The 57,671-nt window shown below is 46.6% G+C and carries 60 protein-coding genes, 1 tRNA gene and 1 other RNA gene (1 of these 62 running past the window's edge); 46 read left to right on the top strand and 16 right to left on the bottom strand.

Annotated elements, in window-relative coordinates:
- Positions 1–149 (top strand): tyrosine-type recombinase/integrase (locus tag HZB61_08865; protein ID MBI5056711.1); only part of this gene is annotated, 149 nt, incomplete at its 5' end.
- 46 nt (positions 150–195) lie between these two features.
- Here the strand turns inward: HZB61_08865 and HZB61_08870 are convergent.
- The 6 genes from HZB61_08870 to HZB61_08895 form a co-directional block, all read right to left on the bottom strand.
- On the bottom strand, positions 196–903 hold the full coding sequence (locus HZB61_08870) for a glycosyltransferase family 2 protein (protein ID MBI5056712.1): 708 nt from the start codon (positions 901–903) through the stop codon (positions 196–198).
- 168 nt (positions 904–1,071) lie between these two features.
- The gene (locus HZB61_08875) at positions 1,072–1,227 is read right to left on the bottom strand and encodes a hypothetical protein (GenBank protein MBI5056713.1); all 156 of its coding nucleotides are present in this window, start codon (positions 1,225–1,227) and stop codon (positions 1,072–1,074) included.
- Positions 1,217–3,208 carry a hypothetical protein gene (locus HZB61_08880; GenBank protein ID MBI5056714.1) on the bottom strand — a complete coding sequence of 664 codons (1,992 nt, stop codon included), beginning with the start codon at positions 3,206–3,208 and terminating at the stop codon, positions 1,217–1,219. The genes HZB61_08875 and HZB61_08880 overlap by 11 nt, the downstream gene beginning before the upstream one ends.
- Before the next feature lie 199 nt (positions 3,209–3,407).
- The gene (locus tag HZB61_08885; GenBank protein ID MBI5056715.1) at positions 3,408–3,908 is read right to left on the bottom strand and encodes a tetratricopeptide repeat protein; all 501 of its coding nucleotides are present in this window, start codon (positions 3,906–3,908) and stop codon (positions 3,408–3,410) included.
- Positions 3,909–4,105: 197 nt separating this feature from the next.
- Complete coding sequence (locus HZB61_08890) at positions 4,106–5,131, bottom strand: hypothetical protein (protein ID MBI5056716.1); 1,026 nt, start codon at positions 5,129–5,131, stop codon at positions 4,106–4,108.
- A 54-nt stretch (positions 5,132–5,185) separates the two neighbouring features.
- The gene (locus HZB61_08895) at positions 5,186–6,706 is read right to left on the bottom strand and encodes a glycosyltransferase (GenBank protein MBI5056717.1); all 1,521 of its coding nucleotides are present in this window, start codon (positions 6,704–6,706) and stop codon (positions 5,186–5,188) included.
- Between the two features lie 272 nt (positions 6,707–6,978).
- Here HZB61_08895 and HZB61_08900 point away from each other — a divergent pair, with 272 nt between their 5' ends.
- From HZB61_08900 to rnr, 15 genes are all read left to right on the top strand, one after another.
- Positions 6,979–7,314 (top strand): winged helix-turn-helix transcriptional regulator, encoded by a 336-nt coding sequence (locus tag HZB61_08900; protein ID MBI5056718.1) that lies wholly within the window; start codon positions 6,979–6,981, stop codon positions 7,312–7,314.
- 77 nt (positions 7,315–7,391) lie between these two features.
- Positions 7,392–10,616: a molybdopterin-dependent oxidoreductase gene (locus HZB61_08905; GenBank protein ID MBI5056719.1), complete on the top strand. Its 3,225-nt coding sequence runs from the start codon at positions 7,392–7,394 to the stop codon at positions 10,614–10,616.
- A 36-nt stretch (positions 10,617–10,652) separates the two neighbouring features.
- Positions 10,653–11,720, top strand: coding sequence for a prephenate dehydratase (gene pheA, locus HZB61_08910; protein ID MBI5056720.1), 1,068 nt, complete (start codon positions 10,653–10,655; stop codon positions 11,718–11,720).
- Between the two features lie 41 nt (positions 11,721–11,761).
- The gene (locus HZB61_08915; GenBank protein MBI5056721.1) at positions 11,762–12,847 is read left to right on the top strand and encodes a histidinol-phosphate transaminase; all 1,086 of its coding nucleotides are present in this window, start codon (positions 11,762–11,764) and stop codon (positions 12,845–12,847) included.
- Positions 12,844–13,716 carry a prephenate dehydrogenase gene (locus HZB61_08920; GenBank protein MBI5056722.1) on the top strand — a complete coding sequence of 291 codons (873 nt, stop codon included), beginning with the start codon at positions 12,844–12,846 and terminating at the stop codon, positions 13,714–13,716. Before HZB61_08915 ends, HZB61_08920 begins: the two co-directional genes overlap by 4 nt.
- Positions 13,703–15,037, top strand: coding sequence for a 3-phosphoshikimate 1-carboxyvinyltransferase (gene aroA / locus HZB61_08925; GenBank protein ID MBI5056723.1), 1,335 nt, complete (start codon positions 13,703–13,705; stop codon positions 15,035–15,037). Before HZB61_08920 ends, aroA begins: the two co-directional genes overlap by 14 nt.
- Before the next feature lie 74 nt (positions 15,038–15,111).
- Positions 15,112–15,696 (top strand): hypothetical protein, encoded by a 585-nt coding sequence (locus HZB61_08930; protein MBI5056724.1) that lies wholly within the window; start codon positions 15,112–15,114, stop codon positions 15,694–15,696.
- A 230-nt stretch (positions 15,697–15,926) separates the two neighbouring features.
- Positions 15,927–16,574: a (d)CMP kinase gene (locus tag HZB61_08935; GenBank protein MBI5056725.1), complete on the top strand. Its 648-nt coding sequence runs from the start codon at positions 15,927–15,929 to the stop codon at positions 16,572–16,574.
- Positions 16,575–16,587: 13 nt separating this feature from the next.
- Complete coding sequence (locus HZB61_08940) at positions 16,588–17,211, top strand: 1-acyl-sn-glycerol-3-phosphate acyltransferase (GenBank protein ID MBI5056726.1); 624 nt, start codon at positions 16,588–16,590, stop codon at positions 17,209–17,211.
- Positions 17,212–17,216: 5 nt separating this feature from the next.
- Positions 17,217–18,047: a 4-hydroxy-3-methylbut-2-enyl diphosphate reductase gene (gene ispH, locus HZB61_08945; protein ID MBI5056727.1), complete on the top strand. Its 831-nt coding sequence runs from the start codon at positions 17,217–17,219 to the stop codon at positions 18,045–18,047.
- Between the two features lie 14 nt (positions 18,048–18,061).
- Positions 18,062–19,639 carry a 30S ribosomal protein S1 gene (gene rpsA / locus HZB61_08950; protein MBI5056728.1) on the top strand — a complete coding sequence of 526 codons (1,578 nt, stop codon included), beginning with the start codon at positions 18,062–18,064 and terminating at the stop codon, positions 19,637–19,639.
- An 84-nt stretch (positions 19,640–19,723) separates the two neighbouring features.
- On the top strand, positions 19,724–20,509 hold the full coding sequence (sppA, locus tag HZB61_08955; GenBank protein MBI5056729.1) for a signal peptide peptidase SppA: 786 nt from the start codon (positions 19,724–19,726) through the stop codon (positions 20,507–20,509).
- A 95-nt stretch (positions 20,510–20,604) separates the two neighbouring features.
- Positions 20,605–20,886, top strand: coding sequence for an integration host factor subunit beta (locus HZB61_08960; GenBank protein MBI5056730.1), 282 nt, complete (start codon positions 20,605–20,607; stop codon positions 20,884–20,886).
- Positions 20,887–21,155: 269 nt separating this feature from the next.
- On the top strand, positions 21,156–22,739 hold the full coding sequence (cobA, locus tag HZB61_08965; GenBank protein MBI5056731.1) for a uroporphyrinogen-III C-methyltransferase: 1,584 nt from the start codon (positions 21,156–21,158) through the stop codon (positions 22,737–22,739).
- A 91-nt stretch (positions 22,740–22,830) separates the two neighbouring features.
- Positions 22,831–24,927: a ribonuclease R gene (gene rnr, locus HZB61_08970; GenBank protein MBI5056732.1), complete on the top strand. Its 2,097-nt coding sequence runs from the start codon at positions 22,831–22,833 to the stop codon at positions 24,925–24,927.
- Between the two features lies 1 nt (position 24,928).
- Here the strand turns inward: rnr and HZB61_08975 are convergent, their stop codons facing one another.
- The 5 genes from HZB61_08975 to HZB61_08995 all read right to left on the bottom strand — a co-directional run bounded on the left by HZB61_08975 (position 24,929) and on the right by HZB61_08995 (position 30,279).
- Positions 24,929–26,401, bottom strand: coding sequence for a prepilin-type N-terminal cleavage/methylation domain-containing protein (locus HZB61_08975; GenBank protein MBI5056733.1), 1,473 nt, complete (start codon positions 26,399–26,401; stop codon positions 24,929–24,931).
- Positions 26,398–26,589: a hypothetical protein gene (locus HZB61_08980; protein MBI5056734.1), complete on the bottom strand. Its 192-nt coding sequence runs from the start codon at positions 26,587–26,589 to the stop codon at positions 26,398–26,400. Before HZB61_08980 ends, HZB61_08975 begins: the two co-directional genes overlap by 4 nt.
- 80 nt (positions 26,590–26,669) lie before the next feature.
- On the bottom strand, positions 26,670–27,251 hold the full coding sequence (locus tag HZB61_08985) for a prepilin-type N-terminal cleavage/methylation domain-containing protein (GenBank protein ID MBI5056735.1): 582 nt from the start codon (positions 27,249–27,251) through the stop codon (positions 26,670–26,672).
- Positions 27,252–27,494: 243 nt separating this feature from the next.
- Positions 27,495–28,286 (bottom strand): dihydropteroate synthase, encoded by a 792-nt coding sequence (gene folP / locus HZB61_08990; protein ID MBI5056736.1) that lies wholly within the window; start codon positions 28,284–28,286, stop codon positions 27,495–27,497.
- A 136-nt stretch (positions 28,287–28,422) separates the two neighbouring features.
- On the bottom strand, positions 28,423–30,279 hold the full coding sequence (locus tag HZB61_08995) for an ATP-dependent metallopeptidase FtsH/Yme1/Tma family protein (GenBank protein ID MBI5056737.1): 1,857 nt from the start codon (positions 30,277–30,279) through the stop codon (positions 28,423–28,425).
- Positions 30,280–30,390: 111 nt separating this feature from the next.
- Between HZB61_08995 and HZB61_09000 the strand changes: the two genes are divergently transcribed.
- The 3 genes from HZB61_09000 to HZB61_09010 all read left to right on the top strand — a co-directional run bounded on the left by HZB61_09000 (position 30,391) and on the right by HZB61_09010 (position 34,076).
- Positions 30,391–31,629, top strand: coding sequence for a homocitrate synthase (locus HZB61_09000; protein MBI5056738.1), 1,239 nt, complete (start codon positions 30,391–30,393; stop codon positions 31,627–31,629).
- Between the two features lie 101 nt (positions 31,630–31,730).
- Positions 31,731–32,810 (top strand): isocitrate/isopropylmalate dehydrogenase family protein, encoded by a 1,080-nt coding sequence (locus HZB61_09005; protein ID MBI5056739.1) that lies wholly within the window; start codon positions 31,731–31,733, stop codon positions 32,808–32,810.
- A 3-nt stretch (positions 32,811–32,813) separates the two neighbouring features.
- Positions 32,814–34,076: an HlyC/CorC family transporter gene (locus HZB61_09010; GenBank protein ID MBI5056740.1), complete on the top strand. Its 1,263-nt coding sequence runs from the start codon at positions 32,814–32,816 to the stop codon at positions 34,074–34,076.
- A 6-nt stretch (positions 34,077–34,082) separates the two neighbouring features.
- Here HZB61_09010 and HZB61_09015 read toward each other — a convergent pair whose 3' ends face one another.
- Positions 34,083–34,655, bottom strand: a complete 573-nt coding sequence (locus HZB61_09015; GenBank protein MBI5056741.1) for a cytochrome c3 family protein — start codon at positions 34,653–34,655, stop codon at positions 34,083–34,085.
- Between the two features lie 181 nt (positions 34,656–34,836).
- Between HZB61_09015 and HZB61_09020 the strand changes: the two genes are divergently transcribed.
- Positions 34,837–35,076: a phosphohydrolase gene (locus HZB61_09020; protein ID MBI5056742.1), complete on the top strand. Its 240-nt coding sequence runs from the start codon at positions 34,837–34,839 to the stop codon at positions 35,074–35,076.
- Positions 35,077–35,087: 11 nt separating this feature from the next.
- Here the strand turns inward: HZB61_09020 and tatC are convergent, their stop codons facing one another.
- Positions 35,088–35,870: a twin-arginine translocase subunit TatC gene (gene tatC / locus HZB61_09025; protein ID MBI5056743.1), complete on the bottom strand. Its 783-nt coding sequence runs from the start codon at positions 35,868–35,870 to the stop codon at positions 35,088–35,090.
- Complete coding sequence (locus tag HZB61_09030) at positions 35,863–36,219, bottom strand: twin-arginine translocase TatA/TatE family subunit (GenBank protein MBI5056744.1); 357 nt, start codon at positions 36,217–36,219, stop codon at positions 35,863–35,865. The genes tatC and HZB61_09030 overlap by 8 nt, the downstream gene beginning before the upstream one ends.
- A gap of 205 nt (positions 36,220–36,424) precedes the next feature.
- On the opposite strand from HZB61_09030, the gene HZB61_09035 reads away from it, so the two are divergent.
- From HZB61_09035 to HZB61_09055, 5 genes are all read left to right on the top strand, one after another.
- Positions 36,425–37,303 (top strand): 4-hydroxy-tetrahydrodipicolinate synthase, encoded by an 879-nt coding sequence (locus tag HZB61_09035; protein MBI5056745.1) that lies wholly within the window; start codon positions 36,425–36,427, stop codon positions 37,301–37,303.
- Positions 37,304–37,368: 65 nt separating this feature from the next.
- Positions 37,369–37,550: non-coding RNA, 6S RNA (gene ssrS, locus HZB61_09040), on the top strand.
- 281 nt (positions 37,551–37,831) lie between these two features.
- Complete coding sequence (locus HZB61_09045; protein ID MBI5056746.1) at positions 37,832–39,097, top strand: replication-associated recombination protein A; 1,266 nt, start codon at positions 37,832–37,834, stop codon at positions 39,095–39,097.
- Complete coding sequence (gene rny / locus HZB61_09050; protein MBI5056747.1) at positions 39,097–40,650, top strand: ribonuclease Y; 1,554 nt, start codon at positions 39,097–39,099, stop codon at positions 40,648–40,650. Before HZB61_09045 ends, rny begins: the two co-directional genes overlap by 1 nt.
- Positions 40,651–40,739: 89 nt before the next feature.
- Positions 40,740–41,522, top strand: a complete 783-nt coding sequence (locus tag HZB61_09055) for a TIGR00282 family metallophosphoesterase (protein ID MBI5056748.1) — start codon at positions 40,740–40,742, stop codon at positions 41,520–41,522.
- Positions 41,523–41,677: 155 nt separating this feature from the next.
- Here the strand turns inward: HZB61_09055 and HZB61_09060 are convergent, their stop codons facing one another.
- Together HZB61_09060 and HZB61_09065 are read right to left on the bottom strand one after the other, a co-directional pair.
- On the bottom strand, positions 41,678–41,950 hold the full coding sequence (locus tag HZB61_09060; protein MBI5056749.1) for an HU family DNA-binding protein: 273 nt from the start codon (positions 41,948–41,950) through the stop codon (positions 41,678–41,680).
- Positions 41,951–42,169: 219 nt separating this feature from the next.
- Positions 42,170–42,937, bottom strand: coding sequence for a tetratricopeptide repeat protein (locus HZB61_09065; GenBank protein MBI5056750.1), 768 nt, complete (start codon positions 42,935–42,937; stop codon positions 42,170–42,172).
- Between the two features lie 167 nt (positions 42,938–43,104).
- Here HZB61_09065 and HZB61_09070 point away from each other — a divergent pair, with 167 nt between their 5' ends.
- The 21 genes from HZB61_09070 to nusA all read left to right on the top strand — a co-directional run.
- Positions 43,105–43,335: a hypothetical protein gene (locus HZB61_09070; GenBank protein ID MBI5056751.1), complete on the top strand. Its 231-nt coding sequence runs from the start codon at positions 43,105–43,107 to the stop codon at positions 43,333–43,335.
- 36 nt (positions 43,336–43,371) lie between these two features.
- Complete coding sequence (locus HZB61_09075) at positions 43,372–43,731, top strand: hypothetical protein (protein MBI5056752.1); 360 nt, start codon at positions 43,372–43,374, stop codon at positions 43,729–43,731.
- A gap of 22 nt (positions 43,732–43,753) precedes the next feature.
- The gene (locus HZB61_09080; protein MBI5056753.1) at positions 43,754–44,056 is read left to right on the top strand and encodes a hypothetical protein; all 303 of its coding nucleotides are present in this window, start codon (positions 43,754–43,756) and stop codon (positions 44,054–44,056) included.
- Between the two features lie 71 nt (positions 44,057–44,127).
- A complete protein-coding gene (locus tag HZB61_09085) occupies positions 44,128–44,688 on the top strand; it encodes an STAS-like domain-containing protein (GenBank protein ID MBI5056754.1) in 561 nt (186 codons plus the stop codon).
- A gap of 19 nt (positions 44,689–44,707) precedes the next feature.
- A complete protein-coding gene (locus HZB61_09090; protein ID MBI5056755.1) occupies positions 44,708–45,382 on the top strand; it encodes a restriction endonuclease in 675 nt (224 codons plus the stop codon).
- Between the two features lie 5 nt (positions 45,383–45,387).
- Positions 45,388–47,217, top strand: coding sequence for an N-6 DNA methylase (locus tag HZB61_09095; GenBank protein MBI5056756.1), 1,830 nt, complete (start codon positions 45,388–45,390; stop codon positions 47,215–47,217).
- Positions 47,218–47,252: 35 nt separating this feature from the next.
- Entirely contained in the window at positions 47,253–47,426 is a 174-nt protein-coding gene (locus tag HZB61_09100; GenBank protein MBI5056757.1) for a hypothetical protein, read from the top strand.
- Positions 47,427–47,437: 11 nt separating this feature from the next.
- Positions 47,438–48,640, top strand: a complete 1,203-nt coding sequence (locus HZB61_09105) for a hypothetical protein (GenBank protein MBI5056758.1) — start codon at positions 47,438–47,440, stop codon at positions 48,638–48,640.
- Positions 48,641–48,663: 23 nt separating this feature from the next.
- Positions 48,664–50,685: a hypothetical protein gene (locus HZB61_09110; protein MBI5056759.1), complete on the top strand. Its 2,022-nt coding sequence runs from the start codon at positions 48,664–48,666 to the stop codon at positions 50,683–50,685.
- On the top strand, positions 50,679–51,074 hold the full coding sequence (locus HZB61_09115; protein MBI5056760.1) for a DUF1284 domain-containing protein: 396 nt from the start codon (positions 50,679–50,681) through the stop codon (positions 51,072–51,074). Before HZB61_09110 ends, HZB61_09115 begins: the two co-directional genes overlap by 7 nt.
- A 51-nt stretch (positions 51,075–51,125) precedes the next feature.
- Positions 51,126–51,590, top strand: coding sequence for a phosphohistidine phosphatase SixA (gene sixA, locus HZB61_09120; GenBank protein ID MBI5056761.1), 465 nt, complete (start codon positions 51,126–51,128; stop codon positions 51,588–51,590).
- Between the two features lie 8 nt (positions 51,591–51,598).
- Complete coding sequence (rmuC, locus tag HZB61_09125; protein MBI5056762.1) at positions 51,599–53,119, top strand: DNA recombination protein RmuC; 1,521 nt, start codon at positions 51,599–51,601, stop codon at positions 53,117–53,119.
- An 18-nt stretch (positions 53,120–53,137) separates the two neighbouring features.
- Entirely contained in the window at positions 53,138–53,416 is a 279-nt protein-coding gene (locus HZB61_09130) for a hypothetical protein (GenBank protein ID MBI5056763.1), read from the top strand.
- Positions 53,417–53,537: 121 nt separating this feature from the next.
- Positions 53,538–54,497 carry a methyltransferase domain-containing protein gene (locus HZB61_09135; GenBank protein MBI5056764.1) on the top strand — a complete coding sequence of 320 codons (960 nt, stop codon included), beginning with the start codon at positions 53,538–53,540 and terminating at the stop codon, positions 54,495–54,497.
- Between the two features lie 61 nt (positions 54,498–54,558).
- Positions 54,559–55,587 carry a deoxyguanosinetriphosphate triphosphohydrolase gene (locus HZB61_09140; protein MBI5056765.1) on the top strand — a complete coding sequence of 343 codons (1,029 nt, stop codon included), beginning with the start codon at positions 54,559–54,561 and terminating at the stop codon, positions 55,585–55,587.
- 154 nt (positions 55,588–55,741) lie between these two features.
- The gene (locus HZB61_09145; protein MBI5056766.1) at positions 55,742–56,020 is read left to right on the top strand and encodes an integration host factor subunit alpha; all 279 of its coding nucleotides are present in this window, start codon (positions 55,742–55,744) and stop codon (positions 56,018–56,020) included.
- A 6-nt stretch (positions 56,021–56,026) separates the two neighbouring features.
- On the top strand, positions 56,027–56,368 hold the full coding sequence (locus tag HZB61_09150) for a MerR family transcriptional regulator (protein MBI5056767.1): 342 nt from the start codon (positions 56,027–56,029) through the stop codon (positions 56,366–56,368).
- Positions 56,369–56,373: 5 nt separating this feature from the next.
- Positions 56,374–56,450, top strand: a tRNA-Pro gene (locus tag HZB61_09155).
- An 84-nt stretch (positions 56,451–56,534) separates the two neighbouring features.
- Positions 56,535–56,696, top strand: coding sequence for a hypothetical protein (locus HZB61_09160; protein ID MBI5056768.1), 162 nt, complete (start codon positions 56,535–56,537; stop codon positions 56,694–56,696).
- A 256-nt stretch (positions 56,697–56,952) separates the two neighbouring features.
- On the top strand, positions 56,953–57,420 hold the full coding sequence (locus tag HZB61_09165; GenBank protein MBI5056769.1) for a ribosome maturation factor RimP: 468 nt from the start codon (positions 56,953–56,955) through the stop codon (positions 57,418–57,420).
- Positions 57,421–57,671, top strand: partial view of a transcription termination/antitermination protein NusA gene (gene nusA / locus HZB61_09170; GenBank protein MBI5056770.1) — the beginning only. Its footprint extends 862 nt past the window's final position; the window shows 251 of its 1,113 coding nt (coding positions 1–251); it begins with the start codon at positions 57,421–57,423; its stop codon lies beyond the right edge, outside the window. It begins immediately after the preceding gene.

The following is a 57,671-nucleotide window of genomic DNA, read 5'->3' on the forward strand; positions in this document are numbered from 1 at the left end:
CGCACCTTTTGATGACAGGGACCAATATCAGGGAATTGCAGGAACTGCTGGGTCATAAGCATGTCGAGACCACAATGATTTACACGCATGTGCTGAGGGAGATGTCGAACATTCCGAAAAGCCCGCTGGATAATCTTTACAATAACTGAGACAATGGAAGTAAAGAAGAAGTTGTTAAAAGCTTAAAGCTGACTGCTAACAGTTCTTAGGCGAATAAAACAGGTTTTTAAAGACGGCGCGTAGTATCCTGTAACCGATGATGGCGATCCCCTTGACGTTGCCGGTGAATTTTGATCTGCCGGTGCCTTTGCGGTAGCTTACCGGGACTTCCAGTATCCTGAACCCGCATTTCACTGCCTTGGCCTGCATCTCAATGGTCCAGCCGAGGTTGTCATTCATGTCGAGCTGGAGCAGTTTATCGAATTTGATCGCCCTGAAAGGGCCGACGTCGGTGTATTTAAATCCGTAGAAAATTCTGATCAACGCGGTTGCCAGAAAGTTCCCAAAGCGCACGGGAAAACGGAGCGCTCCTTTTTCAACATTGCCCATGACCCTTGAGCCGACGACAAGATCGTAATCCTCACTGATTATCGGCCTGACGAGCCTGCCTATCTCATCAGGATGGTCGCTGTGATTTCCATCGACAAAGACGACTATGCCGGGATCTTTTTCCTTGAGGTATTCCATGCCCCTGAGGCAGGGGTATCCGTAACCTTTCTTTGATTCAAACAGGACTGTTGCTCCCAGGCTCTTTGCTATCGAAGGCGTGTTGTCGCTGCTGCCGTTGTCCACGACGACAACCTCGTCTACAATATCCTTCGGGATATCACGCAGAACGAAGGGCAGGGTCTTTTCTTCATTCAGCACCGGGATGATCACGGCTGTTTTTTTATTTGCGGACATATTCTATTGTAAATTATTTAATCTAAAAACGGCAGTTTATATCCACAGATTTCACAGATAAAAACAGTGAGATAACTAAAAGCAGGCAATAATATTTATTGTAGAGACGACCCGCCGGGTCGTCTCTACTTTGTGATAATCTGCGTTAATCTGTGGACAAATGCTTTTTTAGGGTTTCAACAACTCTCTGAATTCCCGCCACCATTTCAGTTGGTTCTCAAGGAACGGCACCCTCTCCGGCACTGAAAAATATACCACTACAAGGACCAGGGCGATCAGTATAAACAATATGGAAAAGATGTTGTCTTTGGTTTCAGCCTTCATTTTTCATGACCTTTACAATCTTGTAATTTTCATCAGAGTAAACAACCTTGAACTTCTCCTTCACCGCGCCCAGCCAGCCAAGCGAGGATGATAAGGCGCGCTCCTTCTCGATCCATTTATCTTCTTCTGAGTTTGTTCTGACCAGTACATGCGATGTATTATTTTCGCCAAGCTTTCCGGCCCATTCTTTATAGGTGCCGGATTTAATATAAACAATCCTGCTGGAAAAGGCATTGTTCCACAGGGGCGAAAGGAACAGGGGCTCAAATGTGTAGGCAAGGGTGTCGCCCTTTGAGATGTTTTTGCTTATCCATATCCAATGTCCGTATTCCTGGCGCGCGTGCAGGTCTATGCTGAAAGGCGCGTGATTGGCAACTGTGCGCTCGGCAGCGGGCAAATGGAGAAATTTCCTGACCTGAGACGGCGTAACGCACGGCGAGTCAGCCGTAAAGGTCACGTATATGACAAGCAATAAGGCGATTGTCTTTATCGCGACTTCTCTTTTAACGAAATAATCAAGTATAAACCCGAAAGAGACGGCCCCGAGCCCGAAGAGAAAAATAACGTACCTTGTGTTCCAGTTCCTCGGAGAGAAGAGGAACGCGGCAATGAGGACCGCGCTCACAGCAATGAAATTGTGCCTCTTCTTTATCAGGGCGTACGCAAAGGAAAACACGAAGGCCGGTAAAAACAGGATGAACCACAGGGGGCCGAACCCGCTCAGCCTTGAATCATAGAAATAATATTCCGCCCTTTCCGCCCAGACATAGAACAGCTTGCCGAAATAGGACAGGCCGCCGAAGACTTCAGGCGCGGGTTCAATTATACCTTTGTACAGCCCTTTGAAGATCGTGACATTGAAAACGGATATCTCCATGGGGTAAACAGGGTTGCCGTAGAGTATCCAGTTTTTGATATACCAGTAGCCGCCTGTTAAAAGGACGGGGACAAGAAAATAAATGAGATAGAGCCCGGAGCTTTTTGCAAGGGCCCGCGTTTTGGACAGCGATGTAATTTTCCGCAGTTTGAAATACGTTATTATCTCCTTAACTGAAAAGGCCGCCGACAAAATTATCACAAACAGCGGGCCGGAGCCTTTTGAGCCAAGCAGTATCCCGGCGGTCAGGCCGGAGAGCAGGAGAGAGAATGGCGAAGGGCAATTAGTATTAAGAAGGAAATTTATGGCGGCAAGGAACAGGACGGACACGGCGATGTCGACATAGTTTGTCGAGGATTGCAGGATTATTACCGGCGCGAAGAAAAATAGGAGTCCCGCGCAGGCCGCGTGCTTTTCTCCGACTTTCAGCTTAACGGCAATGCTGTATATTGCAAGAATGCCAATGAAGGTGAAAAGCAGCTGGCCCAGGTCGCTTATAACGTCACTTTTTAAAAATATAATGTTCCAGAGGAAAAACAGCTCTATGTTCTTCGGGAATATATTTATGAACTGGTTTATGAATGAATGGTTGGAGACCTCCTGTATGGCCCCGCTCTGCATTATATAGCCGACTATCGGAAGGTGGTACCAGAGAGCGTCCCATGTGTATGAAGGGAAGAGATACCCGAGAAAGATTATCCAGCAGGCCGATATAAAGAAGAGGACAAATATGACAAGCAATATAAGGTCGCTTTTCATTTTAACGGAAAAGCTGATGATACCGTCGCGGATCTCGCTGAATATGCCCGGTATGAAAGACTGCCTGTTCCGTGCCCCCCTCACTGCGTATATCAGGACAATTGCCGATATGGAGATGTTGAGCCAGAACAGGGGCGCGGCAAAAAGTTTCCTGAACACTACCCCAAGCAGGGTCTCAGTCGCTATTATTTGCGCCAACCCCAGGATGAAAGCGCCGATTAACCTGTCAACAAACGAAAGGATTTCCCTCTGCCTGAAAAGAAAGACATGCCATGAGAGGAACAGGCAGATATTTACTGTTATGTATGCTGTAATATTCAAATTATCAATTACTGAGACTGTCATGAGTAATGGCTTCTTTTATTTTTCGTCATGCCCTAAGCCTGCCCTCGAATTTTGTAATCGGGGGTCAGTAATCGGGCATCCAGAACTTATTAAAAAACTGGATTCCCGCTCAACAGCCTGCCAACAGTAGGTGCTTTAGGCACGGGAATGACGATCCGATGTTTGAACTTATGGACAGACTCTAATCACTCGTTACTTATCACTCTTTGTTAAAGCAGTTCCAGAATCTCCTGAAACTGCAGTCTGTCATTTCATGATAATGCCTGAGCTGCTCTTCGGCCCTGTCCTTCATTCCCATTTTGTCATAAACCACGCCGGTGTCCCATAAGGAATAACGGTGAGAGGGATCGACCTCAAGGACTTTTTTGTATTGTGACAGCGCTTTCTCGTATTGAGCGGTTTCCTTATAGATATATGCTATATCATAGAGCGCAAAAGTATTCCCGGGATCGATCTCCAAAGCCTTTTCATATTGAGCAACAGCTTTGTCATATTGGTGTTTTTCCCTGTAGATATATCCTAAGTCATAATTTGCATACGGATGGCGCGGGAAAATATTCAGAAGCGTACTATATACGTCCTCAGCCTTGTCAAAATCCTTCCGCTCTTTGTATATCAGGCCAAGCTGGTAATAAGCATACGCGTCATGCGGGTTTGCTTGCGCGGCCCTTGCAAATTCTTCAATGGCCTTGTCCTGCAATTTTACGCTTTGATAGAAAATTGCCAGGAGGGTATGCCTGTTATCGACGATATAAAAAGATAGTACAGATAAAAGAGAGACAGTTATCAGAAGAACAGCAGTTTTTTTTTAAATCTCATACTTGTTAAAACATCAATCACTTACCGCCGGATTAGTCCGGCGGTAAGTGATCTTATTCCAAATTGAAGTTGAACTAATTAGTGCAAGTAAACAAGGGCGATGCCGAAGGTCTCGCCAAGCGCGTAATTTTCCGTCTTGAAATATCCAAAGCCGTCCAGGTCCCTGCTGTATGAAAGTACAGTTTGTATCTCCGGTGTTATGTTGAACTGCAGGCCGACAGACAGGTTCAGATCATTCGGCTCAAGACCAAGCGAGTCTAATATCAGTTCAGCCTTTGCAGTGTCTTTATTAGGGGCCGTTTTTATTCCTGCTTCCGCCTTGCTGCGGTCTACGAGCTCATTTGAGACCTCTGCATTTCCAACGGACCTGAACCAGTCAATATAGCCTGTTAAGGACAACCATGAAGTTACCGGATACCCTCCGCCGAAGGAGACCTTAAACTGGTCTGACGGTTTAAAGGAATGATGTTTAACAATATTGTTTTCAAATCTGTACTTATACCCCGCGTTAAGCCATCCGTATCCCTTGCCGAAGCCCCTGCCGAATTGGAGAAGCAGGGTCGCGTCATACTGACCGTCTCCGAGGCTTAAATGATCGAGAGGATTTTCATAATCAGCGTTATATATGTATGTCGGGATCTTTGTTTCTCCCTGGACGGACATCAAGGTCCCGGTACCCAGAACATTTTGGGTAAGATTGTATCTCAGTCCCAGATTTACATCTCCAATTCCGCTTGGGCCCAGATCATCGCCATATCTGATATTATCATTAGAGCGCTGCCAGTCAAATGGGATTGCAGTGTAAATGGTCAGTATGTCAGTGATGCCGTATTCTCCGTAATAGGTAATTTTTGTGGACGTAAATTCTTCTTCAGAGCGTCTATAGGCTTTAGCATGAACTGTTTCAATTTCGCCAAGTGAGGGAGGTGGCCCTGGATTTACCTTGTTCTCAATAGTAGTAAATTTTTTTGTCGTCTTGTAGTAAGATAAACCAAGCTGATTATAAGAATGACCTTTCGCCTGGGTCCACGCTGAGAATGCCTCATCAGAGATGAAAATAACTGCCGTTAAAAACATAACAGTGATAAATATCCTTTTCTTCATAACCCGCTCCTTTTGTTGAATTTATTTTGATAACAATAAAATATTTTGTCGGTTTTAAGCAGCAATTACGTCTTCCGTGTTTCGCTTTGAAATAAAATGGCGTGCAAAACGATTGGAAGTTATGACGCCTAATATTACTTGATAAAGCGATAAAAATGCAACATAAAAATACCCCATCTGGAAAATCATGAGAAAGGGAATCGACACATATATTTTGTTTACATAAGCGAAATAAATATTGAACGTAAAGTATATTCCAAGAAGCAGTTCGATGATTACAAGGAAGTTCATTTCCCCCCTGTATTTTTTGCCGAACCATTTGTCCCTCTTTTTTTCAATGCTGTATTTCGGCGTCCGTTTGAACTCGGTTTTCCTGTTGAAAAGCGCCTCCAGGACGCCTTTTGAATTACTTACTGACAGGCCTATGCCCAGCGACATAAGCATCGGCATATATATTAATCTTGATTTCCAGTTCTTATGAATTTCTCTTTGCGAGCACATATAGAAAAATGATATGCCGGTAGTCGCAACCAGGAGAAACGGCGCGTCCGTCACGAGCATCTGAAACCATCCGATGTTGATCCTTGCGATCATGGAAGGGTACATCAAAACCGAAAGCAGCAGCATAAGAAGATAGGATATATTGTTTGTGAGGTGAAAGAAGGCTTCAACCTTCACCTTTAAGGGCAGGCTGCTTCTGAAGATCTGCATGAGTAATTTTTTCGCGGTTTGAATAGAACCCTTGGCCCATCTGTTCTGCTGCGTCTTAAACGCGTTAATATCGACCGGAATTTCCGAAGGGGCTATTTCATCCTTCAGGAAAACAAACTTCCACCCGCGCAGTTGTGATCTGTAACTCAGGTCAAGGTCTTCGGTGATCGTATCATTCTGCCAGCCGCCTGCGGTTTCGATCGCTTCTTTCCTCCACACGCCTGCCGTGCCGTTAAAGTTGAAAAAGCGGCCCGACCAGTTTCTTGCAGAATGCTCAATTACAAAGTGGCCGTCAAGCATTATGGCCTGTACTTTGGTAAGAAATGAGTAATCCCTGTTAAGGTGGGTCCATCTCGTCTGCACCATCCCGACAGAGCTGTCGGCGAAGTAATGAATTGTTTTTTGCAGGACGTCTTTTTCCGGGACAAAGTCGGCATCAAAAACCGCAATGAATTCGCCTTTAGCGGACTTCAGACCGTTTGCCAGCGCGCCGCCTTTAAACCCTTCCCTGTTTTCGCGGTGGATGTAATTGATGTCGTATCCTTTTTTTCTGAATTCAGCCACGCATTCCTGGGCCACCGCTGCTGTCTCATCAGTCGAATCATCGAGCACCTGTATCTCAAGAAGCTCCAGGGGATAATCTATATCGCAGGACGCAGTGATCAAGCGTCTGGTAACATACATTTCATTGAAGATGGGAAGCTGGACTGTGACGCGGGGCAGGCGCTCCAGTTTCTCCTTAAGCGCGGGTTTGTTTTTTTGATGTTTGTAGTAAAGGTATACCATGTAATAACGGTGCGAAGCATAAATAAAGACCGTTATAAGGACAAAGAAATATACTGCCAAGAACAAGTAAAGTAACATTAGGCTACCTCAAAAATATTGACATTAGAACTAAAAGAATTTTAGACGAAAAATTATAACACACTGCCTGTTGCAGAAACAATTAGAAATTTTTATATTGCAATTACAGAATGGGATTGTGAAAAAAGCCTGTTATTATCATCCCTGATTCGGCCTGCTGCATCATTTAAATGTTGGTTTAACCCGCCTGCCGGGACAGGTAAATGTTCTTCAAAAGTTTCCGCGAGACAGAAAAATCTTGATTTTCATGCCGGATGAACATATATTAGTATATGCTGCGTAAGAGCAAACATCCTGCCGATGTTTCCCCATTAGATTGGGCCGATACTCTGAAAGCGCTCGCTGATGAAAGCCGTTTACAGATAATCCGCGAACTATTAAATCAGGAAGCTACTGTCCAGGATTTGGCAAAAACCCTGGGGATCAAAATATATAACATTTCGCGGCACCTGAAAATATTGGAGACAAGCGGCCTGGTCGAAAAAAGAAAAGATGGCGTTTACAGGTTCTATCATATAACAGAAAGCCTGCGTTCGCGTTTGTCGACCGACAACCAGGTGCTGGATTTGGGATGCTGCAAGTTTATATTTAAGGGCACAACCACATAAGCTCTCCATTCTTTTTCTAATATCAAGACCCTCATGCGTCATTTCACAAAAAGCCGGGTTGTTTAGTAATATACATTATGGCAAAACAGCAGAAGCGATACGGGATGCTGATCAACCTCGACAGATGCATCGGATGCTATGCCTGCCAGGTGACGTGCAAGGCTGAATACGGTCTCCCATTTGGTACATTCCGCTGCCGTGTCGAGACTTACCAGTCGGGAACTTTCCCTGACATTAAAAAAGTTTTTCTCCCCCGCCTTTGCAACCACTGTGACAAGGCGCCGTGCATCGAAGAGTGCAAAGAGAAGGCCCTTTTCAAAAATCAGGACGGGGTTGTAGTTTTAAATAAACTCAATTGCACCGGCTGTCAGATGTGCGGTGAGAAATGCCCCTACAACGCAATCGATATAAATACGCTCACAGGGCAGTCCGAGAAATGCGACTTCTGCTATGAAAGAATAATAAAAGGACTTCAGCCTGTCTGTGTGCAGAGCTGCATGGGAAAGGCCTTTATGTTCGGCGACATAAATGATCCGAAGAGCGATATATCAGTCGAGTTGGCAAGACATCCGTTGAAAGTCCTCAATCCCGAACTCGGGACCAATCCCTCGATCTTTTATATCTTCAAGGGCTATGCAGGCAACACACCTCTAAAAGATAACGTGACAGCAGGCGGGCATCCCACACGTCGCGTCAAAGTCCCGGAGCCGGAAGCACAATCCGAAGGCGCGGCAAAATTGATCTACACATCAGACGCCATGTGCCCGTCCGAATGCGGGATTACCGTGCTTGTAGAAGACGGTGTTGCAAAAAAAATATACGGCAATCCCCATTCCCTGATAAACAACGGGGCCTTCTGCGCGAAAGGCGCCTCAGGGCTTCAGCTTACTTACTCTCCTGACAGGGTCAAGACCCCTCTCATCAGGACCGGTGAAAGAGGAGAGGACAAATGGAAAGAGATCACCTGGGAAGAGGCCTCTGACTATATCGCCAAAAAGTTGATCGAGATAAAACATAAATACGGGGCGGAGGCGGTATTTTTAGACTGCGGCGACGTTACCGACAGGGAGGCGTATTACAGGCTGTTTCACGCGTACGGCACGCCGAACACATACAATCACGGGAGCATTTGCGATCCAAACCGCAGATGGGGACAGGGACTAATGTTAGGAGATGAAAGGCCGCTGCCTGACGTTCAGAGGCCTGTCCTCATGAGAAACGATGACAATGAAATGTATCTCAAAGACAGGCATGACGCAAAGCTCATCCTGAACATAGGCGTCAATCCTTTTGTGGCGACAAGATACAATTACATGTCAAAGGGCATTGTCGGGGCAAAGGAAGAAAACGGCTGCGTGTATATTGTAGTTGATCCAGCACATACCAGTTCCGCCGCACACGCGGACAGATGGCTTCCCATAATACCGGGGACGGACGCGGCGCTGCTTGCGGGGATGCTATATTACATCATCCTGAATGATGCGGGGCAGAAATACATTGCCCATAATTTTATAAAAAATTACTCCATAGGCTGGGAGGAATTCAGAAATGAATTTCTCTCGTACACGGAAATGGCAGACCCCTCAAACGGTTTACATTTCTTTACCCCTGAATGGACTGCGGAGAAGACGGGCATTTCAGCGGAGGACATAAAAAAGATATCACACCTGTTCGGCAGTACGAAGCCGGCTGCGATTGAGATAGGGATGCACGGCACAGCGCACCATACAAACGGTGATGTTACGTCAATACTTTCCACTACGCTCTGCCTGATAACAGGCAACATTGACGTGCCCGGCGGGCTGGTGTTTGTTGATTCCCTGAAACCAAGGCGTGGAAGCAAAACAACAGGGAAGCAATTCCTTGAAAAGGAGGTCATCAAAAAGATCGGCGACAGTGATGTTTCAGCTAAACTTTCTGAGCTTCATAAAGACCTCTTCGGGGATTACCCAGCCGCATGGAAAGGCGTGCTGACAGACCTGCCGCAGAAGATCAGGGACGGCGTAAAGCTCAAACACGGCCCGTTCAAAGATCATTCCTATCCGGTAAAGGCATTCATAACAAGGGCAGGCAATCCTGTAATAACCGCGGGCAGCACGCCTGACTGGACCGATGCATTGACCCGGAAAAAGGAAAACAATATTCTCCCCTTCAATAAATGGGGGCTTGGGGAAATATTGGATGAATATCAGCTTGAGCTGATGGTCTTCATTGATACACACATCACGGAGACGGGTAAATACGCTGACATTATTTTGCCCGAAGCGGGCTTTCTTGAAAGGATGGGGGTGAGCGATGTTTATACCATGGGCCCTGAGATCGCGATAAGAGACCAGGCCATCAAACCGCTGCATGGATCAAAGACGCCTTTTGAAATAATGATCACCCTTTCTGAAGCGCTCGCAAGAAACGGCGACCCGGATATCAGGCAGGAAGACTTCCACGGGAAATACAAAAACGAGGAAGATTTTATAAATGAAATACTTTCCGATGCGCCTGCATTTTACAATTACGGCGAGCCTCTCCCTTATCCCGGTCTTCCCGAAGGAAGTTTGATAATCGGCGCGCCGGACAATCCAAAAGCAGTGTGGGGCAGAAAGGTAATAAAAGAAGGGGAACCCCTCACAGTTGACTGGCTCAGGAAACATCACGGTGTCGCGGTTTGGCCCGCAAGCTATCACAGGTATAAAAAACTGGACGGCTTCCCGTCAGGCGTATATCCGAAGACCGCTTCAAGGAAATTTGAATTTAAATTCTCTTATCTTGAAAACATAAATAATAAATTCGATTCAAAATTCCCCGTTACATTCTACTGGCGTGACTGCAAATGGAACCCGAAGAACCCCGCCTTTAAAGAAATATGCGAAGAATATCCCTTCCAGTTAATAAGCGGCAGGGTCCACTATTCAATGACCATGACGACAATATGCCCGTACCTTGCCGAGACAGAGACCGAATGCATGAAAAGGTTGAATGACGGAAGCCACTCAATCCCTGTTCTGGCTTTCAACAAATCCGACGGCGCGAAACTGGACTTAAAGACAGGAGACATTGTTGCACTTGAGACGTCCTTCAAAAAACAGGTGAGGGGAAAAGTTTTTCTCACTGAAGAAATAATGCCGGGAGTAATTAAAACCGCCTTCGGCCCCGGAGACAAAAAGATCTACGGCCCCGGCCTGATCAATAAGGCCCCGGAAGACACCCCGAATATCAACCAATGCTTTGACCCTGAGAATATTTCACCCTTCACAGGGATGCCGGGATTTGGGGACATCATGGTGAAGGTTGTTAAAGAACCTTGAAAAATCTCAGGGTAATTGCTAAATTAACGTTCTATTATGTCTGACCTTAACGAACTGAGAAAAAAGATCGACGAGATCGACCAGCGCATCGTTGAACTGCTGAACAAAAGGGCGGAGGTTGCTATTGAGATCGGCAAGGCGAAGCAGGACAAACACCTGAGCATACATTCGCCTGAGAGAGAAAGGGAGATCCTCAAGAGACTCACGGAGAAAAATCCCGGGCCGTTCCCCTCCAATGTCCTCAAGCTGCTCTATGAGGAAATCCTGTCCGCATCACTTTCATTGCAGGAGCCGTTGAAGGTCGCTTATCTCGGTCCTTCAGCGACTTTCACTCACCTTGCGGCAAGCAGGAAGTTCGGCTCCTCTGCGGAGTATCTGCCAGTAAGCAATATAAGGTCGGTTTTCGAGGCCGTCTCAAGAGGCAAGGCCCGTTACGGCGTGGTGCCCATCGAGAACTCGACGGAGGGCGTGATCAATTACACGCTCGACATGTTCGTGGATTCCGATCTGAAAATTGCCTTTGAGATAATGCTTGAGATAAGACATAATCTCCTGTCAAAGACCGGGAAGAAATCGGACGTAAAGAAAATTTACTCTCATCCCCCGGCAACGGCCCAGTGCAAGGTATGGCTTGAAAGGAATTTCCCGGGTGTTCCGGTCCTGGAAGAAATGAGCACTGCCGCTGCGGCCAAACGCGTCAGCAAAGACCCCTCAGCAGCAGCTGTCGCAAGCGAGCTCGCGGCCTCGGTCTACGATCTCCGGTTTATTGAAAAGGGCATTGAGGATTATAAAAATAATTTCACCCGCTTTCTTGTTATCGCAAAAGAGTCTTTGCCAAGAACGGGCAAAGACAAGACATCTGTCATGCTGTCCATAAAAGACAGGGCAGGCGCGCTTTATTCAATACTGAGGCCTTTTGCAAGACACAGGATCAGCCTTTCAAAGATTGAATCAAGGCCCTCACGGAGAAAGGCGTGGGAATATATTTTCTTCGTTGACATGGAAGGGCATATAGAAGATAAAGGAGTAAAAAAAGCAATTGATGAAGTAAAGAAGGAATGCCTCTTTCTGAAAGTGTTAGGCTCCTACCCGTCTGCGGAATAGCTGACAGCTTACAGCTATTAGCTATTAGCTATTTTCAAATTATGATACACACACCTGAACACATAAAAAGCCTCAAGCCGTATGTCCCCGGCAAGCCCATGGAAGAGCTGGAAAGGGAGTTTGGGATCACAGGCGCGATCAAGCTTGCGTCCAATGAAAATCCTCTTGGTCCGTCGCCTCTTGCGCTCAGGGCCCTGCGGGAAGGCATGAAAGGTTTGAACAGGTACCCGGACGGAAGCTGTTATTATCTCAGGCAGGCGTTGTCGGAGAAATTAAAGGTCAGACCCGAAGAGATATTATTCGGCAACGGCTCCAATGAAATCATCGAGCTGGCAGTCAGGACCTTTCTCAATCCCGGAGATGAAGCGGTAATGGCGCATCCGTCTTTTGTAGTATATTCGACAATTGTGCAGGCGGCACAAGGCAGGAATGTGATTGTCCCGCTTAAAGACCGGCGGCATGACCTTCCTGAAATGGCGTTGGCGATAACAGGCAGGACGAAGATTGTTTTTATCGCAAACCCGAACAATCCCACCGGCACGATCATTACGAAAGAAGAGATGGATGCTTTTATGGAGAAGGTCCCCGAAGGGGTCCTTGTAATTGTTGACGAGGCGTATTATGAATATGTCTCTTCACCGGATTACGCGGACAGCATGAAATATTTCAGGGCGAACAGGGACATTCTTGTCCTCAGGACATTTTCTAAAATATACGGACTTGCGGGGCTGAGGATTGGATACGGGACCGCGAACTCAGCGATCATTACTGAGATGAACAAGGTGCGCCAGCCTTTTAACATTAACTCTCTTGCGCAGAAGGCCGCCCTTGAAGCTCTGAAAGATGAAGGGCATATTGCAAAGACAAAGCGGACAAATGAAAAAGGAAAGAAATATCTCTGTAAAGAACTCAAGGCGCTGAAGCTTGATTATGTTCCTACAGAGGCGAATTTTATTTATGTCCCTTTGAAAGATAATACATCCGTCCAGTTGTACAACGACCTTCTCAAAGAAGGAGTTATTGTAAGGCCGATGGGGCCTGACGCAGTGCGTATCACGATAGGGCTCCCTGAGGAGAACAAGAGACTGATAGAGGCATTAAGGAAGATCCAGAGTTATGAATTATGAAATCAGGCATGAAGATAAACTTTAAACACATTGCGATAATCGGGGTTGGACTCATCGGCGGCTCCTTTGCCATGGCCCTTAAGAAGCAGGGATTCAAGGGCAGGATAACCGGCCTCGGCAGGAACAGGAAAAATTTAATCAAGGCGAAGAAGCTTGGTGTCATAGACGATTATTCCACGGATTACGCGGAGGGAATTAAAGACGCTGACCTAGTCCTGCTTGCGGTACCCGTGGGCCAGTTCGAGAGGATTGTAAAGAGTATCAGGGGCAGCATGAAGAAGGGTGCGATAGTTGCGGACGTCGGTAGCGTAAAGGCGCAGATCGTGAAAAAGATCGGGCCGCTGATGCCCGAAGGCGTACACTTTGTCGGGGCCCATCCAATCGCGGGCAAGGAATGTTCAGGCATAAGCTGTGCCTCGGCGGACCTGTTTAAGAATGCAAGATGCATTATCACTCCCGGTCTCAAGACAAACAAAGCGGCGCTGAATAAAGTTGTCAGCCTCTGGAAAAATCTCGGCAGCAGGACGCTTTTCATGTCTCCTGAAGAACATGACCTTATCTTTGCCGCTGTAAGTCATCTGCCTCATGTGGCCGCGTACGGGCTGGTCAACAGCATAATGAAATTAGATGACAACATACTTCATCACGGGGGAAAGGGCCTGCGTGATATGACCAGGATAGCCTTAAGCCCCTCTGAACTCTGGCGTGACATCTGCGCTTATAATAAAAAGAATATTCTGAAGACACTCAAGAAGCTCTCGTCTTCCATCACACATATTACAGGGCTTATTGAGACATCTGACTGGACGGCCCTCGAGAAGGAATTTGAGAAGGCCAAAGAGGCGAGAGAGACGCTTGAGTCAGATTAGTATCAAATATAAAAGTCCTCTCCGGGGAGAGCTTACCCCGCCTCCCGACAAATCAATTTCTCACCGCGCGATAATATTTTCGTCTCTTGCAGAAGGCAAAAGCATTGTCAGGAATTTCCTTTACGCTGAAGACCCGCTGAGCACCATCGGCGCGTTCAGGCAAATGGGAATTGAAATAGAAGACAGAAGACAGAAGACAGAGGACAGAATGCAGAGGGCAGAGGGCAGAGGGCAGAGAGAAGAAACGGAAATAATAATCAATGGCAAGGGGCTTTCGGGTTTGCAGGCGCCGAAAGACGAAATCGACTGCGGGAATTCGGGGACGACCATGAGGCTCCTTTGCGGCGTTCTTGCGGGACAGCCTTTTTCAGCGACCCTTAAGGGTGATGCCTCTTTAAGCCGCAGGCCCATGAAAAGGGTGATGGGACCTATCACTCAGATGGGCGCGGTTTTTAAATCTGAAGACGGTCATCCGCCTTTAACTGTAACAGGCGGGCAGCTGAAACCAATACATTACAAATCCCCTGTTGCCAGCGCGCAGGTAAAATCAGCGATACTGCTGGCGGGGCTTTATTGCAACGGCGTTACTTCTGTGAGCGAGCCGGAGAGATCAAGAGACCACACGGAGCGGATGCTCAGGGCATCAGGCGTAGATTTGAAGATAGACGGTTTGACGGTTAGCGTGAGAGGCAGGGCAAAACTGGACCCTTTCGAGTTGACGGTCCCGGCAGATTTTTCATCAGCCGCGTTCTTCATTGTGGCGGGCATTATTGTTCCTCAGTCGGAGATATTGATAACAAATGTCGGCATCAATCCTACAAGAGTTGGTTTAGTTGAGATCCTGAAATCTATGGGCGCTAATATCAGGCTTGAGAATGAGCGGGAGGTTTCAGGCGAGCCTGTGGCTGATATTTCTGTAACTCACTCACAGCTTTCTGGAATTGAGATCAGCGGCGACATGGTCCCCAGATCCATTGACGAATTTCCCATTCTCTGTGTAGCAGCGGCATTGGCCCGGGGCAAAACAAAAATAACGGGCGCAAGGGAATTACGTGTCAAGGAGTCGGACAGGATCGCAGCTATGGCTGCGGAACTGCGGAAGATGGGAGTCAACGTTGAAGAGCTTGAGGACGGACTGATCATTGAGGGAAGAGAGAAACTTAAATCCGCAAACATTCAAAGTTACGGCGACCACAGGATAGCAATGTCCATGGCAATAGCCGCGCTTATGGCTGATGGAGAGACCACGGTCTCGGATACCGATTGCATCAACACATCCTTCCCGGGGTTTGTTGAGATATTAGAGAAGCTGCAGAAGTAATTCTATTGCCTAACCAATCATTTTTTTGTATAGTTTTAGCACGCTTTAATTCTTTTGTTTGGAGGGTAAAAGGAATGGCTGAAGAAGAACGCGCGTCCGGCAAGTGGACATTGAAGAAGTTTTTATGGTTTGCAATCCTGGGGACCCTCATTGTTATCTTTGGTTTGTATCTGCTGTATCCTGAATCGACAATCAAAAAGATAAAAATCCCCGGTCTTATAGAAGCGGAATTAGAGAGGAAGCTTGCCCCTGAGGAAAACATTCAGAGTATTCCCAAAGCCGAGCTCGCGAAGCGTCAGGAAGAACTTAAAAGAGAATTGTCGCAGACCGAGACAAGAATGGAGACCGCCGTACCGCCTGCTCAGCCAAATTACGAACTGTCGAACATAAGCGGGATATGGCAGGCCGCAGGCGGCATATCTTACACTATTCAACAAAGCGGCAATATGATCGCATTGCAGGAGATGAATGTTGTTTACGGAGTAACGGCAGTCGGGCAAGGGAGCCTATCAGGACAAAGTGTGAATGTCGCCTACAACACGATCGTAGGGACAACGGGAAGATTAATTCTTGAAATATCCAAAGACGGCAGACAACTCACGGGCTCTTATAGCGACGCGGTTACGGGCATATCCGGTCCGGTTACTCTTTACAGATGAGGGGCAAACTCCCTTCCGCCACGGCCTCATAGATTAAGAATTTCGGATTTTGTTATTATACCCTGCGTTTTGAAACACTATACTCATAGTGGAATTTATCCCGATAGGCGTCATGCTGGAGCCGGTTCAGCATCTCTTTCTCAGATTCCGAAACAAGTTCGGGATGACAAGAAAGCAGGGCGGGTTTAAAGCCCGCCCCTACAGCAGGAAAGGACATTTCGTAACAACATATGAAAGACGTAATCACTATAGACGGGCCTTCCGGCTCAGGCAAGGGAACGATATCAAAATTATTAGCCAATCGGCTCGGCTATAGATATCTTGACACCGGGGCATTGTACAGGGCGGTTGCGTGGAAGGTGAGAGAGGACAAGATCAGTCTCGATGATGCAAAGGCTCTCAAGGATTTATTGGAGAAAATACGGATCGAACTTGATAACAGCAGGACCACCGTTGACGGCACGGATGTCACCTCTGAGATCAGGACGGCAGAGGTCGGAGAGTTGAGCTCGCAGGTCTCGGCAATACCTGTTGTGCGGGCAGGCCTTTTTTCCATACAGAGGAACTTATGTCTTCAGGGTAAGGTAGTGATTGAGGGGAGGGACACAGGGACAACTATCTTCCCTGAGGCGGAAAATAAATTCTTCCTTGACGCGGGCCTCAATGAAAGAGCACGGAGAAGATTCGAGGAATTGAAATTAAAAGGCCCCGGAATTACAATCGAACAGACCATTGAAGATATCAGGAAGAGGGACGAGAGAGATTCAACAAGAGAGAGCTCTCCCCTGACAAGAACGGAAGATATGGTTTATATAGATTCGACCAGCCTGAGCATTGATGAGGTTGTAGAGAAAATAATGGAGAGTCTTAAGAAGTAAAAAAGGAGAATCAGTGTACGATCTTTTATACAGGTTTACCGCATTCTTAATCAGGGTGATCCTTCGCGTCAATGGAGGGATAGAAATAAAAGGCCTGGAGAACGTCCCGTTAAAAGGAGGGGCGATCATAGCTGCCAATCATGTAAGCTATATCGATCCTCCTTTGTTAGGTGCAGTGACCCCGAGGAGGGCGACGTTCATGGCGAGAAAGGGGCTCTTCGAGCTTCTCTGGTTAAACTGGTTCATAAAGCATTATGCAATTCCCGTTAACAGGGAAAGAACGCAGCCCTCGACAATAAAAGAAACTATCAGGAGATTGAAGGGCGGAGAGCTTATAGCTATTTTTCCTGAAGGCAGGCGAAGCGAGAGCGGGGAAATGATGAAGGCAAAGCGCGGAGTAGGCATGATAGTCAGTCTCAGCAAGGCCCCAGTGGTCCCGGCTTTTATTTCCGGTTCTGAAAAAGTATTGCCGGTTGACGCCGGGTGGCTTAAGAGAGGTAAAATTACAGTAGTATTTGGAAGGCCGATATATTATACTCCTGATGCGCGGGAGAAGGGCGCACGCGGCGATCGTTTACACGAAGAGATAAGCGAGAAAGTCATGACTGCCATAAGTGAGTTGAAAAAAACGTTATGAAGATAATGGTTGCTAAAAAAGCGGGCTTCTGTTTCGGGGTCAAACGCGCCATTGACATCACCTTTGATCTTGCAAAGGAATCAAAGAAAGGGGTATTTACTTACGGGCCCCTGATCCACAATCCCCAGGTGGTCGGGGAACTCAAACGCAAGGGTGTGAATACGACCAATGATCTTTATTCGCCTGACATTAAGACCCTCATTATCAGGACCCACGGCGTGTCGCCGGAGGTTTATTCCGGGACCTCGGAAATGGGATATAATGTTATTGACGCTACCTGCCCTTTTGTAAAGAAGGCGCAGCGTTTTACAAAGATACTCAAGGACGAGGGGTACCAGGTGCTGATAATCGGAGATAAACAGCATCCCGAAGTGCAGGGGTTGATAGGTTTTGCCGGAGACAACGTGATTGTTGCTGATGACGTGGAGAATTTGCCGGATGTAAAAAAGAAGGTCGGCATAATCGTTCAGACAACCCAGCCTTTTGAGACGTTCAGGAAGATTGTACTGCGGGTCATAGAGACAGCGAGAGAGGTGAAGATATATAATACCATCTGCGATTCTACGGCCCAGAGGGTCAAGGAGACAAAAGAGCTTGCGAAGAAGGTGGACATGATGATCATAGTCGGGGGCAAGAACAGCGCAAACACAAACCAGCTTGTTAAACTTTCCAATGAGGTTTGTGCTAAAGTATACCACATAGAAACTGCTGAGGAGATACTTAAGAAGTGGTTTAAAGGGGTGGACAAGGTTGGCATATCGGGAGGCGCTTCAACGCCCCAATGGATCATAGACGGTGTTGTAAAGAAAATTAGAGAAATTTCTGTCAGGAGGTAATATAATATATAACAATGGAACCACAAGTGGAAGATTTTGAAAAACTTTATGCGAACACCTTCAAGGGATTGAAGGAGAGGGCAATAGTAAAGGGCAATGTTCTAAAGGTCAAGCCCGACGGAGTTATTGTTGATGTAGGGACCAAGTGTGAGGGCTTTATCCCTCTCAGTGAGCTGCTGGAAAATGAGCTGACCCGTTTGAAACCCGGAGACGATGTGGAGGTGTTTGTTGAGAACCTTCATGATTCGGACGGCTTTGTAAAACTCTCAAGGCTCAAGGCCCAGGGTATCAGGACATGGGACATGCTCGAAGACGCTTTTCACAAAGGAGTGCCCGTTGACGGCAAGATCACAGGAAAGGTAAAAGGAGGGCTGACTGTGTCCATCGGCGGGATAAGCGCATTTCTTCCCGGCTCGCAGATTGATTTGAAGGCCCCCAAGAATACCGATGAGCTTATTGGGAAGAGCTGCCCGTTTAAGATAATTAATCTTACTCACAAAGGCTCAAATGTTATCGTATCAAGACGCGCCCTGCTTGAAGAGGAAAGGAACAAGCTCAGGGGAGAAACACTGACCGTTTTAAAAGAAGGCGCGATAGTAAAAGGGACTGTTAAAAACCTCACGGATTACGGGGCATTTATAGACCTTGGAGGAGTGGACGGCCTTCTGCACATATCTGATATGTCCTGGGGCAGGATCAGCCACCCCGGAGAATTATTCACTGTCGGAGACACTGTTGAAGTTGTGATCCTTACATTTAACCCTGAGACTGAAAAGGTCACACTCGGTTACAAACAGAAAAGGCCGGATCCATGGAATTTAGTGGATGAAAAATATCCGTCCGGCCAGAAGGTCCTCGGCAAGGTCATTACAACTACTGATTACGGAGTATTTGTCGAGCTTGAAGAAGGAGTAGAAGGGCTTATCCATGTATCAGAGCTTGACTGGGTGGAAAAGTCCATAAAACCTTCAAAATTCTTTACCGTTGGAGACAGGGTCGAGGCAGCCATACTGAAAGTCAACAAGGAAGAAAAGAAGATATCCCTCAGCATAAAACAGCTCAAGCCGAACCCGTGGGATGTTGTTAGGAGTAAATACACCGTCGGACAAAAGATTTCAGGCAAGGTTAAAAGCTTTGCGGATTTCGGGGCGTTTATCGCTCTTGATGAGGGGGTTGACGCGCTGCTCCACATTTCAGACATATCATGGGTAAAGCGCGTAAAACATCCATCAGACGTACTCAAGAAAGGGCAGCAGATTGAAGTTGTTGTATTAAATATTGAGCCGGAGAAGGAACGTATTTCTGTCGGGCTAAAGGAACTTACACCTGATCCCTGGGCCGGTGAGATCCCGAACAAATACAAACTTGGCGATACCGTGAATGTTAAGGTTGTAAGCGTAACGGATTTCGGTGTCTTTGCAGAGCTTGAAGACGGGGTGGAAGGCTTGATACATAAATCCGAACTCGATAAAAAACCCGACGAGAAGATGGAAGACCTGTTCAAGAAAGGGACTGAGCTGACCGCGAGGGTCCTTAACGTTAATCCCGCCGAGAGGAAGATAGACCTCACGATGAAAACAATGATCGGCTAAACCGGGGTTGGAGTTTTTAAATTGAAGAAGGTCCTGATTTTTTTCGCTGTAATTTTCGTCCTGATTTTAATCCTGAGCCTTGTGATGACTGTTTCGCGCAAGGTTTCGTTGGGAGATAAAGTCGCGCTGGTGCGGGTCACCGGCGTGATCCTTGATTCCACCGATGTCATTGAGGAATTAAAGGAGCATTCAAAAGACAGCTCCGTAAAAGCTATTGTCCTGAGGATAGACAGTCCCGGCGGCGCAGTTGCGCCGTCTCAGGAGATATATGAAGAAATCAAAAAGATAAAAGAAAAGAAGAAGGTCATCGTTTCAATGGGGACTGTGGCCGCTTCAGGGGGCTATTACATATCCGCTCCGGCGGACAAGATAGTGGCAAACGCCGGGACTTTGACCGGCTCTATCGGGGTGATCATGGAGATCCCGAACATCTCAGGCCTTATGCAGAAAATTGGCGTTGAAACACAGGTGATAAAAAGCGGCGCGCATAAAGACATGGCATCCATTTTCAAATCTCTGAAGCCTGAAGAGAAAGAGATCCTCCAGACAGTCCTTGACGACGTGCACGACCAGTTTATTAAAGCCGTTTCAGAGGGCCGGGGGATTAAATTTGAACAAATAAAAAAACTTGCCGACGGTCGGATATTTACCGGCAGAATGGCAAAGGAAGTAGGGCTTGTTGATGAAATAGGCAACCTTCAGGATGCTATTATGTTAGCAGGTGAGCTGACAGGCATAAAAGGCGAGCCTCAGGTTGTTCAGAAGAAGGAGAAGTTCAGCTTTATCGACATGCTCAAAGGAGAACTGCCGAAAAATCTTATGGGCAGCGTCTTTCAGGGTGTCAGTTTAAAATATTTAATGACACCGTAACCACAAGCTGATGGCTGTCAGCTATCAGCTTTTTGACTGGCAACATACAACTAACTTGAATTTTGTTATCAGATTATTTTTAAAGGGAGGTATATATGACTAAATCAGTTCTTATTGAAAAAGTTTCCGGGAAGGTTGAAGGGCTCTCAAAGAAGCAGGTTGAAGTTATAATTGAGACCATGTTTGAAAGCATCAAGGAAGCCCTTGCAAAAGGCGATAAGGTTGAGATCAGGGGTTTCGGCAATTTCAGGCTCAGGGCCAGAAACGCAAGACAGGCAAGAAATCCAAAGACCGGCACCTCCGTCGCAGTGCCTCCCAAAAAGGTCCCGTTCTTCAAAGTCGGCAAAGAGCTCCGTGAAATGGTAAATAAGGTTTAGGGAACGAATACTCTCCGCTGGTCTGTTTTGTAAAATGGACCAGCGGCTTTCATTTTCCCGCTATACATGCTTCACGCCGCACGCCTGAAAAAAATCCTTCTTTCCTACCCGAACAGCAGATGATTATGTTATCATCAATATCGTTTGAGACTACTTACAAATGTGTTTTTGTCACCCTGAACCTGTTTCAGGGTCTCATCGTATAGTGACTTCAAATAGATGCTGAAAAGAGTTCAGCATGACAATTTATTTTTTGATTTAATCCAAACATGCAAAAAGGAAAAGTCTACATAGTCGGCGCGGGCCCGGGTGATATCAGCCTCCTTACGGTGAAGGGGCTCAAGTGCCTGCAGAAGGCCGAAGTTGTTGTTTATGACTTCCATCTGAACGCGCAGGTCCTCAATTACATAAGCCGCGACGCCGAGTTCATTTACGCTGGCAAACGCGGCGGTCATCACACGATGACGCAGGATGAGATAAACAGGACCCTTGTTGAAAAGTCAAAGGAAGGAAAGACCATCTGCCGGTTAAAAGGCGGCGACCCTTTTGTCTTCGGCAGAGGGGGAGAAGAGGCAGAGACCCTGGCGAATGAAGGCATTGAGTTTGAGATCGTCCCCGGGGTCAGCTCTGCGATCGCAGCGCCTGCTTATGCCGGGATACCGCTTACTCACAGATTGTATTCCTCATCGCTCGCGATCGTCCCCGGTTATGAAGATGAAAATAAAAAGGAAAGCTCCATTGACTGGGCAAGGCTTGCAACAGGGGTGGGGACCATTGTGTTTCTCATGGCGGTAAAAAATATCGCCCACGTCTGCCGGCAGCTTATCGATAACGGCAGGAAACCTGAGACCCCGGTCGCCGTTGTGCGCTGGGGAACAAGGCCGGAACAGACCACGCTCGTTGGAGATCTAAAAAGCATTCCTGGACTCGTCAGGGAAAACGACATCAAGCCCCCGGCGGTCATGGTTGTGGGCGATGTTGTAAAACTGAGAGAGGTCCTCAAGTGGTATGAGAAAAAACCGCTGTTCGGCCAGAGGATACTTGTTACAAGGGAACACTCTTACGGATTCGACACGCTGGAAGAATCAGGCGCTGAAATAATAGATTTCCCCACCATAAAGATCGTCCCTCCAGTGGACTGGGCAGAGATGGACAGGGCGATTGATAAAATAGAGTCTTACAACTGGCTGATAATTACAAGCGCAAACGGCGTTAAATATTTTTTCAATAGACTTTTTGAGAGAGACAGGGACATCAGGGACCTGAAAGGGATAAAGATATGCGCTGTAGGATCAAAGACCGCGGAGGCAATTAATAAATTAGGAATAAAAGTTGATCTTGTGCCGGAGGAGTTTAACGCGGAAGGACTTATCTGTGCGTTTTTGAAAGAAGCTGAGAAGTTAAGAAGATGTGAAGATGAGAAAAGCTCAACTTCTCAACCTCTCAACCTCCCAACTTCTTCATTAGCAGGGTTAAAATTCCTTCTCCCCCGCGCAGAGACGGCACGGGAAATTCTTCCTCAGAAAATTCGTGAGCTTGGCGGGGAGATTGATGTTGTTACAGCGTACAGGGCCGTGAAGCCTGAAACCCACGGGCGGAGGATAAGAAGATTTTTGAAAGAGGGGAAGATCACCATCGCTACATTTACAAGCGCCGCCACTTTTAAAAATTTCATGGAAATCACCGGGGGCGACGCTGACGGCCTTCTGAAAGACGTTGCGATTGCAGTGATCGGCCCCGTCACTGCAAAGGCAGTGGAGAAGGCCGGGCTGAAAGTCAGCATCATGCCCAAAGAGGCGACCATTGAAGCAATGGTGAATGAGATATTCATCTGGGCGAAAAAGGAAAAATAAAAAATCAACGGTGCCTTATCTTATTCCTGCCTGAGTTCACACCTGACTTTATGCCGGGCGGGATGACAGGCAAGCGTGATATAATTTTCTCATGATCCCAAAAGACATTCAGGAAAAAGAAGCCATCCTTGGTTTCATTAAGACTACCGCAAGGCCCGTGAGCGTCCGGGAGATCGCGATCGCGCTGGGCATTCCCAAGAAAGAAAACAGGACTGTCAAGAGGTCACTGAAATCATTGGTCCAGTCAGGAGATGTTTTCAAGACCCGTTACGGCCTTTACGGAATAGTAGCGCAGTTGAATCTCGCCACCGGATATTTTGAGGCGCACAGGGACGGGTTCGGTTTTGTGATCCCCGACAAGCCCGGTGAACGGGACCTTTTTATTCCGCCTCGAAAAACTTCCGGCGCAATGTCCGGTGACAAAGTTATCGCCCGCGTAGACAGCCCCGCGAGAAGGGAAGGCTGCATTATAAAGATCCTTGAGCGCGCTCAGAAGAAAGTGGTGGGCACGTTTACCCGCGACGGAAACATGTTCTATGTAAAACCGAAGAGCAGGAAGATACCGGTCGGCATATTGATCAGCCCCGCAAACAGGGCTGGGGCAAAGAGTGGCAATAATGTAGTCGTAGAACTCACTTCGTATCCGAGCGCGATAAAGCCGCCTGAGGGAAAGATATTAAAAATCCTGCCTGACATTGTTGAACCGGTACACGAAGTGGAAATGATCATCGAAGAATTCTCCCTTCCCCTGAAATTCCCTGCCGCTGTGCTCTCCGAGGTTAAAGAGCTGTCCGGAGAAATTGAGATGCGGAAGAGGGTAGATTGCCGCAGCCTTTTGACCGTGACCATTGACGGGGAGACTGCAAAGGATTATGACGACGCGGTATCGATCAGCCGGACAGCGGACGGTTTCCTCCTTCATGTCCACATTGCGGACGTGAGTTATTACGTGCCGTGGGATTCCGCGATTGACCTGGAGGCAAGGCGCAGGGGCACAAGCGTTTATTTCCCCGGCAGCGTGATCCCGATGCTCCCGGAAAAACTTTCAAACAATTTATGCAGCCTTGTGCCGCGTCAGGACAGGCCGACTTTCACTGCCGAGATGCACTTTGACATGAAGGGCCGGATACTGAAAAAAGACTTCTATCCAAGCGTCATTAACAGCAACGAGAGGATGACTTATACGTCTGTAAAGAAGATACTTGTGGACCACGACAGCGCTGAGCGCGAAAAATACGGATACCTCATTGAAAGCTTCGTGATGATGGAAGAGCTTTGCGACATACTGAGGACGCAGAGGATGAAGAGGGGCAGTCTTGATTTTGATCTGCCGGAGCCGGAGGTGCTCCTTGATATACAGGGAAGGCCGGAGGCAATCGGCAGGGCTGAGCGCAATCTCGCGCATATGATAATTGAAGAATTCATGATAGCGGCGAATGAGGCCGTTGCTTCCCACCTTGAGGCCCTTGAGCTGCCGTCAATTTACAGGATACACGAAAAGCCCGACCCTCACAAGCTCGATGAGCTAAGGCCCATTTTTCAATCGTTCGGCCTGCATTTCAAAAAGCCGGATGCCGGGACTTTTCAAACTCTCCTGAAAAAGATACAGGGGACTGTCGAGGAGACGCTGCTGAATATTCTGCTCCTGCGTTCTTTGAAACAGGCAAAATATTCTACTGAAAACACGGGACACTTCGGACTTGCCTCTGAAAGCTACACTCACTTTACTTCTCCAATCAGGCGTTATCCAGACCTTGTCGTCCACAGGATACTCAAGGAGGCCCTGAGCAGGAAAAAGATCTCAAAGGAGAAGAGGGAGTATTTCGAGAAACTCCTGCCGGAGATAGCCGCTCAATCCTCAAAAACGGAACGGACCGCGGACGAGGCTGAAAGAGAGATAGTCAATGCGATGAGGGTGTGGTTTATGAAAGACAAGGTCGGCGACGAATACACCGGCATCGTTTCAAATATTTCATCCAAGGGCATGAGAATCCAGTTGAAGGAATTTTTTGTCGAGGGCTTTCTTCACGTCTCTTCAATACCGGATGACTATTACAGGTTTGACGAGCAGACCTACCGTCTCATCGGCAGGCGGAAGAAGAAAACATTCTCCGTCGGCAAGGAAGTCAATGTGCGGATAGAGCGCGTCAATATTGAAGAGAGAGAGATCGTGCTTGGTCTGGTGTAGTTTACCTGTCGGTCCCCGTAAAATTTACCCGGGCATTTTTATTGATGTCAGCCGATTCCGCTGAACTGTATGATAATAGCGCCTGAACTGCGCCCCCGCAGGACCCGTCAGTTGTAGAGTACCGATAAATGGTCCCACCGGAATTGAGCTTTGATGTGCTGGTTGTAATTTCAGAGTTATTGTTAACCCTTCTGCACGTGCTGCCAACCGTAAAGTCGCGCCGCGCGCCGGTATTGTTCCAGACACTGTACGCAGTTTGCGAGGCGCTGGCTGCGGCAGGGTTGATCGCAAGTGAAAGATCTTTAGATGCTGTCCTTCCCCCGCTGTCGGTAACGGTCACGCTGATCTGATGAGTGCCTTCCGCTCCAGATGCCGGTGTCCCTGTTATTGTGTTTCCGCTGCATGTAATTCCTTTTGAGGTAATCGCTGAAGGACACGTCAGGGTCCACGTGTATGAAGAACTTCCGCCAGTGGCGCTGATTGTTGCTGTATAACCCAGTCCCACTGTTCCATAACTCAGGACCTCTGTAGTTATCCTCGGATCATTCGGATTGATGGTGATCGAAAAACTTTTTGTTGCTGACCTTCCCTCCGCATCTGTTACTGTAACTGTAAAATTGAAACTTCCGTCTGCGGTTGGGGTCCCGCAAATGCAGGGATTTGATTGGGTACAGGTAGTAATGCCGCAGGTCCCTGATGTTTGTAACGATAGTCCCGTTGGAAGTGAGCCGGTAATATTCCATGATTGATAGGGGGTCGATCCGTCAGTTGCCTCCAGAACAGAAGCAGGAAAAGCAACCTCTTCTGTCCCTGTCGGCAGGCTGTCCGTTACTATTCTGAAGGAATTGCATATCTGCTGCCTCAGAGTGTTAATGTCCATGTACATCACTGTGTCATCGTAACCGGCGCCGGCGTCCTGAGGGCACGCGATCGTCACTCCTGTGTCGGATATGGTAAACGGTGAGGCAATGCCGGTCTGATTGCACATGTTCTCACCCTGGCTGAATACAATGAACGCCACATTTGTCTTATTTACTCCCCTGTCATTTACAGTAAGGTATGTCCCTTGTGTAGTGCAAAGATCTGCGCCTGTTATTCCGCCTGCGGGGCGGTACACTAAACCCGTGTTGTAAGAATCGATAGTTTTTGTACTGAGAGCCATGAGTGTAGGCGGCAGTCTTTTGTTGGCTGTTGCGTATCCTGAAATTGTTTCGTAAACCTCTTTAACCGTATTCCTCGTCTCATTCAGCTTTGCCCTTTTGGTCAGCGGGCCGATCATTCCCGCGCCCATGCCGATCAGCAATCCGACGATGACAAGAACTATCGCAAGCTCCACGAGGGTGAAACCGTTTGAACAAGGGGTTGGGGATTGGGGATTGGGGATTGGTCCATTCATTGTCAGAGCGTCATTCCCGTGAAAACGGGAATCCAGTTCTTTTAATTGTTCAATTCTTGCTTCTGTCTCTAACCTCACGACTGCCTCTTGTAGAGATAAAATACGATCATTATATTCCCGATCAGGTTCACCAGTATCGCGGTCCTCGTCCTTCTTATTACCTCACCCATTTGTGTATCAGGCGAGATCCAGAAAAGATAGTATCCGCACAGCACGAGCGCCAACCCGATTATCCCTGTCAGCTTTATGAAAATTGTCCTGTACATCGCAAATAATTTTCAACCAACCAAGCAAAAAGGGGTGATTTCTCACCCCTTTTTCATTCTACACATTTCCTGCACTTTATTTATAATCCATAATAAAGATCAACCGTAGCTGTGGTATAAGCAGCGCTTGCCTGAACTGTGCCTGAAGTGTAAACCCCGTCGTCAAATTTTATATCGACTATCTCGGCAATCCTGCCCGGAATGCCTGTGGCCTGAATAAAATTTCTTGTGCCTATTGCAGTTCCGAAGTTCCTGTTAAGGACACCATATCTCCCATTAAACGGATGAGAAGGAAGCGCAGCTGCACCGGTTGTTGCAGGATCACCTGCAAGCAGCCCAGCATTCCGAAGTGCCCGCCATGCCCTCTGCGATTCTCCCGCAGGAACAGGGCCGATAGTGCCTTCGATGAGACCATCTCCATCGCCAGTGCCAATTCCCCACCCACGGGCGCTGGTATCATCGCCGGGTAAAGTATTATACCTGTCATAATAGGTAAAGTAAGCGGCGCTTATTCCCTGCAGGTCGTTCATCAGTCTTTTATTTTTGGCGTCATCAATCATCGCCTGCCCTTTCAGAACAGCCCCGATCAATAGCCCGATGATTATCATCACTATCGAAAGCTCGATGAGAGTGAAGCCCTTTTCCCCAAGTTCTTTTTTCATTAGTTCCTCCCTGTATTTAAAAGTTATCAAATATAGATATTGGTTTATTAAGTTTTCAACTAATATATCGGAAAAATTTTTTGGAAACTTTAATGAGGCAGGTTCTAAGTCTATAATTGCCATTTTGTATTTTTGTCATACCCGAAGTCTGTAATCGGGCATCCAGACGGCATTCAAAAAACTGGATTCCGGCTTAAGGACTGCCGGAATGACAGACAGAAAAACCGAGGTTATAGACAGACACTATCCAACAATACCTGTTCTTATAGCATCCGCTATCTTTGCCACGCGGGCCATTTCTTTGACGTCATGGACCCTGATAATGTTCGCGCCGTTGAATATTCCTATGGCAATGGCAGCGGCTGTTCCTTCGATCCTTTCAGTAACAGGAATGCCTCCGAGGACCTTACCGATGAAGGCCTTCCTTGACGGTCCTAAAAGGACCGGTTTCTCAAGGCCGGTGAATTCGTTCAGGCGTTTTATGATCTCAAGATTGTGTTCGACAGTTTTTCCAAAACCTATGCCGGGGTCAATAATGATCTTATCGTCAGCGATCCCTGCGTTCCTTGCAATCGCGATCCCCTCTCTCAGGTAATCAATTATTTCAGGGACCAGAGAATCGTAGACAGGATTTTTCTGCATGTTTTTCGGGGCGCCTTTGATGTGCATGATTACAACAGGCACTTTATGTCTTGCCGCAACGCGCGGCATCTCAGGATCAAATCTCAATCCGCTGATGTCATTTATCATGGAAGCCCCTGCCGGGATGGCAGCTTCCGCAACGGCAGACTTGTATGTATCAATTGATACCGGGATTTTAATTTTATCTGTAATCGCCTCAATGACAGGCACAACCCGCTTTATTTCCTCTTTCGCGGAGATCTTCTCCGCGCCGGGCCTCGTGGACTCTCCTCCGATATCGATGATATCAGCGCCGTCATCCCTCATTCTGAGCGCCTGCTCAACAGCTTTATTTTTGTCGAAATACTTACCACCGTCAGAGAATGAATCCGGAGTGACGTTTAATATCCCCATGATGTAGGTGCGCTGTGAGAAGTCAAAACTGAAGTTTTTCCAACTGAGTTTCAAGCAGCCTCCGCAAAAAAAAAAGACCCTGAAACGAGTTCAGGGTGACAGAATTAAAATCAATAAGATATTCAATAAACTTAATCTAAGACGATGTTTCCGAGGCGATATTTGTTTCGCTTGCTGTCTCAGATTTTGGAGAATTACCGTTTGTGCCCTGAATTATGGCCTCTATTTCAGCGGCATCAAGGGTCTCTTTTTCACGCAGGGCCTGCGCGACCTTAAAGAGAGTCGCCTTGTTCTCAACGAGGAGACGTTTTGCATATTCGTATCTTTCAGTGATAATGGTCCTGACCTCTTCGTCAATGTCTTCCGCGGTCCTCTCGGAATAATCTTTGTGTCTCGTGATCTCCTTGCCGAGGAATATCTGCTCCTCGCGCTTCCCAAAAGTAAGGGGCCCCAGCTTGTCGCTCATCCCCCACTCACAGACCATCTTTCTCGCGAGGTCTGTGGCCCTCTGAAGGTCATTGCCGGCTCCGGTTGTCATATGTCCAAGGGCGATCTCTTCAGCCGCCCGTCCGCCCATTAAAACCGCCAGCATGTTTAAAATGTGTTCCCTTGAATAAGTGTATCTGTCATCAATAGGAAGCTGCTGTGTTATGCCAAGCGCCATGCCGCGCGGGATAATGCTGACCTTGTGAAGCGGGTCGGTCCCCGGGGTCAGCTTTGCCACAAGTGCGTGGCCTGCTTCATGGTGCGCCGTATTGTTCTTTTCCTCTTCAGACAGGATCATGCTCTTTCTTTCCTTGCCCATCATGACCTTGTCTTTCGCGTCTTCAAAGTCCACCATCTCGACTTTTGTCTTTGACTTCCTGGCTGCATTCAACGCGGCTTCATTAATAAGGTTGGCAAGGTCTGCGCCTGAAAATCCCGGCGTTCCCCTTGCGAGCACTTCCATGTTTACATTTTCATCAAGCGGGATCTTCTTAATGTGGACCTTGATTATCTCAAGCCTTCCTTTTACGTCAGGATGAGGCACAACCACCTGCCTGTCAAATCTTCCGGGCCTCAAAAGCGCGGGATCCAGCACGTCGGGCCTGTTTGTGGAGGCAAGCACGATAATGCCTTCATTGGGATCAAAACCGTCAAGCTCCACCAGGAGCTGGTTCAGCGTCTGCTCGCGTTCGTCATGACCGCCTCCGAGTCCGGCGCCCCTGTGACGTCCCACGGCGTCAATTTCATCAATAAAAATAATGCACGGTGAACTCTTCTTTGCCTGATCAAACAGGTCGCGTACTCTTGATGCGCCGACACCGACGAACATCTCTACGAAATCAGAGCCGCTGATTGAAAAAAACGGCACGCCTGCTTCGCCTGCAATGGCCCTCGCAAGAAGCGTCTTTCCGGAACCGGGAGGGCCCACAAGCATCACGCCTTTGGGGATTTTCCCGCCAAGTCTCTGGAACCTCTGTGGGTCTTTCAAAAATTGTATGATTTCCTGGACCTCTTCTTTGGCCTCTTCGATCCCGGCCACATCAGCGAAGGTTATTTTTATCCCTTTTTCAGAGACAAGCTTGGCCCTGCTTCTTCCGAAGGAGAGCGCCTTGTTGCCGCCGGTCTGCATTTGTCTCATAAAAAACACCCATAGAAAGACAAGCAGAATGACCGGGCCAAAGTTGAAAAGGATATTCAGATACCACGGCGTGTGATCGGGCTTTGCGGAAATCTTTATGCCTTTATCTCGCAGTTCTTTTATAAGGTCGGGATAATCAGGGGCGTATGACTTGAATTTCGCCCCGCTTTTCAGTGTGCCTATTATTACATTCTCCGGTTTTTTTATGGTGACCTCCGTTACCTCGCCCTGCTGTAACTTTGTCATGAAATCGGAAAAGACAATCTCGTCATCGGGCTTGGATGTATCGAGGAGATTGAAGGCGAGTATCATCATCAAGCCGAATAAGACCCAAATAACTATACTTTTATACAAATTACGTCCCTCCATATCGCGTTATTACCACTAAGATTAACATATTCCCTTTTGTATTGCCAATGGTTGGCCTTGCCTCCCCCTCGCAGTTGTAAATGATTGTAAAGTGTGTTTAAATATTCGTCTATGAAAAATATATTCCTGATCGACGTTACAAACAGGGACGGGGTGCAGACTTCGCGTATTTTATTAAGCAAGCTCGCCAAGACAATGCTTAATATTTATCTTGAAGAGATGGGGGTTTTCCAGAGCGAAATCGGTTTCCCCACTTTGAAGCACGAGATGAATTATATAAACGCTAATCTTGAGCTTGCCAAAAAAGGCGTTATTAAAAGGATGCATCTTGAGGGGTGGTGCAGGGCGGTAAAGGAAGACATTGAACTGACCTTCAGGAATTGTCCCGACATCAGGCACTTGAATATTTCAATATCCACCTCCGACATAATGATCCAGGGGAAATTTCAGGGTAGAAAGACCTGGAAGGACATTATGAATTCAACTGTAGAGGCCCTGAAGTCGGCAAAAGCCATGGGAGCTGAGACCGTCGGGGTAAACGCGGAGGACGCCTCGCGGACTGATATAGAGAAACTCATAGAGTTGTCACTCGCGGCCAAGGAGAACGGAGCAAACCGTTTCAGGTACTGCGATACGCTCGGCGCGGACGACCCAATAACAATCTATCAAAGGATAAAGAAGATTGCCGGGGCAACGCAATTCCCCATTGAAATGCATTGTCACAACGACCTCGGAATGGCTGAGGCCGTGTCCGTTGCCGGGGCGCAGGGCGCTGTTGAAAGCGGAGTTGACGCTTACATCAATACGACAATCAACGGCTTCGGGGAAAGGGCGGGCAACTGCGACCTTGTTTCCACGATACTTGCGCTGAAATATTCTCACGGCTTCGCGGCGAAGTTTCATCTTGACGAGCACGTTGACTCAAAGAAATCATGGAAGATAGCGCGCTATGCGTCGTATGCATTCAATATCCCGATCCCGATAAGCCAGGCCGGGGTGGGGGCCAACGCCTTTGCGCATGAATCAGGCATCCACGCTGACGGCGCCCTTAAGGACAGGCGCAACTATGAGCTTTATGATCCTGAGGACGTCGGCAGGGGAGAGCCCGAACTTTCCCAGACAGGCAGAATTATAACAACCGGTGAATACGGCGGGCTCAAGGGCTTCATGCATGTTTATGATCAGCTTGGGATACATTTCCAGAATGACAAAGAGGCAAGACGTATCCTCGAACTCGTGCAGTACGCCAACCTGCATACACAGAAGCCTCTCACTGATGATGAACTGAAGTTCATTGCTGAACATCCCGAGATAGCGGTTAAGATACTGACGGTCACGCCGCAATTTTAAAATTAGTGTCAGTGTCAGTGAGTCGTGTCAGTTCATTCTTGCTGACACTACTCACTGACACTTTGCATTTTAATAAAAATTTAACAGGAGGAATTAGTTAGATGTATAGAATAACTCTCATCCCCGGCGACGGCACAGGGCCGGAGATAACAGAAGCTGTAAGAAGGGTACTTGAAGCCACGGGTGTTTCATTTGAATGGGACATCCAGAATGCCGGTGAGGACGTGTATCACCAGGAAGGGAACCCGCTGCCGGACAGGGTCATTGAATCCATCAAGAGGAGCAAGGTCGCGCTTAAAGGCCCGATAACCACGCCGGTAGGAACAGGATTCAGGAGCGTGAATGTCACGTTAAGGCAGGCTATGGACCTTTACAGTTGCCTCAGGCCGTGCAAATCATATCAGGGAGCAAGGACCAGATACGAAAACATCGACCTTGTCATCGTAAGAGAAAACACCGAAGACCTTTACGCAGGCATCGAGTATCAGAAAGGTTCCGAAGGCGCAAAGGCGATCATTGACCTCGTTAAAAAATTTTCCAGCAAGGACATTCGCCCTGATTCAGGCATAAGCATAAAGCCGATCTCCGTCTTCGGCACTGAGCGCATTGTCCGTTTCGCTTTCGAGTACGCAAGGAAAAACAAGAGGCGCAAAGTGACCTCGGTGCACAAGGCAAATATAATGAAACACTCAGACGGACTGTTCCTTGAAGTCTCAAGAGAGGTTGCCAAAAAATACCCTGACATTGAATTTGAAGACAAAATCATCGATAATATGTGTATGCAGCTTGTGCAAAAACCTGAACTCTACGATGTGCTGGTGCTGCCGAACCTTTATGGCGACATTATTTCAGACCTCGCCGCTGGACTGATCGGAGGGCTCGGGCTCGCTCCCGGCGCGAACCTCGGCAGTGAATATGCCGTTTTCGAGGCGACCCACGGAAGCGCTCCGAAATACAAGGGGCTCAACAAGGTAAATCCCCTTGCAATGATGCTCAGCGGAGTAATGATGCTGAGACACCTTGGAGAAACAGCTGCAGCGGAGAAACTCGACAGCGCCATTGCTTCAGTAATAAAAGAGGGGAAACACGTTACTTATGACATGAAACCTGCCCCTGACGACCCGACTGCTGCGACGACATCAGGTGTCGCCGACGCTATCATCTCAAAAATCACAAAATAAAAAATGGACCCTGAGACGCTCAGTTTTATACTTATAATAATTTGTCTGCTTTTCATTGCCTTACTGTCCAGCTCGGAAGTGGCTTTTATTTCCGTCAACAGGATCAGGCTGCGTCATCTCATTGAAAAAGGAAGCAGTAATGCCGCGATCGTCCAGAAAATCCGCGACCAGCATGACCGCCTTTTCAGCGCCGTAATTCTTTCAGGGAATTTATTCACTGTTCTCGCCACCTCTATAGGCACGGCATTGGCCATAGATTATCTGGGAGAAGATAAGGGCATAATTATAGCGACCGTTGTAATGACCGTTCTGACTGTTGTCTTCGGCGAGCTTACGCCGAAAACCTTTGCCGTTACCTACGCAGAAGGGATCTCCCTCGCGCTTGCAAGGCCCATGGAGATATTCATAAAATTCATCTCGCCTTTTGTGTGGGTCTTCAACAAAATGTCAAACGGGATTATCCGCATGTTCGGAGGCGAGATAAAACCAGCCCCGCAGTTCCTGACGGAAGAAGAGATGAAGTCAATGATAAAACTCGGTGAAGAGGAAGGGGCACTTGAAAAAGAAGAAAAAGAGATGCTGCATAATGTTTTTGCATTCGGAGACAAAAAGGTCACCGAGGCCATGGTCCCGAGGACCGAGGTAGTGGCAGTCCCTGAAGACGCCATCGTAGCTGACGTCCTTTCACTTGTATCGGATGAAGGCTATTCCCGTTATCCCGTTATCATGGAAAACGTGGACAACATTATCGGCGTGTTGTACGTCAAAGACATTTTAAGGAAAATGTCCAGGGAGGAAGTTTCCCCGAATTCCCCGATAAAGAGCTTTATCCGGGACGCATATTATATACCTGAAAGCAAAATGGTCACGTCGCTCCTTGACGAGATGCAGAAGAACAAATTCCAGATCGCCATTGTCCTTGATGAACACGGGGGCACGGCAGGACTGATAACGCTCGAAGACATCATGGAAGAGATCGTGGGCGGGCTCCAGGACGAATTTGAGGCCATAGAGGCGGAGAAGGAAGTTGAGATAGTTGACGAGAGGACCTTTGTGGTATCAGGGTCGACAGGCATAGATGAGATCAACGAGCTTGTCGGCATTGAGCTTGACAGCCAGGAGTATCATACCATCGGCGGTTTATTGTTCGGCCTGTTCGGGCGTCTGCCTAAGATCGGCGAGCAGCTCCGGTATCACGGCCTCAGGTTCCTTATTCTTGAGATGGACGGCAAGAAGATTGAGAAAGTAAAGATAACCAAGCTTTAAATCCGGTCAATAGTTCAAATGACAAGCCAGGCAGATCGCATTTTTCGAGTTATCTACACGCGCTAATTTCGGCAGCTTCGATTTCCCGTGCGGGTCGTGGCATGTTGCGCATTCAGCAACCGCGGTCTCAGGGGTTTCACCGAAGAGGGGAACTTTCCCCTTATCCCCTGAGACATAAAAAAACTTTCCTTCACGAACAATATTGTGATTTATTTTTTTCCGGTCAAAATTCAGAGGTGAGAATTTAATCGGATGGTTTGCCATTTTTACAATGTCGCTTTGAAGCCTGTGAGAGGGGAGTATGGTAACGGTGTCTTTATGACAGGATTCGCAGAGACGCGACTGATCGGGAATGACAAGCGCTGCCGGCTCAAGATCGGGATTGGAGGCCAGGTGGCAAATGCTGCATTTGCTGACGTGCCAGGTGTGAACATCAATGGACCCTGCATTTTTGCTTTGGGGCTGCGGTGTTGATACTCCCTCGACGCGGGTGCTTGACAGCCTGCTGACCTGAGCTGATGAAGTGGAGGAGAAAAACAACAATAACAGGAATAACAAGCCGGGACGGAATTTACTCATTCAAAGTTCCTCCATTTGAACCTTAGACCAACCTTTGTAAAATCATATCATATTTTTTTCCGCACAGGCTATACCACTGTGCTTTGAAGTGTGAATATAAAAATATGTATTGCATTTTTATGACCTGTGTCATATCTTTTAAATTTTTTATGTCATAAAATTAAAACAAAAAGAGGTGCAAATGTTAAAAGACGGCTGTCCCGGAAGCAACGACATAAAGCAACCGAAACCTGAAGACATAAAATGTCGTCACTGCGGCAAGGAAATAGAAATATGGAGTGACGAGACCGAGGCCAGGTGCAAGCACTGCGGGAAGATGAACTTGCGCGCAATCGGCCCGACGTGTCTTGACTGGTGCGCGTTTGCAAAAGAGTGCGTAGGCGAGGCGAAGTATAAGAGACTGAAGGCAGGAATTAATTAACCGCTTTCCCTCTACGCGCCTTCTTCAGCGGATTTCTTCTTCCTGTTAAGAATTTTTGACGCCAATAACCCGGCTTCATACAATATCAGCATCGGCACTGCCATGAGAATCTGGTTGAATGCGTCCGGCGTAGGCGTTAATATGCCGGCGACGATAAATACGATCAGCACGGCATACTTCCTGTTCTTTGCAAGAAAATCCGTTGTCACAATTCCCATCCTTGTCAGGAACACTATAATAACGGGCATTTCAAAAACAGCCCCGAATGCCAGGATAAATTTCAGGCAGAAGTCTATATATTTTTCCGCTGATATCATCGGTTTGATATTCTGCGTTTTGTAATTAAGCAGGAAGTCGATTGCAAAGGGCAGGATGATACCAAAACAAAACAGTGCGCCTATCAGAAAGAGAAACGTCGTTGTGAAGATAAACGGTATGGCGTATTTTTTTTCTTTCGGCAGCAGCCCGGGGGCGATGAATTTCCAGATCTCCCAGAAAATAACAGGCGAGCTGATTATGCACGCGCTTATGAAAGCGATCTTCATGTGCATCCAGAAGGCCTCCGCTGGTGCGAGGAATACAAGATTCAGGTCCGGATTTTGTGAAGGGATGTAGGAGATATAGGGGTCCTTCAATGAAAAAGCTATGGTGCTGCGCATCGGCGCGGTCAACATCCCGAAGATAAATTCGGAGTAGTAAAAACAAATCCCGAAGGCAATGCCTACTGTTGCCAGCGTTATGACGATCCTGTTTCTTAATTCGACAAGGTGTTCTGTAAGCGGCGCTTTATCCATCTTTCCCTGGTTCTGTTTTTTCCTTTTTCTCCTCAACAGGTGCAGCGCCTGCGTTATCTACAGCCGGGTTTCCGGGTTTTTTATTTTCAACCACCTCGGTTATTTTGTTAATCTCAGGCTCAATCGATTTGTAGATGGAGTCTGCCAAATCGGTTTTTATGTCTTTTATTTCCTTTGCTACGTTCAATTCAGACTCATCTATGGAATTCTTCAGATTGTTTATAGCAGCTTTGAGCTCTCTTATCCCTTTGCCGAGCGTCCTGCCAAGCTCCGGCAGTCTCTTGGGGCCGAAGACCAGAAAGGCCACAATGAAGATCACGATCAGTTCCTGTGCTCCGAGGTCAAACATTAATTGAACAATATCAGAAAAACTCGCCGGGTGTCAATTTGCATATTTATAAAATTTTATTTGTGCGGCTTTAACCGCAACGATTGTATAATCTGAGCAATAATCTTATAATTTGTGTTATTAATTTTGGCTGGAAGATTGCCAAAAATCTAACAGCCTGTAATAATGACGGGCAAAAAGATTAACGATAAATAGAGGAGGATATATGTTTAAGGGTTCGATAGTTGCAATAGTGACGCCGTTTAAAAACGGAAAGGTTGATGAAAAAGCTCTGGGCGAGCTGATTGAATGGCACATTAAGGAAGGCACCAACGCCATTGTGCCGTGCGGGACAACAGGTGAGTCGGCCACACTCGATTATGAAGAACATTACAGGGTCATTGAGATAACCGTAAAAGCCGTCAATAAGCGGATACCTGTCATTGCAGGGACAGGCGCAAACGCAACGGATGAAACCATCATGATCACGAAGAAGGCAAAAGACCTGGGCGCTGACGGCGCGCTACTTGTATCTCCGTATTACAATAAACCCACACAGGAAGGCCTGTACCTGCATTACAAAGCCGTTGCTGAGGCAGTCGATATTCCCATGCTTCTTTATAATGTACCCGGACGCACAGCGGTGAACATGCTTCCGCAGACAGTCGCAAGGCTTGCCGGGGTGAAAAACATTGTTGGTATTAAGGAAGCCACAGGCGATATGAGACAGGCGAGCGATATTATAAGGCTTTGCGGGGACAGGTTCGACGTAATTTCGGGCGACGACTTTACAACTTTCACAATGCTGGCGCTTGGCGGAAAAGGGGTCATCTCTGTTTCAGCCAATGTCGCCCCGCGAGATGTCTCTGCGATGATAGCGGCCTGGGAGGCAGGCAATATTAATGAAGCAAGAAGGCTGCACTTCAAGCTTGAGCCTTTAAACCAGGCGATGTTTATAGAAACCAATCCTATCCCGGCAAAGACAGCCCTGAGCATGATGGGCAAGATCCAGGAGGAGTTCAGGCTGCCACTCTGTCCGATGAGCAGTGACAATAAAGAAAAACTCAGGAATGTTCTTGTAAATTACGGTGTTGTATCCAAATAGGTTTTATTTGATGAAATATTTCTTGATAAATTGGTGACTTTTCTGTTATAAAAAGTAAAAAGGAGATGCACCTGCCTTGTTTGTGAAGAAGGAGAAAAACTTGTTCCGACATTTAGATATTTTTGGGAACCGGCGTAAAGCAAGTGTTGTGCGCCCGGATAGGGATTTGCCTGATCTTGCTTTCAAGGTACCCACCTGTGTAAACAGGGATTCAAGTTTTTTTCCTACACGGCAAGGTGGGTCTCTTTATTTCGCAGTTGCGGTGGAAAATTCAGCTAACAGCTTTTGACAGTCAGGGTTTCTGGTATGGATAATTATAAAGATATCGCTAAAATTTCAAGACCTCGTAAAAATTATTTTAGATTTCTTTTGCTTTTGAAGATACATCAGCGGAATGATTTTAACGGGGCTGATAATAAGATAGATTTGAATTCTCCTGTAATTTAATCCAGTCAAAGCCTTTCTGTCCGAAGTCCTGTCTTTTTCCCCTCACTGCATTACGGAGGTTGGGGAGGAACTCCCCATACAATGGAGCTTTTAAGAACGGCAAAAAAGGCCCCACTCGCATGGAGGATGCAGCCGCAAAGTCTCGACGAATTCGTCGGCCAGGCGCATATACTCGGACAGGGGAAGCCCCTCAGGGAAGCCATCGAGAGGGACTCGATATCTTCACTGATCTTATATGGTCCGCCCGGGACCGGCAAGACCGCGCTGGCACATATCATTGCCAAAAAGACCCACGCTCATTTCATATCCCTCAACGCTGTTACATCCGGGATCGCCGACATTAAGGAGGCATTGAAAGAGGCGAGGGGCGTGGACAGGGCCATACTTTTTATAGACGAGATCCATAGGTTTAATAAAGTTCAGCAGGACGCTTTACTGCCCGATGTGGAAAACGGCATTGTGACACTTATAGGGGCGTCAACTCAGAACCCTTTTTTCTCAATAATCCCGGCGCTGTCATCAAGGTCCATGATCTTCCAGTTTTTCCCTTTGAAAGAGGCGGAAATAAAAGTCATGTTACAGCGCGCCCTGCAAGACCGGGAAAAGGGGATTGGCGAGCTGGAGATAAAACTGGAGCCGGATGCCGCGGATTTCATAGCAACAATGTGTGAAGGCGATGCGAGAAGGGCCTTGAACATACTTGAGATGGGCGCCTTTATCATCAAAAGCACAAACCGCCCTTCTTTCGATATTAAGCTGGCAAAAGAGGTTTTGCAGAATAAGACGTTATACTACAGCGAAGATGAGCATTACGACACTATATCGGCTTTTATAAAAAGTATGAGGGGCAGTGACCCAGACGCGGTTTTATACTGGCTGGCAAAGATGATAGAGGCAGGGGAAGACCCGCTTTACATCGCCCGCAGGATCGTAATCTGCGCGTCGGAGGATGTGGGCAATGCAGACCCCAGGGCGCTTGAAATAGCGGTCGCCGCTTTTCAGGCTGTCGAGTCGATCGGCATGCCTGAGGGACGCATCCCGTTGGCCCAGGCGGCGATCTATATCGCGCTGGCCCCAAAGAGCAATTCATCTTACAAAGGGATAGACAACGCCCTGACATATGTCAGGGAAGAAAGACTTTCGCCTGTGCCGTCATACCTGAAAAGCGCAAACTATAAAGGCGCGTCACGCCTCGGCGCAGGAACAGGATACAAATATCCGCATGATTATAAAGGTCATCATGTGGACCAACAATATATGACCAACAATAAAAATTTCTTTTTCCCGTCAGACCAGGGATACGAGAAGATATTCAAGAAGAGACTAAGTAAAAGGAGGAGCAGATAATGATTAACATCGTGGTTATTGCCGCAGGTCTTATCGTAGGTTTTGTGCTGTCGTTCATATACTTCAAAATTAGCACAAGCAAGAAGTCAAAAGAGTTGGAAGAAAGGGCGCAGAGACTTTTGCATGAAGCTGAAAAAGAGGCCGCCAACCTGAAAAAAGAGGCACAGCTTGAGGCCGCTGATACGGGTCTCCGTTTAAAGGCAGAGGCTGAAAAAGAGCTGAAAGAAAGGCGCTCGGAACTTAACCTTTTCGAAAAGAGGGTCCGCCAGAGAGAAGAGATGTTCGACAGGAAATTAGAGCAGCTTGACAGGAAGGAAACCTTCTTCAGCAAGAAGGAAAGGGAGTTCAACAACAGGGAAAAGGGGCTGCTGGAGAAAGAGCAGAACGCTGAAGCCCTTTTGAAAAAACAGAACGAGGTGCTGGCCCAGGTTGCAACCCTTTCAGTTGAGGACGCAAAAAATGAGCTTATGCACAGGATCGAAGAAGAGTCGAGATATGAGGCGGCAAAGATAGCAAAACGCATTGAAGATGAAGCAATTGAGTGCGCCGACAGAAAGTCCAAGGAGATCATGAGCATCGCCATTCAGCGGTATGCGAACGAGTACGTCGCCGACTACACTATCTCAACTGTCAGCCTTCCAAATGACGAGATGAAGGGAAGGATAATCGGCAGAGAGGGCAGGAACATCAGGACGCTTGAAGCCGCAACAGGAGTTGAATTCATAGTAGACGATACCCCCGAAACGGTTTTACTGTCCTGTTTTGACCCTGTAAGAAGAGAGATCGGAAGGATCTCACTTGAGCGTCTCATCGCCGACGGCAGGATACATCCCACAAGGATTGAAGAGATCGTAGAGAAAGTCAGGAAGGAGATTGACGCGTTAATAAAAGAAGAAGGCGAGAAGGCGATCTTTGACCTGGGCCTTCACGGCATTCATCCTGAACTTGTAAGGCTGATCGGAAGGTTGAGATACAGGACCTCATACGGTCAGAACGTTCTTCAGCATTCCAGAGAGGTTGCGTCCCTTGCAAGCATGATGGCCGGAGAGCTCAAGGTGGATTCAAAACTTGCAAAAAGGGCCGGGATACTCCATGACATAGGAAAGGCCGTGGACAGTGAAGTTGAAGGCACGCATCAGGGAATTGGCGCTGATCTGGCGAGAAAGTACGGAGAGAACGCCAAGGTTGTTAACGCCATTGCCGTTCATCACGGGGAAGGCGACCCTGCAACTGTAGAGGCCTCACTTGTTGCTGCTGCAGATGCCCTTTCCGCTGCGAGACCCGGGGCGAGAAAAGAAACTCTGACGGATTATATAAAACGTGTTGAGAAGCTTGAAGAGATAGCGACTTCAGTTGAAGGCGTAAACAGGTCCTATGCGATACAGGCAGGAAGGGAAGTGCGGATCATCGTGAAACCTGAAGAGGTGAACGATGAACTGTGCGCTCAGATATCAAGGACCCTGGCCAAGAAGATTGAAGGCGAGCTTACTTATCCTGGACAGATCAAGGTCACGGTGATCAGGGAATCAAGATTCGTGGAATACGCGAAATAAATAAGAATAATGGGACAAAGGCACAACGGCCCGGATTTGTTTGCTCTTTGTGCCTTTGCATCTTTGTGCCTTTGCGCCTGCTAATTATTATGAAAATATTATTCATCGGAGACATTGTCGGAAAGCCGGGAAGGAACGCCGTCAAGGAGGGGCTTCCCGACCTTATCAATAAACTAAAGATAGACTTTGTTATTGCAAATGGGGAGAATGCAGCCGGCGGTTTCGGAATAACTCAGGAGACCGGGGAAGAGATACTCGCCCTAGGCGTTCACGTGCTTACTTCCGGGAACCATATATGGGACAAGAAAGACGCGCTCTCATATATTACAAAGGAAAACCGGCTGCTGAGGCCCGCCAATTATCCATCAGACGTTCCGGGATTCGGAAGCATAATCATGAACACCGCTGCCGGTGAGAAGATCGCAGTTTTAAATCTTTCCGGCAGGGTCTTTATGAACCAGCTTGATTGCCCTTTTCAGGTAGCGCGGAGAGAGCTGTCCGAGATTAAAAAACAGGCCAAAGTCATCATCGTTGATTTCCACGCGGAAGCAACATCGGAAAAATCCGCGATGGGCCATTTCCTTGACGGAGAGGTAAGCGCCGTTATCGGCACTCATACTCACGTTCAAACTGCGGATGAGAAGATCCTGCCAAAAGGCACAGCGTTCATCACGGACGTTGGAATGACGGGACCCGCGGACTCCGTCATCGGAGTGAAGAAGGAACAGATAATACAGAAGTTCCTCACGCAAATACCTGTCCGTTTTGAAACCGCAAAGGGCGAATCAGTGCTTTCCTGCGTTGCATTGGAGATCAATTCAAGGACAGGAATGGCGACATCCATCCAGAGACTGCATCTGACCTTCGCTTAATTCAGAAGAACCACAGAGGACACAGAGAATTTTAATTGAAGACATATTTTCTGGATGCCCGATTAAAAATTTCGGGCATGACGAATATTGAAACTAACCAAAAATGCAAACAAGGAGTTCCGCTGTTGACTGGAACTCCTTGTGCTTTGAAGTAATTATTTTATTGCTTGTTTGAGAGCTTTTCCGGCAGAAAATCTTGGGACTTTTGCAGCAGGTATTTTTATTTCCGCTCCTGTTCTCGGATTGCGGCCTTTCCTGGCTTTTCTTTTTGAAACAGAGAAGGTCCCAAATCCGACGAGGGTCACTTTCCCGCCTTTCTTAAGCGTTTTTGTAACTCCGTCAATCAGGGAATCAAGCGCCTTTGCAGCGGCGGCCTTTGATATCCCGGCCCCGTTTGCAACCGAATCAATCAGTTCAGCTTTAGTCATGTATTCCTCCTTTCATAAAAAAATTGATGTTCAAAAAAACATCAATGATGAAAGATACCAAAGGCATAAATGTTTGTCAATACATTTCGACTAATAAAAAAATTAATCTTTATGAATGAAAACATCGCCGTCTTCATTCATGAAATGTTTGCGGGACCCATTATTGCGGACTGTAAAATATTTATTTGCTTTGATGAAGTGAGAAGCGGGTCCGGGAAACTATTTCAGGAGCTCGACATACTCCAAGGCTTCCCTGCTTCTTTTGATATCTTTGTCCTTCTCCGCCACTATCCTGAAATGCTCCAGCGCCCTGCCTCTTTCCCCTGACCTGAGAAATGATCTGGCAAGTTCCCAGTGGGCGTCCATATAATCAGGCATGATGCCTATCGCCTTTGAGAATTCATCAATAGCGGAACGGTCATCCCCGAGTTTCACATAGACAAGACCGAGGTTAAAGTTTGCCACCGGGAAGACCGGGTTTCTGATGAGCGCCTCCCTGAGGACTTTAGCGGCGCTGTCATAGTCGCCTTTTTTGTAATACGCGTACCCCATGCTTGCATACGCCTTTTCAGGCGTGAGATATACGGGATTGGTCAATGCGGCCTTGAAGCTTTTGACTGCCTCATCCCAGTTGCCCATGTCCAGATATACCAGCCCGAGATTGTTCATGGCATCGGAATAATTAGGATCCAGAGATATCGCTTGTTTGTAGTAGTCAACTGCTTCATCATATTTATTAAAGCGCGAGCTTATGTATCCGAGATAGTTATAAGTTTCCTTGTTTTTCGGGTCCAGCTTGAGCGCCTTCTGGAATTCTATAAACGCTTCATTAAGCTGGCCGTTGCTTAAATAAACATATCCGAGCTTGTTGTGCCCCTCTGCCTCCTTCATGTCTTCAGGGTTCGTCATGGTAGCGCACGAGGCAAGAAACAGCGCGAAGAGTAAAGAGCAGAGAACAGAATTTATGGAGACGTATGATTTTGACATAAGTGTGCAATCCTCCCGGCAAAGTGTAACGACAGGCTAAACTTAACAGAAACATGTAAAGAATTCAAGGAGAGAGTGTATTGTGCAAGACCATTTTTTGCTTGACAAATCATTGCCGTTATGATTCAATTGATTCAATTGAATCATCCCAATGGAGGACATAAGTAATGAATGAACTGAGCAACAAAGTGTTGAGCGCCTACGTCAGGGGTATTTACAGTAAATATGAAGAAAGATGTTCCATCGACCCCCAGCAGCTTCAGAAGATTATGTCCGAACACGGGATCAATTACGTGGACCACAGCTGCTGCGACGGCTTCTGCCCGGATTGCGAACAGATCCTCAGTTGCGAGGCCTATGAAGAGTTAAAAGGCGAGTGGGAGGGGTTTTATACGTAGGAATACTCAACCATAATCAGCAGAGGTGGACTTTTTATGTTTGAACATCATAAAAAACCGTTAATCAGCCGGGCGGAATTTATCCGCAGACAGATAATGTATGCCGGGTTTTCGATGATAGTGCTGGCCTTCTCGATCGGCCTGGGTATGGCTGGTTATCATGTCTGGGGCGGGCTTGCGTGGATGGATTCCTTCCTGAACGCGTCAATGATATTGACCGGGATGGGGCCCGTTGATCACCTGAACACTGACAGCGGAAAATTGTTCGCCGCTCTTTACGCGCTGTTCAGCGGCATATCGTTCCTTACATTTGTGGCAGTGCTTTTCGCGCCGGTATATCACCGGTTTTTGCATAAACTGCATCTCGATATTGAAGAGGACATAGAGGCCGGATAGATGTTGCGGGAAAGTTGATTGAATGGACAAGCTCATCGGCATAGGGTTTTACCGGAAGGAGCAATGGCCCCTTTTGCTTGAAAGCGCCGATGACATCGACGCGATGGTAAAAGTGTACGACGAGTGGATGAAGGGGATCCAGAGGCTGATTGAAAATATAAGGATGGAGGGGATCGAGCCCGTTACTGTGGAAATAGATATAAATGAACTATTGGAATATTGCAGGGAACATAATCTGAAAAACAACGGTGAGACGCGATCACAGTTTGTAGCGGAATTATTGAGAAGCGGGAGATGTGAAAAAACCGGGCATTGTTCTTTATAAAGCGCCCGGCGGAAATATCCGCAGTCCTTATTCTGCCATTTGCTTCGCCTGGTATTACGGTTAGAAAAAGTATGCAGACCTACAACATTTACAAGCTCCTGAAAGAAGAACTCAAGAACGGCTCATCCGACCTTGTCACGAGGACATCGGGGCAGGCCATACGCCGGAGGATCGAGCGGGACATCGAAAATGAAAAAGACGGCGAGGTCATCGCCCTCGATTTCTCGAAGATCGGGATAATTGATTACTCCTGCGCGGATGAAATAATCGCAAAGCTCATCACACGTTTGCTCGGTAACGAATACGGCGATAAATATGTCCTCCTCACCGGTCTCAGCGACAACCAGAAGGAGAATATTGAAGTCGCCCTTGAGAGGAAGGACCTGGCTGTGGCGGCTGAAATGAGAGACGGGGAAAGGGTCCTGCTTGGAAACCTCCACAATTACCTCCAGGACACACTCGACGCGATCCGAAAAAAGGGGAAGCTGACCGCAAAGGAACTCTCCGAAATGAAAAATATCGAGGCCAACACAAGCGGCACTCGCCTGCTGAACCTCCACAAGAAAAGACTGGTCAGAAAGGTCGACGAGATCAAAAACGGCGCAAGGGTGTGGGTGTATGAGAGGCTGTGAGGGGAAAGGAAATATTTAAATGAAACTTAAACTGACGATTGATATTTTGATTAAAGAAGCAAAAGCGTTTTGCGAGGTTGAATCAACATTTGGTAACCGCGATTTATTCGGGATAACTGACGGCAAGGCTGTAGGCACTTTTATAGAGCACAAGTTTCACAATTATCTTTTATTGAAATATAAATATCCGGTTGGTTCTTCCGCAAACGGCATTGACATGCCTTCTGAAGATATAAATACAGACATTAAAGTCACCTCTTTTAAACAGCCTCAATCATCATGCCCCTTCAAAAATGCAAGGCAAAAGATATATGGACTCGGCTACAATCTACTAATATTTGTTTATGAGAAGAATGATGACCCGAAAAAGAAAGTAGCAAGATTAAACTTTGTAAGCTGCTCGTTTATCCATAAAAACCGCACTGCTGATTATCAACTAACACGCACTATCCGCCAAATGCTTGAGAATGATGCTAATGCAGAAGATATAACTGCGTATCTGACAGACCGTAATTTGCCGGCTGATGAAATTACCATGAATAAATTGGCACAGGAAATATTAGCTAACCCGCCTGAGCAAGGGTACTTGACTATATCAAACGCGCTACAGTGGCGGTTACAGTACGGAAGGGTCGTAGATTTAAATGAGAATGTTCAGGGGATAGTTAAAATAGTCAGCAAAGCAGGGAGTTGATAAAGATGCAGTCGGCGATAAGACATCTACATCCTGAAACGGTCCAATACCTTAAAGCAAGGTTGGGCGATATATCGGATTTTAATATTGCTAATAAATTATTAGTCGATATTTCAGGCATTGATATGTTTTTCAGAAATCAAGTGGACTTTCTTACAACGATGGAACTCCTTAAGCCGTGCTTTGCAGTTTCTGAGGAGACTGATAGACGTGAATATGGAGATTTTCAGACACCGCTTGAATTGGCAGACTCAATATGTTCGCATCTGGCTATGGAAAATATATCGCCGGATGTAATAATTGAACCCACTTTCGGCAAAGGCTCGTTCCTGCTTTCAGCCGTCAAGTTTTTTGGCGAAGTAAAAGAAATCTACGGGGTCGAAATCCACGAGCCATACTATTGGCAGACTAAATTCAGCATCCTTGAATATTTTATAAACAACCGGAAACAGAACAAGCCAAAGATATTTCTCTACCACAATAATGTTTTTCAATTTGATTTTGGCACGCTTGAAAAATCCATCGGCAGGCATAATGTTTTGATATTAGGCAATCCGCCGTGGGTGACTAATTCCGAATTGGGAAGCCTGGATGCGCACAATCTTCCCGGCAAAAGCAATTTCAAAGCGCTCAATGGACTTGACGCTATCACCGGCAAGGGGAATTTCGATATCTGTGAATACATCATCCTGATGATGATCAAGTTGTTTTCAAAGTATAACGGACATATGGCGATGCTGACAAAGAATGCTGTGATTAAAAACCTGATCTACGATTTGCCGAAGATGCACTACAACATTCACAATTCATCTGCCCTGAGAATTAATGCCAAAGAACACTTTGACGCAGCTGTAGAGGCCTCGTTATTCAAATGCAGCTTTGGCAGGGATGATAACCAATCCGCTTTTTTGTGCAAGGTCTCAATGCTTGCCTCTCCAAATGTTGTTGAAAATACATTCGGGTGGGTCAGGGACAAATTCGTTTCCGATATGAATTCTTACGGAGCGTATAAAAAATATGACGGCGTTTCTCGATACATATGGAGGCAGGGGATAAAACACGACTGCTCAAAGATCATGGAGCTTGACGCGCTGCAAAATAATAAATATCGCAACGGCTTAGGACAGGAAGCGGATATCGAAGATGAACTGATATACGGATTGATTAAAAGCTCGGATTTGAATTCCCCGGTAATAACGCAGCTCAGGAAATATGTAATCGTAACGCAGCGAATGATCGGCGAAAGCACAGCGGCTATAGAATATAAGTCCCCGAAGCTTTATCAATACTTGCTACAGAACAAACATTTATTTGACCAGAGGAAATCAAGCATTTATAAAAACAAGCCGCTGTTTTCAATATTTGGAGTGGGAGAGTATTCTTTTAAACCATATAAAGTTGCGATCTCCGGTCTTTATAAACGCTCATCATTTTCGCTGATATTGCCTGTGAACGGCAAGCCTCTTATGCTGGATGATACATGCTATCATCTGGGCTTTGACAACATCACAGAAGCTGTTTTTGTTTGGGCTGTTTTGAACAGCGCACATGTTCAGGAACTGCTTGCTTCAATAACTTTCCTGGATGCCAAACGACCGTATACAAAAGATGTCTTAATGAGACTCGATATCAATCAGGTTGCTTGTGACATGACTTATGAAGAAATCGCTGCGCGGATTGAGTCATTAGACAAGACAATGTTAGTTAATGTTAATGAAGACAAATGGATTACCTTTCGTGAACAGTTTGCTGATGTAAAAGACAAAGAAGGAAATCAGCCGTCTTTGTTTGCATGTCAGGTTTTAATTCCCTTGCCCCTTGCGGGAGAGGGTTAGGGTGAGATTTTTTAATGATTCAAAAAGGAGGTTTTATGGCAACGAACAAACCATATGGAGACAATCACAGACAAGGCGCAATAAGAGACCGTTCACAGGTTCACAATCCTCACAATGACCGATGGGTGAAGAGAGATACCGATACCGGAAGATTCATTGACCAAAAGGCGGATAAGGGAACGTTTAAAGGGGTGAGGAAGGAAAGGTAGAAAAAAGAGCAATGGCAAAACCTCGTACAACATCATTTACTGAAGAATTTGAACCAATATTAATCAGTGCATGGAATCGGTATGCTGACAGAATTGACAAAAAATTGCTTGAAAAAACAAGAGCAGCAATTACCAATATTAGAAGAGTATATCGGTTTAAAGAAAAATATCCATCAAGCATCAACTTTCGGCAGCCTAAATATAGGGCAGGATATCTTGCCGCATTTGGTCAACGACATGCTTATCTTCCATATTGGCATTTAAAAAAAATAAGAGAATACAATAGAGACTATATTCCTAAACCAAAATCTGGCAATCTTACTATTACATCAATTGGTGCTGGAGCATCAATTGAAATTTACGGTCTTTGTTTGTTTTATAACGAGGAAAGACAAGACTTGAGACGATTACAATTAAACCTTATTGAAAAAATAGATGAATGGGGTCCAACCCGTAATATAGTTTTTGGAAAATTATTGAACGACAAATTTCCCAAAATAAATATAAAACAAAATCATATTAACGCAGATATTACACAAAACGATTGTGTGAAAAAATTTGCAGAATATCATGATGCTTTGATCTCCACCGATATTGTACTCATCTACAATGTATTGAATGAAATCGACACTAAATATGCATCAAGTGTCTACCGTAACATTCAATATATTCTTCGACAAGCTAACGATTCGATCTTAATCTTATTAATGGAGCCAAATGCTAAAAAAGCTCAACCAAGAGTAAAGTGGCTTTTAGAACGATTTGTGGAATCAACAGAAATTGTTTTATCGAATAATGATGAAGACATAGTTTTCACAGAAGAACCGATATGTATTACTCTTGAGGAGACCAGTGAAGGACTAAATGATAGGCTTTTTAATCAACCCGGACCTCATTTTGAGAATTCTTTAAAAAGAACGCATATGGCATGTTTTGTTAAGCCTTGGTCTCCGATTCCATATGAAAAGGTACAAGAACAACTTGAAAAATATCAGATAAGACGAGCGAAAGGGAAATTTGTAACAACAGCAAAAGGTATAGATAATGAACAACAGAATTTTTTAAATACGTGCAATGGAATTAAAATTTCATTAACAGAGAGTCAATCAGAGGATGAAGGAAGTGAAACTCTGGATTCCCGTTTTCACGGGAATGACGGAAAGATTCCGGACATTCATCCTTCGCAGTGCTGCGGAGAACGGAAGCCGGAATGACAGTTGAATAGATGGAGATATAATTGGACGCATTAAAGAACGCTTTTAAAATCCTAAAGAAAGAATTCCCGCACTACGAGGACCGGCCGCAGCAGAGGGAGATGGCGGAGGCGGTGTATTCCTGTCTTCAGAACAATAAGAGGCTGCTTGTGGAGGCCGGAACTGGGGTCGGGAAATCTTTTGCTTATCTCATTCCGGCGATATTGTCGAATGAAAAGACGATTGTCTCTACAGCTTCAATCGCGCTTCAGGACCAGCTCATAAACAAGGACCTGTCCTTTCTTCAGAGGGCAATGCCGCAGAGGTTTTCCTTTGCCATGCTCAAGGGCAAGAACAATTACCTCTGCCTGAAACGCGAGAGGGAATTTTCTGAGATGACTGAATCATTCATCAGGTTCCGGGAGTGGGCGGCTGAGACTGAGACGGGCGACAAGGATGAGCTTTCATTCATCCCTGATTTCTGGTCGAGGGTCTGCGGCGATTCAAACGACTGCGGAGTCACGCAATGCCCTTTTTACAGTGAGTGTTTTTATTACGCGCATTTCAGGGACTTGTTCAGGAAGGACATCATCGTAGTCAATCATCACCTTCTTATGTACGATCTCCTGTCGGGATTCAACATGCTTCCCTTTCATAAACAGTTGATCATTGACGAGGCGCACCAGATAGAAAACGTTGTCTCGCACGTCTTCGGCAGTGTCCTGAATTATTCGCATGTGATATGGCTCCTCTATCGTCTGAGAGGATTGAAGATAGCGGTTGACCAGCTTTTTCAGCAGGTGGATTCATTTTTTAACACCCCCCTGAATCCCCCCTTACTAAGGGGGAAAGTAAAGAGTGCTGCGTCTTTTTCAAAGGGGAATGAAAAAATTCCTGACGCGGTTGTCGAAGGATTGAAAAAGCTGAAAGAGCAGCTTGCGCTTGATAAGGTGCTTCACAGGTTGAATCTCTACAAGGACTCGGCTGAGAGCGAGGAGCTGAGGGACCGGGCGGAAACGACAATGCTATATGTGAGGTCTCTTGAAATCACGATAGATGATTTTATCGCGCGGGAGGATGAAGGCAAGGTTTATTACATGACGGTCAATAAAAAAACGCTGGAGCTGAAGAGCAATCTTGTCGAGTCGAAGAAGCCGTTTTGCGACATGCTGAACGGTTATGAAAGCGTGGCAATGACATCCGCCACCCTGACGACAGCGGGAGAATTCAACTATATCAAAGAGAGGCTCGGAATAGTTTGTCACCCTGGACCTTGCCCTGAACTTGTTTCACGGGTTGATTCAGGGTCTAAAGAAGAGATGCCGAAACAAGTTCGGCATGACAGTTCAGATGTAGACTTCAAAGAGATGGTGATCGGGTCGCCTTTTGATTACAAGACGCAGGCGCTCCTTTACCTTGATAAGAAACTGCCGACTCCTGACAGGGAGAACAGTCAGCTTTTTCAGACGGAGAGTCTCAGGGTAATCGAGGGGCTTATCAATGCGTCAAAGGGCAGGGCGCTGGTGCTATTTACTTCATACAGCCACCTGCGGTTTGTGTCTGAAAATATAAAAACAGAGTATCCATTCAAGTCCCAGGGCGACATGCCGCCTGCGAGATTGATCGATTGGTTCAAAGCCACTCCTGATTCAGTCCTCCTTGCGACCGCTACATTCTGGCAGGGGATCGATATCAAGGGCGAAGACCTGAGCCTCGTAGTGATTGTTAAAATGCCTTTTGGCTCTCCGGGAGACCCTGTGTACGATGAAAGGTGCAAGAGGCTGGGTTCCCGCTGGTTCAATGACCTCACGCTTCCGTCAGCCATACTTCAATTGCGGCAGGGTTTCGGGCGTCTCATAAGAAGCTCTGACGAGCGCGGCGTGGTTGCCATTCTTGACGGACGGCTTGTCAGGAGCTCATACGGCAGGAACATTATATCTTCCCTGCCGGAGATGGATGTTGTTCACGACATTGAGGACGTGAAGATGTTTTTTGGTTCTGATGTAAGGGCGGGTTTGAAACCCGCCCATGCAAAGCGGGTTAAAGGAATAAAGAGCAAATGTTAAAACTCAGGGGACACCATCTGATCTGTCTTCACTTCTTTAACGGAGAAGGTTATGACGCCGCCTTTGTTGAAAATCTCAAAGACGTCTTAAGCAGAACACAGAAGGAAGATGTCGAGGTTTGCGAAGGAGCGGATGAGGTTTGCGCAAAATGTCCTTATCTCAAAGGTGATAAATGCGAGTATGACGCGCAAGCGGACAACGAAATAAAAGAGATGGACGAGAAGGCTTTGATGTATCTCAAAGTGAGGCCGGGTGCAAAAATTAAATGGCAGGAGATAAGGGAAGCGGTCCCCGGATTATTTCCTCAATGGTTTAGCGAATATTGTTTAGAGTGTGACTGGAAAAAGGTGTGCGTGAAAAATCAGGATTATCGAAAACTGAGAGCTTAAAAGCTTAAAGCTGATAGCTATTGGCTTTAAGCTAAACGAAGGAGGAAGTGTATGCTGCTTTATCTTGTGCAACATGCGGAGGCTTTAATCAAGGAGGAAGACGCTTCGCGCAGTCTTTCCGAAAAAGGCATTGCAGGTATCAAGAAGGTTGCGGCCTTTGCAGCATCGCTGGATATCACAGTGAAAAAGATATGCCACAGCGGGAAGATGAGGGCCCTGCAGACCGCTCAGATTTTGGCTGAGCACCTGAAATTCGACAAGGAACTAACGAAGGCAGAGGGACTGGAGCCGATGGATGACCCGGAGGTTTGGCTTTCCTGGCTTGGCGAGATGAAAGAGGACATGGCCGTAGTCGGACACCTCCCGCATTTGGGCAGGCTTTCTTCGTTACTTCTATGCGGAGATAAAGAGAAAAATTTAATAGACTTCAAGATGGGCGGCGTTGTATGCTTGAAAGGGTTTGAAGACGGCAAATGGACAGTGGAGTGGATGATAACACCGGAGATGATTAAGTGACTACATTGATGTTAATCGTAGTTGTATTGGTTGTGATCGCGATTGTCCTGTTAATTGGTTTATTGACGCGGAATCCGAACACAAAATTACTGCAAATTGAAGCCCAACTCTCGTCTTTTGAAAAGAACCAGGAGAGGACGGAAAGGGCGTTAAAGGAAGAGATAGCCAAGAACAGGGATGAAACAGCCAGCAATTCAAAACAGTTGCGGGAAGAAATAACCAACAACATGACGAATATTGCCAACTTGCAGAAAGACCAGCTCGATATCTTTTCAAATCAGTTGACCGCCTTGACCGCCTCAAATGAAGACAAACTTGGCAGGATGACTCAAACGGTTGAGGAAAAATTAAGCCTGCTGCAAGAACAGGGGACCTGTAATGCCAGGGACAACAGGGACGAGATGACTAAATCTTTAAAGTCCTTTGAAGAGAAGTTCAGCGCAAGCGTGAAGGAATTCAATGAGCTTCAGAAACAAAAATTCAACGACCTGTCAAATAAACAAACTGAACTCATTCAGTCTACCGAAATGAAATTAGACAAGATGAGAGAAACCATCGAAGCGAGGCTGAAAATAATTCAGGATGACAACAGCGAGAAGCTTGAAAAGATGAGGGCCACAGTTGACGAGAAGCTTCACAAGACCCTTGAAGAAAGGCTCAGTCAATCCTTTAAGATAGTCAGCGAAAGGCTGGAGCTGGTGCATAAGGGATTGGGAGAAATGCAGAACCTGGCTGTCGGCGTCGGCGACCTTAAAAAGGTCTTATCGAATGTTAAGACGCGCGGAATAATCGGTGAGATCATGCTGGGCAATATCCTGGAGCAGATATTGACTCCTGACCAGTATGCCCAGAACGTGGCCACTAAAAAGGGCAGCAGGGACAATGTGGAATTCGCGGTCAGGCTTCCCGGAAAAGACGATTCAGGAGATGTGGTCTATCTGCCCCTGGATTCCAAATTTCCAAGGGAGAACTATGAAACATTGGTTGATGCTTATGAACATGGGAACCCGGCAGCGATTGAAGAAGCCGGGAAACTCCTTGAAGGCAATATCAAGAAATTTGCCAAAGACATAAGAGATAAATATATTGATCCGCCGAATACGACAGATTTCGGAATAATGTTTTTACCGGTTGAGGGGCTTTACGCCGAAGTAGTGCGGAGGCCGGCGCTGCTTGAAGTTTTACAGAGAGATTATAAAATAATGATCGCAGGGCCGACGACGTTGTCTGCTTTTTTAAACAGCCTGCAGATGGGATTCAGGACCCTTGCTATTGAGAAGCGTTCAAGCGAAGTGTGGAAGATATTGGGGGCTGTCAAAACCGAATTCGACAAATTCGGAGGCGTGTTAAGAAAGGCCCAGGAAAAGATAAACCAGGCGAGCGAAGAAATACATAACCTTGTCGGGACAAGGACAAGGCAGATCCAGAGTAAACTGAAAAGCGTTCATGAGTTGCCTGTGCAGGAATCCAAACTGTATTTATTTGATGAAGCAGATAATGAAAACGAAACAACAGAAGAAAACACTTAAACCCAAAAGGAGGGCATTATGGCGGAAAAATTGAGTCACGAGGAGTTTATCAAAAAGGCGATTGTGAGCCTGAGGAAGGAAGGCTACAAAGGGATACACACTGTGTATTCAGGCTTCAACACCGCGTTCAAAAAATACTTTGACGGTGAAGACCCGATTAAGGTCACCAACCAGCTTGCCTCTGAAGGGAAGATAGTAGTCAGGCCGGTCAAAGGCGGTGTCATGCTTTACCTCCCTGAAGAAGCCCCGCAAATGAAGAACGCCGGAGAAGACGCGTTAAAGAAGATGGGACTGTAAGAAGATTAGTAGTCAGTAGTCGGTAGTCAGGAGAAGAATTTGTAGGGGCAGGTTTTAAACCTGCCCGATATGGGGCGAGGCGGTTCCTCGTCCATTTTTTAGAAAGGATTGAAAGTACGCTATGCCGGACATTCTTGAACAGTCAATTGAATTACGAAAGATATGGGGGGCATTCAGGCAGGCGAGGGTGCTCCTTACAGCCAACAACTACAGGGTGTTTGATCTTCTGACGAAACCCCAATCAACAAAGACAATAGCAAAAAAACTAAAGACGGATCTGAGGGCAACTGGAATTTTGCTTGATGCGCTGACAGGGCTTGGACTTCTGAAAAAACAAAATGACAAATATCAAAACACAATCCTCTCTTCAAGTCTCCTTGTCTCCGGCAGCCCGCATTATCAGGGCAACATCATCAACCATGCTGAGACATTATGGCAGAACTGGTCAGGACTTGATGAGAGTTTAAAGACCGGCAAGCCCTATCGCAAGGAACATGACCATGAGGCCTTTATCCTTGGAATGAACGACCTCGCGTCATTGAAGGCGGGGAATGTCATCAATGCGATAGGCCTTAAAGGTGTGAAAACCGCTCTTGATCTTGGAGGCGGCCCCGGCACTTATTCAATCGCAATGGCGCAAAAGGGCGTCGCGGTAACACTCTTTGACAGACCGGAAACAGTTGCGATTGCAAAGAAGGTCATCTCCTTGTTCCTCCCCCTGTCTAATATCAATTTTCTCCTGGGCGATTTCAATCATGATGCAATCGGCAAAGGCTACGACCTGATATTCGCCAGCCAGATACTTCATTCAAATTCCGTGAAGGAAAATATCAGTCTTCTTAGGAAATGCAAAAGAGCATTAAACAAAAACGGCAGGATCGTCATCCAGGAGTTCCGCATATCAAAAGACCTGACACATCCTGCGCCGGGCGCTTTGTTTTCGGTAAACATGCTTGTCAACACAGACGGCGGCAGGTGCTATTCACCCGATGAGATGAAGGGCTGGTTCCTGAAGACGGGTTTGAAAAACATTTCAGGGAAATCTGTTGATGATTCGGTATTGATAAGCGCGAGAAAATAATTTTTATTTGTTTGTCGCAGGGCAGGTTTGAAACCTGCCCCTACAAATATAAGAAAGAATCATGACTATTCGTGAACAGACAGAGGCTATAGAAAAACAGATCCTTCATCCCAACGCGTGCCTGAGTTCGCAGAGCAAGGGCAGGCAGAAGAAGGAGAAGGAAGACGACATCCGCACCTGTTTTCAGCGTGACAGGGACAGGATTATCCATTCAAAGGCGTTCAGGAGATTAAAGCACAAGACACAGGTCTTCCTTGCCCCTAAAGGCGATCATTACAGGACGCGGCTGACGCACACCCTTGAGGTCTCGCAGATAGCAAGGACCATTGCGCGGGCGCTCAGGCTCAATGAAGACCTTACAGAGGCCATCGCGCTCGGACACGATCTGGGCCACACCCCTTTCGGCCATGCGGGAGAGGATGTTTTACGCGAGATCTATCCAGGGGGGTTTAAACACTACGAACAGAGCCTCAGGGTTGTCGATGTGCTTGAGAGAAACGGGCAGGGACTTAACTTGACCCATGAGGTGAGGGACGGAATTGTAAAGCATTCAAAAGGGAAAGGGGAGATATTTTCTTCCCGCAACAGGAGCGAGACCCTCGAAGGACAGATAGTAAGGGCCTCGGACGCGATCGCGTACATCAATCATGACCTTGATGACTCGTTGAGGGCCGGGGTCCTTAAGCGTTCCGAACTGCCGCCCGAATTTCTCAAGATCGGGGAGACCCACGCAAAGAGGATCGGCGCGATGGTGAGGGACGTAATTAATTATTCTATTTCAACTGGACTGAAAGAAGTTTCCATGGGTGAAGAAATGAAGGCAACCACATACGCGATGAAAGATTTTCTTTATAAAAACGTTTATGAGCGCGATCTCTCAAAGAAAGAATTTAAGAAGGCGAGAAAAATCCTCCTCGACCTTTACAATTATTACATGGAGCATTCCGATGAGGTCTTCAAAGAATTCCCTAAGGAATCGATCGACAACAGGGAAAGGATGGTATGCGATTTTATTGCGGGAATGACCGACAGGTTTGCGCTGCTGACATACGAGCGTCTTTTCCTTCCCCAGCCGTGGCTGGTTCTCTGACAAAACCCTTAACTGTTCTTTCCCATGTATATCGCTAATTTAAAAATATAATTTGCATATATTGCGCAAATTACATATAATTTTCTTGAAGCAGATTATATTGACAACGAGGATATGTCCTCTTATAATTTTTAAAAATTAACAGGGGGTTGTTATGACAAAGGCGGATTTAGCTGACAGGCTTTACGAAAAGATCGGTCTTCCAAAAAAAGAAGCGGCTGCGATAGTAGAGACTCTTTTTGAATCAATGAAAAGTATCCTCGCTGACGGGGAATCAATAAAGATAACCGGATTCGGGACATTCCTTGTCAGAAAGAAAGGCTCCCGCAGGGGGAGAAACCCGAAGACAGGAACTGAGCTTGAGATAGAGCAGAGAAGGGTGGTGACTTTTAAGCCCAGTCTTCAGTTTAAAGATCTTGTTGAGAAGGTATAATCCTCTATGGGAACTTCACCAGAGAAGAAGGTAAGTTCTGATAGGCTCTTTTATAAAATTGGCGAAATCAGCGAGATAACAGAGTTAGAGTCTTACGTTTTGAGATACTGGGAAACTGAATTCCCTTTTCTTAAGCCGCGCAAGAATAAGACAGGTCAGAGGATTTATACGCGGAAGGACCTTGAGATTATTCTTCAGATAAAGAACCTTCTTTATAAAGAAAAGTATACGATCGCAGGCGTCAGAAAGATCTTCGGAGAAACTCCGGCCAAGAAGAGCTCTGTCTCTATCCAGACGATCCAGGAGATCAGAAAAAAGTTAAAGGAGATAGTTAGTATATTAAAGTAGAGCTTCGGGGCGTAGCGCAGCCTGGTAGCGCACTCGCTTGGGGTGCGAGTGGTCGCCCGTTCAAATCGGGTCGCCCCGACCATTGTTACTGACATGTTTGCTGCCTTCAATTGAAGGCAGCAAGCACTCTTAACATAAAATATTTAGAGCACAGAGGGGTGTCTTAATGAAAAAGACTGCAATCCTGATCTTTTCAATAGTGCTTACATGCTTGTTATTTGCAGCAGGCTGTAAGAAAGACGAGAAGTCTCAACCCGCCAGCGATGATAATTCCCAAACAGAGCATAAAGAACCAGCGCCAGTCCCGGAAGGCACGCCCAAATACTGATTTTTTACTTTATATATTTGAAAGACCGGGGGGCATCCCTGTAATATTTACTTTAGGGGCAATCTTTAACCCGTTGCATTCGCTTATTATATTCTCCTTGTATTTTTCATGACAAAAGTGCTATCCTTTTTATAGTTTTTCGTAATCTTAGAGTGAATTTTGAAGAGTGGGCCTTCCCACTCTTTTGTTTTATAGGAATAAAGGTTAAAAACCCGGAGATGTTGCGGGAAAATGCTGAAAGCGGTTTAAGAGTTTCATGATGAACATAGAGGAAATAAAAAAGAAAATAGCAGAAACCATTGAACCGGTGATAAACTCCATTGGTTTTGAACTTGACGATTTAGAGTTCAACAGGATGGGGGCCAGAGGATTGTTGAGGGTTTTTATTGACAAGGATGGCGGCGTGACAATCGACGATTGTGAGCGGGCAAGCCGCGAGATAGAGGCAGTGCTTGATGTGGAGGACATTATCCCGTTTTCTTATGTCCTGGAAGTATCGTCGCCGGGCCTTGACAGGCCCCTCAGGCAGCCGAAGGATTTTAAAAAGTATTCCGGAAAGAAGGTCAGAGTTACTACCAGCGCGCCGATAGATAAAGAGACGTTTTTTGTAGGAGAGATTGCTGAGGCGGGAGAAAATGAAATAACGCTCCTTTTGCCTAAAGACAGGAAGATCATTATACCTTATGAAAATATTTCAAAGGCAAGGCTGGAGGTGGAGGTATAAATGAGTAAAGAACTTGTTCACATCATAGAGCAGATGAGTAAGGAAAGAGGCATTCCTAAAGAGTCCATCATCGGGACGCTGGAATCGGCCCTTTTATCAGCCGTAAGAAAGAATCACGGACTTAAGCCTGATATAAACATAAAGATCGACCCGAAGTCAGGCGACATTGCAATAACCGCATTGAAAAAGATCGTTGAAAAGGTCACAAACCCCTCAGAGGAGATATCCCTGAAAGATGCGCAGGGAATTGA

The organism is Nitrospirota bacterium, from assembly GCA_016214845.1.
Taxonomy (GTDB): Bacteria; Nitrospirota; Thermodesulfovibrionia; order UBA6902; family UBA6902; genus SURF-23.

Coding starts and splice junctions, on each gene's coding strand:
- HZB61_08870 (MBI5056712.1), bottom strand. CDS start 903: ATGTCCGCAAATAAAAAAACAGCCGTGATCATCCCGGTGCTGAATGAA.
- HZB61_08875 (MBI5056713.1), bottom strand. CDS start 1,227: ATGAAGGCTGAAACCAAAGACAACATCTTTTCCATATTGTTTATACTG.
- HZB61_08880 (MBI5056714.1), bottom strand. CDS start 3,208: ATGACAGTCTCAGTAATTGATAATTTGAATATTACAGCATACATAACA.
- HZB61_08890 (MBI5056716.1), bottom strand. CDS start 5,131: ATGAAGAAAAGGATATTTATCACTGTTATGTTTTTAACGGCAGTTATT.
- HZB61_08895 (MBI5056717.1), bottom strand. CDS start 6,706: ATGTTACTTTACTTGTTCTTGGCAGTATATTTCTTTGTCCTTATAACG.
- HZB61_08900 (MBI5056718.1), top strand. CDS start 6,979: ATGCTGCGTAAGAGCAAACATCCTGCCGATGTTTCCCCATTAGATTGG.
- HZB61_08905 (MBI5056719.1), top strand. CDS start 7,392: ATGGCAAAACAGCAGAAGCGATACGGGATGCTGATCAACCTCGACAGA.
- pheA (MBI5056720.1), top strand. CDS start 10,653: ATGTCTGACCTTAACGAACTGAGAAAAAAGATCGACGAGATCGACCAG.
- HZB61_08915 (MBI5056721.1), top strand. CDS start 11,762: ATGATACACACACCTGAACACATAAAAAGCCTCAAGCCGTATGTCCCC.
- HZB61_08920 (MBI5056722.1), top strand. CDS start 12,844: ATGAAATCAGGCATGAAGATAAACTTTAAACACATTGCGATAATCGGG.
- HZB61_08930 (MBI5056724.1), top strand. CDS start 15,112: ATGGCTGAAGAAGAACGCGCGTCCGGCAAGTGGACATTGAAGAAGTTT.
- HZB61_08935 (MBI5056725.1), top strand. CDS start 15,927: ATGAAAGACGTAATCACTATAGACGGGCCTTCCGGCTCAGGCAAGGGA.
- ispH (MBI5056727.1), top strand. CDS start 17,217: ATGGTTGCTAAAAAAGCGGGCTTCTGTTTCGGGGTCAAACGCGCCATT.
- rpsA (MBI5056728.1), top strand. CDS start 18,062: ATGGAACCACAAGTGGAAGATTTTGAAAAACTTTATGCGAACACCTTC.
- sppA (MBI5056729.1), top strand. CDS start 19,724: ATGACTGTTTCGCGCAAGGTTTCGTTGGGAGATAAAGTCGCGCTGGTG.
- HZB61_08960 (MBI5056730.1), top strand. CDS start 20,605: ATGACTAAATCAGTTCTTATTGAAAAAGTTTCCGGGAAGGTTGAAGGG.
- cobA (MBI5056731.1), top strand. CDS start 21,156: ATGCAAAAAGGAAAAGTCTACATAGTCGGCGCGGGCCCGGGTGATATC.
- rnr (MBI5056732.1), top strand. CDS start 22,831: ATGATCCCAAAAGACATTCAGGAAAAAGAAGCCATCCTTGGTTTCATT.
- HZB61_08980 (MBI5056734.1), bottom strand. CDS start 26,589: ATGTACAGGACAATTTTCATAAAGCTGACAGGGATAATCGGGTTGGCG.
- HZB61_08985 (MBI5056735.1), bottom strand. CDS start 27,251: ATGAAAAAAGAACTTGGGGAAAAGGGCTTCACTCTCATCGAGCTTTCG.
- folP (MBI5056736.1), bottom strand. CDS start 28,286: ATGGGGATATTAAACGTCACTCCGGATTCATTCTCTGACGGTGGTAAG.
- HZB61_08995 (MBI5056737.1), bottom strand. CDS start 30,279: ATGGAGGGACGTAATTTGTATAAAAGTATAGTTATTTGGGTCTTATTC.
- HZB61_09000 (MBI5056738.1), top strand. CDS start 30,391: ATGAAAAATATATTCCTGATCGACGTTACAAACAGGGACGGGGTGCAG.
- HZB61_09005 (MBI5056739.1), top strand. CDS start 31,731: ATGTATAGAATAACTCTCATCCCCGGCGACGGCACAGGGCCGGAGATA.
- HZB61_09010 (MBI5056740.1), top strand. CDS start 32,814: ATGGACCCTGAGACGCTCAGTTTTATACTTATAATAATTTGTCTGCTT.
- HZB61_09015 (MBI5056741.1), bottom strand. CDS start 34,655: ATGAGTAAATTCCGTCCCGGCTTGTTATTCCTGTTATTGTTGTTTTTC.
- HZB61_09020 (MBI5056742.1), top strand. CDS start 34,837: ATGTTAAAAGACGGCTGTCCCGGAAGCAACGACATAAAGCAACCGAAA.
- tatC (MBI5056743.1), bottom strand. CDS start 35,870: ATGGATAAAGCGCCGCTTACAGAACACCTTGTCGAATTAAGAAACAGG.
- HZB61_09030 (MBI5056744.1), bottom strand. CDS start 36,219: ATGTTTGACCTCGGAGCACAGGAACTGATCGTGATCTTCATTGTGGCC.
- HZB61_09035 (MBI5056745.1), top strand. CDS start 36,425: ATGTTTAAGGGTTCGATAGTTGCAATAGTGACGCCGTTTAAAAACGGA.
- HZB61_09045 (MBI5056746.1), top strand. CDS start 37,832: ATGGAGCTTTTAAGAACGGCAAAAAAGGCCCCACTCGCATGGAGGATG.
- rny (MBI5056747.1), top strand. CDS start 39,097: ATGATTAACATCGTGGTTATTGCCGCAGGTCTTATCGTAGGTTTTGTG.
- HZB61_09055 (MBI5056748.1), top strand. CDS start 40,740: ATGAAAATATTATTCATCGGAGACATTGTCGGAAAGCCGGGAAGGAAC.
- HZB61_09060 (MBI5056749.1), bottom strand. CDS start 41,950: ATGACTAAAGCTGAACTGATTGATTCGGTTGCAAACGGGGCCGGGATA.
- HZB61_09065 (MBI5056750.1), bottom strand. CDS start 42,937: ATGTCAAAATCATACGTCTCCATAAATTCTGTTCTCTGCTCTTTACTC.
- HZB61_09070 (MBI5056751.1), top strand. CDS start 43,105: ATGAATGAACTGAGCAACAAAGTGTTGAGCGCCTACGTCAGGGGTATT.
- HZB61_09075 (MBI5056752.1), top strand. CDS start 43,372: ATGTTTGAACATCATAAAAAACCGTTAATCAGCCGGGCGGAATTTATC.
- HZB61_09080 (MBI5056753.1), top strand. CDS start 43,754: ATGGACAAGCTCATCGGCATAGGGTTTTACCGGAAGGAGCAATGGCCC.
- HZB61_09085 (MBI5056754.1), top strand. CDS start 44,128: ATGCAGACCTACAACATTTACAAGCTCCTGAAAGAAGAACTCAAGAAC.
- HZB61_09090 (MBI5056755.1), top strand. CDS start 44,708: ATGAAACTTAAACTGACGATTGATATTTTGATTAAAGAAGCAAAAGCG.
- HZB61_09095 (MBI5056756.1), top strand. CDS start 45,388: ATGCAGTCGGCGATAAGACATCTACATCCTGAAACGGTCCAATACCTT.
- HZB61_09100 (MBI5056757.1), top strand. CDS start 47,253: ATGGCAACGAACAAACCATATGGAGACAATCACAGACAAGGCGCAATA.
- HZB61_09105 (MBI5056758.1), top strand. CDS start 47,438: ATGGCAAAACCTCGTACAACATCATTTACTGAAGAATTTGAACCAATA.
- HZB61_09115 (MBI5056760.1), top strand. CDS start 50,679: ATGTTAAAACTCAGGGGACACCATCTGATCTGTCTTCACTTCTTTAAC.
- sixA (MBI5056761.1), top strand. CDS start 51,126: ATGCTGCTTTATCTTGTGCAACATGCGGAGGCTTTAATCAAGGAGGAA.
- rmuC (MBI5056762.1), top strand. CDS start 51,599: ATGTTAATCGTAGTTGTATTGGTTGTGATCGCGATTGTCCTGTTAATT.
- HZB61_09130 (MBI5056763.1), top strand. CDS start 53,138: ATGGCGGAAAAATTGAGTCACGAGGAGTTTATCAAAAAGGCGATTGTG.
- HZB61_09135 (MBI5056764.1), top strand. CDS start 53,538: ATGCCGGACATTCTTGAACAGTCAATTGAATTACGAAAGATATGGGGG.
- HZB61_09140 (MBI5056765.1), top strand. CDS start 54,559: ATGACTATTCGTGAACAGACAGAGGCTATAGAAAAACAGATCCTTCAT.
- HZB61_09145 (MBI5056766.1), top strand. CDS start 55,742: ATGACAAAGGCGGATTTAGCTGACAGGCTTTACGAAAAGATCGGTCTT.
- HZB61_09150 (MBI5056767.1), top strand. CDS start 56,027: ATGGGAACTTCACCAGAGAAGAAGGTAAGTTCTGATAGGCTCTTTTAT.
- HZB61_09160 (MBI5056768.1), top strand. CDS start 56,535: ATGAAAAAGACTGCAATCCTGATCTTTTCAATAGTGCTTACATGCTTG.
- HZB61_09165 (MBI5056769.1), top strand. CDS start 56,953: ATGATGAACATAGAGGAAATAAAAAAGAAAATAGCAGAAACCATTGAA.